Annotated in this window: 57 protein-coding genes and 4 pseudogenes (1 of these 61 only partly in view); 21 read left to right on the top strand and 40 right to left on the bottom strand. The window is 62.8% G+C overall.

Features of this window, described 5'->3' with window-relative positions; genetic code table 11:
- The first annotated feature begins 16 nt into the window (after window positions 1-16).
- On the top strand, window positions 17-2,326 hold the full coding sequence (locus PYR71_RS20305; RefSeq protein WP_275620629.1) for a PAS domain-containing sensor histidine kinase: 2,310 nt from the start codon (window positions 17-19) through the stop codon (window positions 2,324-2,326).
- Here the strand turns inward: PYR71_RS20305 and PYR71_RS20300 are convergent.
- The 13 genes from PYR71_RS20300 to PYR71_RS20240 form a co-directional block, all read right to left on the bottom strand.
- Window positions 2,323-2,697 carry a hypothetical protein gene (locus tag PYR71_RS20300; protein ID WP_275620628.1) on the bottom strand — a complete coding sequence of 125 codons (375 nt, stop codon included), beginning with the start codon at window positions 2,695-2,697 and terminating at the stop codon, window positions 2,323-2,325. The two genes, PYR71_RS20305 and PYR71_RS20300, sit on opposite strands and share 4 nt — an antisense overlap.
- A gap of 97 nt (window positions 2,698-2,794) precedes the next feature.
- Window positions 2,795-5,752, bottom strand: a complete 2,958-nt coding sequence (locus PYR71_RS20295) for a bifunctional [glutamine synthetase] adenylyltransferase/[glutamine synthetase]-adenylyl-L-tyrosine phosphorylase (RefSeq protein ID WP_275620627.1) — start codon at window positions 5,750-5,752, stop codon at window positions 2,795-2,797.
- 137 nt (window positions 5,753-5,889) lie between these two features.
- The gene (locus PYR71_RS20290) at window positions 5,890-7,302 is read right to left on the bottom strand and encodes a sensor histidine kinase (RefSeq protein WP_275620626.1); all 1,413 of its coding nucleotides are present in this window, start codon (window positions 7,300-7,302) and stop codon (window positions 5,890-5,892) included.
- Entirely contained in the window at window positions 7,299-8,054 is a 756-nt protein-coding gene (locus PYR71_RS20285) for a response regulator transcription factor (protein WP_409527254.1), read from the bottom strand. The genes PYR71_RS20290 and PYR71_RS20285 overlap by 4 nt, the downstream gene beginning before the upstream one ends.
- A 66-nt stretch (window positions 8,055-8,120) precedes the next feature.
- The gene (locus PYR71_RS20280) at window positions 8,121-9,707 is read right to left on the bottom strand and encodes a Do family serine endopeptidase (RefSeq protein ID WP_183915278.1); all 1,587 of its coding nucleotides are present in this window, start codon (window positions 9,705-9,707) and stop codon (window positions 8,121-8,123) included.
- A 206-nt stretch (window positions 9,708-9,913) separates the two neighbouring features.
- On the bottom strand, window positions 9,914-10,411 hold the full coding sequence (locus PYR71_RS20275; RefSeq protein WP_275620625.1) for a cytochrome c-type biogenesis protein: 498 nt from the start codon (window positions 10,409-10,411) through the stop codon (window positions 9,914-9,916).
- A 188-nt stretch (window positions 10,412-10,599) separates the two neighbouring features.
- Window positions 10,600-12,594 carry a heme lyase CcmF/NrfE family subunit gene (locus PYR71_RS20270; protein ID WP_275620624.1) on the bottom strand — a complete coding sequence of 665 codons (1,995 nt, stop codon included), beginning with the start codon at window positions 12,592-12,594 and terminating at the stop codon, window positions 10,600-10,602.
- Window positions 12,591-13,052: a cytochrome c maturation protein CcmE gene (gene ccmE, locus PYR71_RS20265; RefSeq protein ID WP_275620623.1), complete on the bottom strand. Its 462-nt coding sequence runs from the start codon at window positions 13,050-13,052 to the stop codon at window positions 12,591-12,593. Before ccmE ends, PYR71_RS20270 begins: the two co-directional genes overlap by 4 nt.
- The gene (gene ccmI, locus PYR71_RS20260) at window positions 13,049-14,179 is read right to left on the bottom strand and encodes a c-type cytochrome biogenesis protein CcmI (RefSeq protein WP_275620622.1); all 1,131 of its coding nucleotides are present in this window, start codon (window positions 14,177-14,179) and stop codon (window positions 13,049-13,051) included. Before ccmI ends, ccmE begins: the two co-directional genes overlap by 4 nt.
- 201 nt (window positions 14,180-14,380) lie before the next feature.
- A complete protein-coding gene (locus PYR71_RS20255) occupies window positions 14,381-14,806 on the bottom strand; it encodes an RT0821/Lpp0805 family surface protein (RefSeq protein WP_183915288.1) in 426 nt (141 codons plus the stop codon).
- Between the two features lie 118 nt (window positions 14,807-14,924).
- Window positions 14,925-16,328 (bottom strand): sensor histidine kinase, encoded by a 1,404-nt coding sequence (locus PYR71_RS20250; protein WP_275620621.1) that lies wholly within the window; start codon window positions 16,326-16,328, stop codon window positions 14,925-14,927.
- Window positions 16,318-16,989 (bottom strand): response regulator transcription factor, encoded by a 672-nt coding sequence (locus tag PYR71_RS20245; protein WP_064682001.1) that lies wholly within the window; start codon window positions 16,987-16,989, stop codon window positions 16,318-16,320. Before PYR71_RS20245 ends, PYR71_RS20250 begins: the two co-directional genes overlap by 11 nt.
- Window positions 16,990-17,043: 54 nt before the next feature.
- Window positions 17,044-17,292: a hypothetical protein gene (locus PYR71_RS20240; RefSeq protein ID WP_004670343.1), complete on the bottom strand. Its 249-nt coding sequence runs from the start codon at window positions 17,290-17,292 to the stop codon at window positions 17,044-17,046.
- A 337-nt stretch (window positions 17,293-17,629) separates the two neighbouring features.
- Here PYR71_RS20240 and PYR71_RS20235 point away from each other — a divergent pair, with 337 nt between their 5' ends.
- Window positions 17,630-18,853: an MFS transporter gene (locus PYR71_RS20235; RefSeq protein ID WP_275620620.1), complete on the top strand. Its 1,224-nt coding sequence runs from the start codon at window positions 17,630-17,632 to the stop codon at window positions 18,851-18,853.
- A 199-nt stretch (window positions 18,854-19,052) separates the two neighbouring features.
- Here PYR71_RS20235 and PYR71_RS20230 read toward each other — a convergent pair whose 3' ends face one another.
- Together PYR71_RS20230 and PYR71_RS20225 are read right to left on the bottom strand one after the other, a co-directional pair.
- Complete coding sequence (locus PYR71_RS20230; RefSeq protein ID WP_183915292.1) at window positions 19,053-19,358, bottom strand: Dabb family protein; 306 nt, start codon at window positions 19,356-19,358, stop codon at window positions 19,053-19,055.
- 33 nt (window positions 19,359-19,391) lie between these two features.
- Window positions 19,392-20,065 (bottom strand): annotated as a pseudogene (locus tag PYR71_RS20225) (hypothetical protein); the annotation flags it as partial.
- 156 nt (window positions 20,066-20,221) lie between these two features.
- On the opposite strand from PYR71_RS20225, the gene PYR71_RS20220 reads away from it, so the two are divergent.
- A complete protein-coding gene (locus PYR71_RS20220) occupies window positions 20,222-20,383 on the top strand; it encodes a hypothetical protein (protein ID WP_183915498.1) in 162 nt (53 codons plus the stop codon).
- A 9-nt stretch (window positions 20,384-20,392) separates the two neighbouring features.
- On the opposite strand, the gene PYR71_RS20215 is transcribed toward PYR71_RS20220, so the two are convergent.
- From PYR71_RS20215 to PYR71_RS20200, 4 genes are all read right to left on the bottom strand, one after another.
- Window positions 20,393-20,953, bottom strand: coding sequence for a TetR/AcrR family transcriptional regulator (locus PYR71_RS20215; RefSeq protein WP_183915296.1), 561 nt, complete (start codon window positions 20,951-20,953; stop codon window positions 20,393-20,395).
- 20 nt (window positions 20,954-20,973) lie between these two features.
- Window positions 20,974-21,435: a nuclear transport factor 2 family protein gene (locus PYR71_RS20210; RefSeq protein ID WP_275620619.1), complete on the bottom strand. Its 462-nt coding sequence runs from the start codon at window positions 21,433-21,435 to the stop codon at window positions 20,974-20,976.
- A 78-nt stretch (window positions 21,436-21,513) separates the two neighbouring features.
- Window positions 21,514-22,440 carry a pyridoxamine 5'-phosphate oxidase family protein gene (locus PYR71_RS20205; protein ID WP_275620618.1) on the bottom strand — a complete coding sequence of 309 codons (927 nt, stop codon included), beginning with the start codon at window positions 22,438-22,440 and terminating at the stop codon, window positions 21,514-21,516.
- A gap of 43 nt (window positions 22,441-22,483) precedes the next feature.
- The gene (locus tag PYR71_RS20200) at window positions 22,484-23,095 is read right to left on the bottom strand and encodes a glutathione S-transferase family protein (protein WP_275620617.1); all 612 of its coding nucleotides are present in this window, start codon (window positions 23,093-23,095) and stop codon (window positions 22,484-22,486) included.
- A 153-nt stretch (window positions 23,096-23,248) separates the two neighbouring features.
- Between PYR71_RS20200 and PYR71_RS20195 the strand changes: the two genes are divergently transcribed.
- Entirely contained in the window at window positions 23,249-24,142 is an 894-nt protein-coding gene (locus tag PYR71_RS20195; protein ID WP_275620616.1) for a LysR family transcriptional regulator, read from the top strand.
- A 3-nt stretch (window positions 24,143-24,145) separates the two neighbouring features.
- Here the strand turns inward: PYR71_RS20195 and PYR71_RS20190 are convergent, their stop codons facing one another.
- Entirely contained in the window at window positions 24,146-24,514 is a 369-nt protein-coding gene (locus PYR71_RS20190) for a DUF983 domain-containing protein (protein ID WP_183915306.1), read from the bottom strand.
- A gap of 211 nt (window positions 24,515-24,725) precedes the next feature.
- Window positions 24,726-26,129 carry an aminotransferase-like domain-containing protein gene (locus PYR71_RS20185; protein ID WP_275620615.1) on the bottom strand — a complete coding sequence of 468 codons (1,404 nt, stop codon included), beginning with the start codon at window positions 26,127-26,129 and terminating at the stop codon, window positions 24,726-24,728.
- A gap of 218 nt (window positions 26,130-26,347) precedes the next feature.
- Between PYR71_RS20185 and PYR71_RS20180 the strand changes: the two genes are divergently transcribed.
- Window positions 26,348-27,253: a S1C family serine protease gene (locus PYR71_RS20180; protein WP_183915310.1), complete on the top strand. Its 906-nt coding sequence runs from the start codon at window positions 26,348-26,350 to the stop codon at window positions 27,251-27,253.
- Window positions 27,254-27,365: 112 nt separating this feature from the next.
- Here PYR71_RS20180 and PYR71_RS20175 read toward each other — a convergent pair whose 3' ends face one another.
- The 4 genes and pseudogenes from PYR71_RS20175 to PYR71_RS20160 form a co-directional block, all read right to left on the bottom strand.
- Entirely contained in the window at window positions 27,366-27,518 is a 153-nt protein-coding gene (locus tag PYR71_RS20175; protein ID WP_275620614.1) for a hypothetical protein, read from the bottom strand.
- A gap of 15 nt (window positions 27,519-27,533) precedes the next feature.
- A complete protein-coding gene (locus PYR71_RS20170) occupies window positions 27,534-27,932 on the bottom strand; it encodes a hypothetical protein (protein WP_275620613.1) in 399 nt (132 codons plus the stop codon).
- Window positions 27,933-27,992: 60 nt separating this feature from the next.
- Window positions 27,993-29,627: a chaperonin GroEL gene (gene groL / locus PYR71_RS20165; RefSeq protein ID WP_275620612.1), complete on the bottom strand. Its 1,635-nt coding sequence runs from the start codon at window positions 29,625-29,627 to the stop codon at window positions 27,993-27,995.
- 47 nt (window positions 29,628-29,674) lie between these two features.
- A pseudogene (locus PYR71_RS20160) lies at window positions 29,675-29,990 on the bottom strand (co-chaperone GroES).
- A gap of 501 nt (window positions 29,991-30,491) precedes the next feature.
- Here PYR71_RS20160 and PYR71_RS20155 point away from each other — a divergent pair.
- The 9 genes and pseudogenes from PYR71_RS20155 to PYR71_RS20115 all read left to right on the top strand — a co-directional run bounded on the left by PYR71_RS20155 (window position 30,492) and on the right by PYR71_RS20115 (window position 35,540).
- Complete coding sequence (locus PYR71_RS20155) at window positions 30,492-30,755, top strand: hypothetical protein (RefSeq protein WP_183915320.1); 264 nt, start codon at window positions 30,492-30,494, stop codon at window positions 30,753-30,755.
- Entirely contained in the window at window positions 30,752-31,087 is a 336-nt protein-coding gene (locus PYR71_RS20150) for a hypothetical protein (RefSeq protein ID WP_275620611.1), read from the top strand. The genes PYR71_RS20155 and PYR71_RS20150 overlap by 4 nt, the downstream gene beginning before the upstream one ends.
- Before the next feature lie 313 nt (window positions 31,088-31,400).
- Entirely contained in the window at window positions 31,401-31,676 is a 276-nt protein-coding gene (locus PYR71_RS20145; RefSeq protein WP_275620610.1) for a DUF1488 family protein, read from the top strand.
- A gap of 27 nt (window positions 31,677-31,703) precedes the next feature.
- A complete protein-coding gene (locus PYR71_RS20140; protein WP_275620609.1) occupies window positions 31,704-32,546 on the top strand; it encodes a transglutaminase-like domain-containing protein in 843 nt (280 codons plus the stop codon).
- Window positions 32,547-32,897: 351 nt separating this feature from the next.
- Window positions 32,898-33,278: a VOC family protein gene (locus tag PYR71_RS20135; protein ID WP_183915325.1), complete on the top strand. Its 381-nt coding sequence runs from the start codon at window positions 32,898-32,900 to the stop codon at window positions 33,276-33,278.
- Between the two features lie 39 nt (window positions 33,279-33,317).
- Window positions 33,318-33,518 (top strand): annotated as a pseudogene (locus tag PYR71_RS20130) (MFS transporter); the annotation flags it as partial.
- A gap of 75 nt (window positions 33,519-33,593) precedes the next feature.
- Window positions 33,594-34,011, top strand: a pseudogene (locus tag PYR71_RS20125) (hypothetical protein).
- A gap of 38 nt (window positions 34,012-34,049) precedes the next feature.
- Window positions 34,050-34,196 (top strand): hypothetical protein, encoded by a 147-nt coding sequence (locus PYR71_RS20120; RefSeq protein WP_275620607.1) that lies wholly within the window; start codon window positions 34,050-34,052, stop codon window positions 34,194-34,196.
- 291 nt (window positions 34,197-34,487) lie between these two features.
- A complete protein-coding gene (locus PYR71_RS20115) occupies window positions 34,488-35,540 on the top strand; it encodes a fatty acid desaturase (RefSeq protein ID WP_275620672.1) in 1,053 nt (350 codons plus the stop codon).
- Window positions 35,541-35,693: 153 nt separating this feature from the next.
- Here the strand turns inward: PYR71_RS20115 and PYR71_RS20110 are convergent, their stop codons facing one another.
- Window positions 35,694-36,608: an SDR family oxidoreductase gene (locus PYR71_RS20110; RefSeq protein WP_275620606.1), complete on the bottom strand. Its 915-nt coding sequence runs from the start codon at window positions 36,606-36,608 to the stop codon at window positions 35,694-35,696.
- A gap of 89 nt (window positions 36,609-36,697) precedes the next feature.
- Between PYR71_RS20110 and PYR71_RS20105 the strand changes: the two genes are divergently transcribed.
- Window positions 36,698-37,258 carry a TetR family transcriptional regulator gene (locus PYR71_RS20105; protein WP_275620605.1) on the top strand — a complete coding sequence of 187 codons (561 nt, stop codon included), beginning with the start codon at window positions 36,698-36,700 and terminating at the stop codon, window positions 37,256-37,258.
- A gap of 6 nt (window positions 37,259-37,264) precedes the next feature.
- Here the strand turns inward: PYR71_RS20105 and PYR71_RS20100 are convergent, their stop codons facing one another.
- Window positions 37,265-37,741: a YcgN family cysteine cluster protein gene (locus tag PYR71_RS20100; protein ID WP_275620604.1), complete on the bottom strand. Its 477-nt coding sequence runs from the start codon at window positions 37,739-37,741 to the stop codon at window positions 37,265-37,267.
- Between the two features lie 215 nt (window positions 37,742-37,956).
- Between PYR71_RS20100 and PYR71_RS20095 the strand changes: the two genes are divergently transcribed.
- The 3 genes from PYR71_RS20095 to PYR71_RS20085 all read left to right on the top strand — a co-directional run bounded on the left by PYR71_RS20095 (window position 37,957) and on the right by PYR71_RS20085 (window position 41,428).
- Window positions 37,957-40,140 (top strand): transglycosylase domain-containing protein, encoded by a 2,184-nt coding sequence (locus tag PYR71_RS20095; protein WP_275620603.1) that lies wholly within the window; start codon window positions 37,957-37,959, stop codon window positions 40,138-40,140.
- Between the two features lie 159 nt (window positions 40,141-40,299).
- On the top strand, window positions 40,300-40,887 hold the full coding sequence (locus PYR71_RS20090; protein WP_183915337.1) for a DUF1214 domain-containing protein: 588 nt from the start codon (window positions 40,300-40,302) through the stop codon (window positions 40,885-40,887).
- Window positions 40,880-41,428 (top strand): DUF1254 domain-containing protein, encoded by a 549-nt coding sequence (locus PYR71_RS20085; RefSeq protein ID WP_275620602.1) that lies wholly within the window; start codon window positions 40,880-40,882, stop codon window positions 41,426-41,428. The genes PYR71_RS20090 and PYR71_RS20085 overlap by 8 nt, the downstream gene beginning before the upstream one ends.
- Window positions 41,429-41,441: 13 nt before the next feature.
- Here PYR71_RS20085 and PYR71_RS20080 read toward each other — a convergent pair whose 3' ends face one another.
- Window positions 41,442-41,609 carry a hypothetical protein gene (locus PYR71_RS20080; RefSeq protein ID WP_275620601.1) on the bottom strand — a complete coding sequence of 56 codons (168 nt, stop codon included), beginning with the start codon at window positions 41,607-41,609 and terminating at the stop codon, window positions 41,442-41,444.
- Window positions 41,610-42,589: 980 nt separating this feature from the next.
- On the opposite strand from PYR71_RS20080, the gene PYR71_RS20075 reads away from it, so the two are divergent.
- Window positions 42,590-43,636, top strand: coding sequence for a DUF2336 domain-containing protein (locus tag PYR71_RS20075; RefSeq protein WP_275620600.1), 1,047 nt, complete (start codon window positions 42,590-42,592; stop codon window positions 43,634-43,636).
- Here PYR71_RS20075 and PYR71_RS20070 read toward each other — a convergent pair.
- From PYR71_RS20070 to PYR71_RS20055, 4 genes are all read right to left on the bottom strand, one after another.
- A complete protein-coding gene (locus PYR71_RS20070; protein WP_010033104.1) occupies window positions 43,628-43,978 on the bottom strand; it encodes a DUF1491 family protein in 351 nt (116 codons plus the stop codon). The two genes, PYR71_RS20075 and PYR71_RS20070, sit on opposite strands and share 9 nt — an antisense overlap.
- A 60-nt stretch (window positions 43,979-44,038) precedes the next feature.
- Window positions 44,039-45,487: a methyl-accepting chemotaxis protein gene (locus PYR71_RS20065; RefSeq protein WP_275620599.1), complete on the bottom strand. Its 1,449-nt coding sequence runs from the start codon at window positions 45,485-45,487 to the stop codon at window positions 44,039-44,041.
- A 131-nt stretch (window positions 45,488-45,618) separates the two neighbouring features.
- A complete protein-coding gene (locus PYR71_RS20060; RefSeq protein ID WP_275620598.1) occupies window positions 45,619-46,572 on the bottom strand; it encodes a peptidoglycan-binding domain-containing protein in 954 nt (317 codons plus the stop codon).
- Entirely contained in the window at window positions 46,544-48,085 is a 1,542-nt protein-coding gene (locus tag PYR71_RS20055; RefSeq protein WP_275620597.1) for a sensor histidine kinase, read from the bottom strand. The genes PYR71_RS20060 and PYR71_RS20055 overlap by 29 nt, the downstream gene beginning before the upstream one ends.
- Before the next feature lie 452 nt (window positions 48,086-48,537).
- Here PYR71_RS20055 and PYR71_RS20050 point away from each other — a divergent pair, with 452 nt between their 5' ends.
- Entirely contained in the window at window positions 48,538-49,032 is a 495-nt protein-coding gene (locus tag PYR71_RS20050; RefSeq protein ID WP_183915349.1) for a DUF5330 domain-containing protein, read from the top strand.
- A 419-nt stretch (window positions 49,033-49,451) separates the two neighbouring features.
- On the top strand, window positions 49,452-49,874 hold the full coding sequence (locus tag PYR71_RS20045) for a SufE family protein (protein WP_064682317.1): 423 nt from the start codon (window positions 49,452-49,454) through the stop codon (window positions 49,872-49,874).
- 367 nt (window positions 49,875-50,241) lie between these two features.
- Here PYR71_RS20045 and PYR71_RS20040 read toward each other — a convergent pair whose 3' ends face one another.
- The 8 genes from PYR71_RS20040 to PYR71_RS20005 all read right to left on the bottom strand — a co-directional run.
- Complete coding sequence (locus tag PYR71_RS20040; RefSeq protein WP_010060045.1) at window positions 50,242-50,673, bottom strand: Ros/MucR family transcriptional regulator; 432 nt, start codon at window positions 50,671-50,673, stop codon at window positions 50,242-50,244.
- 439 nt (window positions 50,674-51,112) lie between these two features.
- Window positions 51,113-51,445, bottom strand: coding sequence for a monovalent cation/H(+) antiporter subunit G (gene mnhG, locus PYR71_RS20035; RefSeq protein WP_183915351.1), 333 nt, complete (start codon window positions 51,443-51,445; stop codon window positions 51,113-51,115).
- Entirely contained in the window at window positions 51,442-51,795 is a 354-nt protein-coding gene (locus tag PYR71_RS20030; RefSeq protein ID WP_183915353.1) for a cation:proton antiporter, read from the bottom strand. Before PYR71_RS20030 ends, mnhG begins: the two co-directional genes overlap by 4 nt.
- Window positions 51,792-52,265 carry a Na+/H+ antiporter subunit E gene (locus PYR71_RS20025; protein WP_183915355.1) on the bottom strand — a complete coding sequence of 158 codons (474 nt, stop codon included), beginning with the start codon at window positions 52,263-52,265 and terminating at the stop codon, window positions 51,792-51,794. Before PYR71_RS20025 ends, PYR71_RS20030 begins: the two co-directional genes overlap by 4 nt.
- On the bottom strand, window positions 52,262-53,815 hold the full coding sequence (locus PYR71_RS20020; RefSeq protein ID WP_275620596.1) for a Na+/H+ antiporter subunit D: 1,554 nt from the start codon (window positions 53,813-53,815) through the stop codon (window positions 52,262-52,264). The genes PYR71_RS20025 and PYR71_RS20020 overlap by 4 nt, the downstream gene beginning before the upstream one ends.
- 264 nt (window positions 53,816-54,079) lie before the next feature.
- Window positions 54,080-54,457, bottom strand: coding sequence for a Na+/H+ antiporter subunit C (locus PYR71_RS20015; protein WP_275620595.1), 378 nt, complete (start codon window positions 54,455-54,457; stop codon window positions 54,080-54,082).
- A complete protein-coding gene (locus tag PYR71_RS20010; protein WP_275620594.1) occupies window positions 54,457-54,897 on the bottom strand; it encodes a Na+/H+ antiporter subunit B in 441 nt (146 codons plus the stop codon). The genes PYR71_RS20015 and PYR71_RS20010 overlap by 1 nt, the downstream gene beginning before the upstream one ends.
- Before the next feature lie 4 nt (window positions 54,898-54,901).
- Window positions 54,902-55,235 carry the 3' portion of a putative monovalent cation/H+ antiporter subunit A gene (locus PYR71_RS20005; protein ID WP_275620593.1) on the bottom strand. The gene runs 2,033 nt beyond the window's last position, so the window shows 334 of its 2,367 coding nt (coding positions 2,034-2,367); its start codon lies off the right edge, out of view; the stop codon is at window positions 54,902-54,904.

The following is a 55,235-nucleotide window of genomic DNA, read 5'->3' as shown; positions in this document are numbered from 1 at the left end:
GGGACAAGGCGAAGAGATGATGGACGTGCGGCGGGCAACCGTGGCCGGAGGACGGCTGCGTGTCGATTTTGACGGGCTGAAAGCCTGGCGAGACAGCCTATCCGGTCACTCGACATCGGAGCCGCTCCTGCGTCATCTGCCGAAGGCGGAGCTGATCTTGAAGCGCGCCATTCCGGCCTTGATCATCGCCTTCCTCTCCGTCGTCGCCGCCTCGCATTTCTTCGGCATGATGAGCGAATATAGCCGGCTGGAGGCTTCCGCCCGCCATGCCACCGCGCTTTCGGCGGCAACAGCCACTGCCGTCTTTGCCGATGCGGTCGACATTTTTGACAGCGGCGATATCACCGAGGCACAGGCGCGGCTTGCCAGATACCTGCCGCAGGACCGGCTGGACAACGGCGCCTTCGTGCTACTGGTGCAGGCCAGCGGCAAGGTTTTTGCCGCAACGACTGCCGGGCTTTCGCATGTCGGCAGCAATGTCGGCGATTTCTTCCCCGAAGTCTCGGCGATCCGGCGGTTCGGCGATCGGGCCGGTGTCATCGAAACGACGATCGGCGGCGTGCCGCACTATGCCGAGATCACACTGATGGGCAATGCCGGCGGCTACGTCGTCGCCGCCACCTCGCTCGAGGAGGTCGGCCGGCTGTGGCGCGAGGAGCTGGCGCTCAACGTCACGCTGTTTGCCGGCATCTCCTCGATCTTGCTCGTCATCCTCTATGCCTATTACACGCAGGTGAAGCGGGCCCGCGACGCCGACGACATCTTCCTGGAATCCAACCTGCGCGTCGAGACGGCGCTGTCGCGCGGCCGCTGCGGCCTTTGGGATTTCGATTTCGAGAACCGGGAATTCTTCTGGTCGCGCTCGATGTACGACATGCTCGGCCTGCCGGGCTCCGACAAGACGATGGGCTTCGGCGAAGCCGCGCGACTGATGCATCCCGATGACGGCGGGCTCTACGAGATCGCCCGCGCCATCGCCAAGGGCCATTCCGGTCAGGTCGACCAGATATTCCGCATGCGCCATGCGGGCGGCCACTATGTCTGGATGCGGGCACGCGCCCAGGTGATCCGCAGCAATTCCGGCCGCATGCACCTGATCGGCATCGCCATGGACGTGACCGAACAGCACCGGCTCGCCCAGCGCTATGCGGAAGCCGATCAGCGCTTGGCCGACGCCATCGAATGCACCTCGGAAGCCTTCGTGCTCTGGGACAAGAACGACCGGCTCGTCATGTGCAACACGCATTTCCAGCAGGCTTACGGGCTGCCGGACAGCGTGCTGGTGCCCGGCACCGAACGCTCGATTGTCAACGCCGCCGCCGCCCGCCCGGTCATCGAACGGCGGATCGCCGATGCCGACGGCTCCGGCTATTCGCGCACGACGGAGGTGCAGCTGGCCGACGAGCGCTGGCTGCAGATCAACGAGCGGCGCACCCGCGACGGCGGCAGGGTGTCGGTCGGAACCGACATCACGCTGATGAAGCGCCATCAGGAGCGGCTGCGTGAATCCGAACGCCGGCTGATGGCGACGATCGGCGATCTTTCCGCTTCGCGCCAGACGCTGGAGATCCAGAAGGCCGAGCTTTCGACTGCCAACGCAAACTACCAGGCGGAGAAGGAACGCGCAGAGGCAGCCAACAAGGCGAAGTCGGAATTCCTCGCCAACATGTCGCATGAGCTGCGCACGCCGCTGAACGCCATTCTCGGCTTTTCCGAAATCCTGCAGAATCAGATGTTCGGACCGCTCGGTTCGCTGAAATACGACGAATATGCCCGGGATATCCATGACAGCGGCAAACATCTGCTCAACGTCATCAATGATATCCTCGACATGTCGAAGATCGAGGCCGGCCATCTCAGGCTGCATTGCGAGCGCATCGACCTCGTGCCGCTGATCGAGGAAAGCCTGCGCTTCACCGCCATTCCGGCGGCCGAAAAGAACATCGTTATCGAGCAGCGCATCTCCTCCGGCCTGACGCTGACGGCCGACCGCCGGGCGATGAAACAGGTGCTGCTGAACCTGCTCTCCAACGCGGTCAAGTTCACCGACAATGGCGGCCGCATCGCGGTGCGCACACGCCGCGTCGACGGCGCCGTCACCGTCACCATCGCCGATACCGGCATCGGAATTCCCCGCTCCGCACTTTCGAAGATCGGCCAGCCTTTCGAACAGGTTCAGAGCCAATATGCCAAGAGCAAGGGCGGCTCCGGTCTCGGGCTTGCCATCTCCCGTTCGCTGACCTCCCTGCATGGCGGCCGCATGAAAATCCGCTCCCGCGAAGCGGTGGGCACGGTGATTTCGCTGCGCATTCCTGACAGCGTTTAACGCGCGTCGTTTCTTAGGTCGTCACGGGTTAGGTCCGAGCGACCGTGGGACTGTTTTCGGCCTTGCCTTTCCTTTATCTGCCGAATTTCGGCGAGCTGGCCTTTGAGGACGTTCAAGGCGTCCTGTTCTTCTCGCGGGAGGTTCTCCAACAGTACATGTTTCAGCAGCACCTCGAGCGCATCGCCAATGCGGCCGATCTGCCGGCCATAGCTTCCGACCTCGTCCAGAATCACCTGTTCCGTCTCGGGCGCCGGCGTCGATCCAAGATCGATGTTGATGAAACCGATTTGTGATCCCTGCTGATAAAATGTCCATGGATTGATGGCCTGCCGGAGTTGTTCAGGCGCCAATGCAAAGTTGAAAGTTTTCATCTTCGATTTCCTATGAGCTGAGACGGCAATACAGGAGATGATAGTCACTCAAGCCATCGATGCGCAGACAATCTTTGCGCATTTCAGGCGACATGCATCAAAGCTTCACGACATTCAGAAATATCTTCCGAACCGCCTTGGAAAGCCGTTTCACCTCCCCCTCCAGCGTCCCGATATCGGGGCAGTCGCCGGCGCGGCAGACGAGTTCGACGAGGCCGGACGGCGCGTCGTTCGGGTCGAACTCGCTCTCGATGCAGAGGCGGATCAGCTGTGAAAGACTGGTGTAGAGTGCGAACGCTTCCAGACATGTGTCGAGATCGGCCGCCGCCATCAGATGGCCGCCCAGCACTTTCAGGGCCTCGCCGGTACTCATCCCGTTGACGGCAACATCGACTCCCTTGGCGGGCGCGATCAGCGCCAGGTATTGAGCGATGAATTCGAGATCGACGACGCCGCCGTGGATCAGCTTCAGGTCCCAGGGGCCGGAAGGCGGCTTTTCCTTTTCGATCAGGTCGCGCATCTCGGCGACGTCATGCGCCACCTTGGCGATGTCGCGATCGGCCGACAGCACCTCCCGGACGATATGTTCCGCCTCGGCGATCAAGCTGTCATCGCCGGAGATCAGCCGGGCGCGGCTCAGCGCCATGTGCTCCCAGGTCCAGGCCTCCTCGCGCTGGTATTTGCCGAAGGCATTGATGCGGGTGGCGACCGGCCCCTTGTTGCCGGAGGGGCGCAGCCGCATGTCGACCTCATAGAGCACGCCTTCGGCGGTCGGCGCCGACAAGGCGGCGATCAGCCTCTGGGTGATGCGGGTGAAGTAGCGCGTCGCGTCGAGCGGCTTCGGCCCGTCGGATTCGGAGGCGGCGTCGTCATAATCATAGAGCAGGATCAGATCGATATCCGATCCTGCGGTCAGCTCGAAGCTGCCGAGCTTGCCCATGCCTGCTATGGCGATGCGCCCGCCGGGATAGTCGCCGTGTGCGGCCCGCATTTCGCCGATCACGGCGTCGAGTGCGGCTGCGATGATGAGATCGGCGAGATGGGTGAAGGCGCGGGCGGCCATTGCGCCATTGATGGCGCCGGTGAGCAGGCGGATGCCGATCAGGAAGCGCTGTTCGGCGGCGAAGATGCGCAGCCGGTCGAGCACCTCCTCATAATGGCGCGCCTGGACGAGCGAGCCCTGCAGCCGCTCGCCGAGATAGGCGCGCGTCGGCAGCTCGGCCATCAGGCCGGGATCGAGCATGCCGTCGAAGACATGCGGCTTGGCGGCGATCACCTCGGCCAGCCGGGGTGCTGAGGACATGATGTTGACGATCAGCGACAGGAGCGCCGGATTGCTGCCGAGCAGCGAGAAGAGCTGAATGCCGGCGGGAAGGCCGGAGATGAAACTGTCGAAACGCAGCAGCGCCTCGTCGGCGCGCCTGCTTTCGCCGAAGACGCGCAGGAGCTCCGGCGCCAGCTCCGTCAGCCTTTCTCGCGCCTCCACCGATTGCGTCGCGCGGTAGCGGCCGTAATGCCAGGTGCGGATGATGCGGGAAATGTCGGACGGCCTGGTGAAGCCGAGCTTCTTCAAGGTCTCCAGCGTATCCGGATCGTCGCCCTGGCCGGTGAAGACGAGGTTTCCGGTTTCGGCGGAAAGCCTGCTCTCCTGCTCGAAGAGGCGGGCATACCGCCGCTCCACCGTCTTCAGCACGCCGACCAGCCTTTCGGAAAAACTCGGCGTGTCGGAAAAGCCCATCATGAAGGCGATGCGCTTAAGGTCGGCGTCGGTCTCCGGCAGAAGGTGGGTCTGCTCGTCGCGCACCATCTGGATGCGATGCTCGACGTCACGCAGGAACCAATAGGCCTCCGTCAATTCGTCGCGGGTCTCGGCGTCGATCCACTTCGCCTTGGTGAGCTCGCCGAGCGTCTCCTCCGTCCCCCGGCCGCGCAGCGCCGGCATGCGGCCGCCGGCGATCAGCTGCTGCGTCTGGACGAAGAATTCGATCTCGCGGATGCCGCCGCGCCCGAGCTTGACATTATGGCCCTTGACCGCGATGGCGCCGTGACCCTTATGCGCGTGGATCTGCCGCTTGATCGAATGGATATCGGCGATCGCCGCGTAATCGAGATACTTGCGGAAGACGAAAGGCGACAGCTTGCGCAGAAACTCGCCGCCGGCGATGAGGTCGCCAGCCACGGCGCGCGCCTTGATGAAGGCCGCCCGCTCCCAATTCTGGCCCCTGCCCTCGTAATAGATCATCGCCGCGTCGACCGGAATCGCCAGCGGCGTCGAACCGGGATCGGGTCGCAATCGCAAATCGCTGCGGAAGACGTAACCATCCGCCGTGCGCTCCTGCAGGATGCGCACCAGCCGGCGCATCATCCTCGGGAACACCTCGATGGCGTCATCGAGGTCGGGCACAATGCCGGCCTGTTCGTCGAAGAAGACGACGAGGTCAATGTCGGAGGAATAGTTTAGCTCGCAAGCGCCGAGTTTGCCCATGCCGAGCACGATCAGCCCCGAGCCCTCGCTCGGCTTCGCCGGATCCCGCAGCCTGACCTTTCCGCCCTCATGCGCTGCCAGCAGCAGATGGTCGATTGCAGCGGCGACAGAGGCTTCGGCGAGCTCGCTCAGCCAGGCGGTCGTGGCCCGGCCATCGACGATGCGCGAGAGATCGGCGAGTGCAACGAGAAAGGCGGCCTTGCGCTTGATGATGCGCAGCCTGCTCATCACCGCCGATTCAGCCGGCGCGGCCCCTTCGCCGTCCGGCCGCCAGCAGTCCCGCGCCTCAGCGATCAGCGCTTCGATCTGCGGCTCCAAGGGTTGCGTAATGGCGCCGGCGAGGATGGCCGGGTCGAGATTGACGATTTCGCGCAGGTAGGGCGAGAGCGTCAGCACGGCGGAGATGAAATCGCGCAGTGGCCCTTCGCCCTTCAGCATCGCAGCGACCGACGGCTCGCTTTTGCCGGCCTGCTGAAGATCGCTCAGCGCCAGCTTCAACTCCGTCTGGCTCAACGGACGCAGCAGCCCTTCGGCGACGTCCTTGAGGCCATGCGTCGATTTCGTCAGCATAGGCTCTCCCTGGCTTTGGAGCGGAAGGAAACGGCCGGCAGAATCACGACCCCGCCTCCTCGATCGGGATTAAACTAGGGTCTCGGCGCCAAACCGCCAATATGCGATTCAACCGATCGTGTTTACACACGGGCCGTTCAGGCAGCCTTGGCCGGGAAGATCATGCTGACGGTCAGTCCGCGCTGTTCCGGCTTGTCGGGATTGGTATCGGAGAGTTCCAGCCGGCCGCTGTGCAGTTCCATCACCGCCTCCACCAGTGAAAGGCCCAGCCCAGTGCCCGGTTTCGAGCGGCTTTCGTCGAGGCGAACGAAGCGCTTTACCACGTCGTCGCGCCGATCGGCCGGTACGCCCGGCCCGTGGTCGGCCACCGACAGGCAGACGCCGTCCGGGCGGCGGGCAAGCTTCAGCGATACCTCACCCGCCCCTTCCGTGTCGGAGGAATATTTGATCGCATTGTCGAGCAGATTGAAGATCGCCTGGCCAATCAGCTCGCGATTTCCCTGCACCTCGATCCCGGGTTCGACGCTGGCGCTCAAGCCAAGCCCGGCCTCTTCCGCCGCCGGCTCGTAAAGCTCGGCGCTGTCGGAAACGATGGCCGACAGCTCGACCGGCGACATCTCGGCTGCGACCGAGCCCGCCTCGACGCGGGAGATCATCAGCAGCGCGTTGAAGGTGCGGATCAGTTGGTCGGATTCGGAAATGATGCCTTCGAGGGCGACGCGCCGCGTATCGACATCGGCCATGTCGAGTGCATCGGCCGCCTTGTTGCGCAGCCGTGTCAGCGGAGTCTTGAGATCGTGGGCGATGTTGTCAGAGACCTGCCGCAGGCCTTCGTTCAGCTTCTCGATGCGCTCCAGCATGGTATTCAATGACATCGAAAGCCTGTCGAACTCATCGCCGGAGCCGCCGACCGGCAGACGCTGCGACAGGTCGCCGGCCATGATCTTCTTGCTCGCATCCGACATGCGGTCGATGCGCTTCAGCGCATTGCGGCCGATGGCGAACCAGATGATGATCGCGCCGAGCCCCATGATCGCCAGCGCCACCATCAGCGCCTGACGCACCAGCAGGCGGAAACGTTCGGGATCGCCGAGGTCGCGGCCGATCAGGATCCGCAAGCCGTTGTCGAGAACGAAGATATTGGCGATCGCCCGATGACGGCGCTCGACACCACCGCCGTCGGTATAACGCTGATAGGCGAAGGGCGCGGAGGTCCAGCCGACCTCCTCGAAGACGCCCGGTTGCACCGAGGCGACATTGCCGGCGAGAATATCGCCCGAGGGGCCGGCGATGATATAGAGATTGGCGCCCGGCTGGCGGGCGCGCCGCTCCATCGTGCGCAGCAGAAGGTTCATGCCGCCGGTGTCATAGGCGCGCTGCACCTGCTCCACCTCCTGCTTGACGGCATCGCGGATCTGGCCGGTCAGCAGTCGTTCCGACATCGCCGTCACATAGAAGACGAGGGTCGCGGCGCAGATGGCGAAAAGCAGGATATAGAGTGCCGAGAGGCGGACTGCTGTGGACTTGAAGAGAACCCTGAAGCGGCTCATCCCTCGTCCTTGATCATATACCCCGCGCCCCGGATGGTTTTCAGGAGCGGCTGGCTGAAGTCCTTCTCGATCTTCGAGCGCAGGCGTGAGACATGGACGTCGATGACGTTGGTCTGCGGGTCGAAGTGATAGTCCCAGACGTTTTCGAGCAGCATGGTGCGGGTCACCACCTGGCCGGCATTCTTCATCAAATATTCGAGCAGGCGGAATTCGCGCGGCTGCAGCGGGATTTCCTTGCCGCCGCGGCGCACTTCGTGGGAAAGCCGGTCGAGTTCGAGATCGCCGACGCGATAGATAACGTCCTGCTCCGGTGTGCCCTTGCGGCGGCCGAGCACCTCGACACGCGCCAGCAATTCGCTGAAGGCATAAGGCTTCGGCAGGTAATCGTCGCCGCCGGCACGAAGGCCGGTCACCCGGTCGTCGACCTGGCCGAGAGCGGAGAGGATGAGCACCGGCGTATGAATGCCCTTGCGGCGCAGCTCGCTGATGACGGAGAGCCCGTCGCGGCGCGGCAGCATGCGGTCGATGACGATGACGTCATAGGTATTTTCCGATCCCATGAACAGGCCGCTCTCGCCGTCGCTGGCGTGGTCGGCGACAATGCCCGCCTCGCGAAAGGCTTTCGTGAGGTAGGCCGCGGCTTCGAGATCATCTTCGATGATGAGAATCTTCATGCGGCCGACATTACCCGCCGGCTGCGTTTCGGCAAGGCTCAAAGCATCTGGCTGCGGAGCGGCGCTCATCGCGATCATCCTTCAAAGATCAGAACAATCGAGCCGTGCGGAGTTTCCTCCGCACGGCTCCCGTTTTTTCGAGGATCAGCCCTGGCCGTTGATCGGCAGGGCGACGAAACGGCTTCCTTCGCTCGACTGGATCTGGAAGAGCGCCCGGGTGCGGCCGTCCTTCTTGGCCTGGTTCAGAACCTTGACGACATCAGCAGGGGTGGAGACTTCCTGGTTGTTGACCGAGGTGATCTTCTCGCCTTCCTTGATGCCCTTGTCGGCGGCGTCGGAGTCCGGGTCGATGCCGGTGATCGCCAGGCCCTTGCCGTCATCCGACGGACCGACCGTCAGGCCGAGATCGGCGAGCGCCTTCTCGGACGCCGGCGCCTCGGGCTGCTGCGGCTGGTTGTTGTCATCGGCGGACGCATCCTTCTGGTCGGCCGGCAGCGTGCCGAGTTCGACGGTCAGGGACTGCGCCTTGCCGGCGCGCCAGACCGAAAGCTCGGCCTTGCTGCCCGGCTGCATCGCACCGATGCGGCGGCTGAGATCACGCGCATCCTTGATGGTTTCACCATTGAGGGCGGTGACGACGTCGCCGGCCTTCATGCCGGCCTTGTCACCCGGCGAGCCGGCCTGCGGGGCGACGACCAGGGCGCCGCTCGGCTCGGAAAGGCCGATGGATTCGGCGATATCCTTGGTCACCGGCTGGATCTGGACACCCAGCCAGCCGCGCGATACCTGGCCGTCCTTCATCAGATCGGCAACGACATCCTTGGCGGTCGAAGCCGGAATGGCGAAGGCGATGCCGACGCTGCCGCCGGACGGCGAGAAGATCGCGGTATTGATGCCGACGACTTCGCCGCTGAGGTTGAAGGTCGGACCACCTGAGTTGCCGCGGTTCACGGCGGCATCAACCTGCAGGTAATCGTCATAGGGACCGGAGCCGATATCGCGGCCGCGGGCCGAGACGATGCCTGCGGTGACCGTGCCGCCGAGACCGAAGGGGTTGCCGACGGCGACGACCCAGTCGCCGACGCGGACATTGTTGTCGTCGGCCCAGTTGACATAGGTGAACTTCTTGCCCTTGCCGTCGACCTTCAGGACAGCGAGGTCGGTGCGCGGATCCTTGCCGATCAGCTTGGCATCGAGTTCGGTGCCGTCATTCATAACGGCGACGAAGGCCTGCCCGTCGGAAACGACGTGGTTGTTGGTGACGATGTAGCCGTCCTCGGAAATGAAGAAACCGGAGCCCTGAGCGACCGGACGCAGACGGCCCTTGCCGGGACCATTCGGGTTGCCCGGACCGTTCTGGCCGAAGCGCCGCTGGTGGCCCTGCTGGTCGTTCGGATCCTGGCCGAACTGGCGGAAGAAACGCTTCAGCGGATGATCATCAGGCAGGTCGTCAAAGCCGCGGCCATTGAAATCGAAGGCGAAGCCGTCATTGTTGTCGGCGACGGGATTGACGCGGTTTTCGACGCGAACCGACACGACGGCGGGCGAAACGGCATCGACGACATTGGCGAAGCTCGGAACAGCAGGCGCCTGAACTTTGACGGCTTCGGCATAAGACCGGGTGATTTCGAGCGGAACGCCGGTTGCGAGCACAGCGGCTGCGATACCGGCAACGGTAGAAGCCTTGAGCACGGTGGCGAGGGACGGACGTCCGTTGAAATTCTTCAGCATTGGAGCACCTTCTCTTGTTCTTAAATCTCAGTCCGGCAGCGCCGGATCAGTCGATGCATCAAGATATAGGATGGCGCACCTTACTGCGAACTGTCCGGCCAATGAAAAATTCGTAATGATTGGAATGTTTCTGTCGGTTACTGCGCCCGGCGCTTCCCTGGAGTGTCCAAAGGATGCGGAATTATTCATCCCGGCTCGACGGGTTGTTATTTCTTCAGAAGCTCGTTCAGCCTCGCCTGTTCTTCCGCCGTCAGCTTGCTTCCCGTCGGCTTGCCAGCCCTCCGGCGCGCAAAGACCAGCAGCGACAATCCGCCGGCGAGCACCAGCAGCGCCGGCGCGCCCCAGAGCAATACGGTCTTCATGCTGAACCGCGGCTTCAGTAGCACGAATTCGCCGTAGCGCGAGACGATGTAGTTCAGCACTTCCTCGTCGCTGTCGCCGTCCTTGATGCGCTCGCGCACCAAGAGGCGCAGGTCTTTGGCCAGTTCGGCATTGGAATCATCAATCGACTGGTTCTGGCAGACCATGCAGCGCAGTTCGGCCGAAAGAGTGCGGGCACGCGCCTCAAGCGCCGGATCGACCAGCACTTCGTCGGGATTGACGGCGAAGGCGGAGAAGGGCGTGAAGAGGATGAAGAGAATGATGAGGAGTCGGGAGAGAACGGACGATATATTGGGTGTACGCCAAGCTTCTCTTCCCCTCATTCCTGTGTCCTCAGGGCTTCGCCCGAGGGATGTCACAGGAATCCAGCCACGGCGCGTCCGCGCCGTGAATGAAAGTATACCGCCACTCAACGAGTCTCCTGCGCCCAAGTCCCTGGGCGCGCTGGATTCCTGTGACGATCCTCGGGTCAAGCCCGAGGACAGGAATGAGGAGAAGGAGGAGGCGCCCGTCATTCTGCCGGCTCCATCGCAGGCTGCACGGGTTTTGCCTTCGCCTTCCTGCGCGGGGCGCCGACGCGCAAGCGGCGGTCGGAGAGCGAGACGAGGCCGCCGGCGGCCATGATCAGGGCGCCGCCCCAGATGCACAGGATGAACGGCTTCCACCAGATGCGCACGACAATGCCGCCGTCCGTCGTGGTGTCCCCCAAGGAAACATAGAGCTGGCTGAGGCCGAAGGTCAGGATGCCGGCCTCGGTCGTCGGCATCTGCCGGGCTGTATAGAGGCGCTTGGCCGACCAGGTGTCGGCAACCGCAACCCCGGCGCGCCGGATGGTGAAGTGGCCGCGCTCCTCGCTATAGTTCGGCCCCCTCGCCGGCCGCATGCCGTCGAACGCAAGGCTGTAACCACCGGCATCGACCGTCTGGCCCGGCTTCATCTCGACGACATGCTCGCTCTGGAAGGTGGTGACGGCGACGATGCCGAGCACGCTGACGCCGAGCCCGGCATGGGCAAGGGCGGTACCGAAGGCCGAGCGCGGCAGGCCGGCAAGCCTGCGCCAGGCGATGCTTCCGGCTACTTTGCCGATGCCGGCGCGATACCAGAGATCGGCAATGGCGCCGAAGATGAGGAACAACCCGGCCGCCAGCCCGAGCACCGAGAGCACCGGCCCGCCATGCTGGATATAGAACAGGATTACTGCGGCGGCGAAAGCCAGAGCTGCGACGATGTAGAGCCGCTGCAGGGCGCCGAGCAGATCGCCGCGCTTCCAGGCAAGCTGCGGCCCGAACGGCACGATGACGAGCAGCGGCGCCATCAGCAGGCTGAAGGTCAGGTTGAAGAAGGGCGGCCCGACCGAGATCTTGTCTCCGGTCAGCGTCTCCAGCAGCAGCGGATAGAGCGTGCCGGTCAACACCGTACCGCAGGCGACCGTCAGGATCAGATTGTTGAGGACGAGCGCTCCCTCGCGCGAGATCGGCGCAAATAGCCCGCCGGCCGAGAGCTTCGGCGCGCGGAAGGCAAACAGCGACAGCGCGCCGCCGATGAAGATCAGCAGGATGCAGAGGATGAAGACGCCGCGGGAGGGATCGCTGGCAAAGGCATGCACCGAGGTCAGCACGCCGGAGCGCACCAGGAAGGTGCCCATCAGAGACAGCGAAAAGGTCAAGATAGCGAGCAGCACCGTCCAGATCTTCAGCGCCTCGCGCTTTTCCATGACCAGCGCCGAATGCAGAAGCGCGGTGCCGGCGAGCCACGGCATGAAGGAGGCGTTCTCGACCGGGTCCCAGAACCACCAGCCGCCCCAGCCGAGCTCGTAATAGGCCCAGTAGGAGCCCATGGCGATGCCGAGCGTCAGACAGGTCCAAGCAGCCAGCGTCCACGGTCTGACCCAGCGCGCCCAGGCGGCGTCGATCCTGCCTTCAAGCAGGGCTGCGACGGCAAAGGAGAAGCAGACGGAAAAGCCGACATAGCCGAGATAGAGCAGCGGCGGGTGGATCGCGAGACCGATATCCTGCAGCACCGGATTGAGATCGCGGCCTTCGGCCGGCGCCGGATCGAGCCGCAGGAAGGGATTGGAGGTCAGCAGGATGAACAGGGTGAAGGCGAGCGAGATCCAGGCCTGCACGGCAAGCACATTGGCCTTCAGCGTCTCCGGCAGGTTGCCGCCGAAGATCGCGACCAGTGCGCTGAACAGCGCCAGGATCAACAGCCAGAGCATCATCGATCCCTCGTGATTGCCCCAGACGCCGGAATATTTGTAGATCAGCGGCACCAGCGAATGCGAATTCTCCCAGACGTTCTCGACCGAGAAGTCGGAGACGACATGGGCATAGGTCAGCACGGCGAAGGCAAAGGCGACAAGCGCAAACATCGCCAGCGAGCCTGATGTCGCCACATCCATCATCGCCCGGTCATGGCGGCGGGCACCGATGACAGGCACGATCGAGACGATCAGCGCCGTCGCCAGCACCAGCACCAGGGCGTAATGACCGATCTCGATGATCATGGCGTCCCCTTCGCTTCCTGGCCATCCTGCCACAGGCCCTGCGCCTTCAGCTTGTCGGCCACTTCCTTCGGCATATAGGTCTCGTCATGCTTGGCGAGCACGGTGTCGGCGACAAAAACGTTGCCGCCTGAGGCAAACATGCCTTCGGTGACAACCCCCTGCCCTTCGCGGAAGAGATCGGGAAGGATGCCGGTATATTTTACCTTCACGGCATTGGCGCTGCCGTCGGTGACGGAAAATTCCACCGTCGAGCCGGCGCCACGCACGACGCTGCCTGCGCCCACCAAGCCGCCGAGCCGGATGCGGGTCTCCGGCGCCACCGGGGTCTTCGCCAGATCCGCCGGCATGTAGAAATAGGCGACCGACTGGCTGAAGGCGAACATCACCAACAGCACCGCCGCGATGATGAAACCCATCCCGCCCGCGATCACCGCAAGGCGCTTCTGCTTGCGCGTCATTGCGTCATTCCCTCCGTGGCAATGCCAAGTTCCCTGGCAAGAGCCAGCAAATGACGGCCCTGTTCACCCGCCGGCGGAAAAGCCGCAAGCCCGCGCTTCAGGGCGTCGGCTGCGCGATCCTTATCGTTCAATACGGCGTAGGAGCGGACGAGCCGCATCCATCCCTCGAAATTGTTGGGATCGGCATTCAGCTTGGCGTCGAGGCTTTCGACCATGCCGCGGATCATCTGCTGCCGATCGCCGGCGCTCATGTTTTCGGCCGCCGCCATGTCTTCCGACGTTGGGCCGCCAGGCGCCGAAGGCTGGGCAGCCGCGCCGCCGTTCTTGGCGATATGTTCATTGACCAGCGGCAGCCAGGGCGCATCGGCAGGCGATTGCTGCGCCAGCGCTTCGAAGGCTCGGCGCGCCTCGTCGGCCCGTCCCGCCTGCTCCATGCTGAGGGCGACATAGAAGCGGGCACGCGGATTGTCGGGTTCCAGCGTCAGCGACTGTTCCAGCGCCTGGCGCGCCTCGTCGGTCACCACGCCGTCGGAGACCGCCATCAGCGTCTCGGCAAGCCCGTCGAGCCTGATCGGGCTCGGGCCGAGAAGCCGGATCGCATTGCGGTAGGCGACCAGCGCATCATTGACCCGCATCGTGCGGACATAGATCGGCGCCAGCACGTCCCAGCCCTTGCCGTCATCGGGATTCTCGGCCAGATGCCGTTCCGCCTTCGCGATCAGCACCGCCACGTCATTGCCGGGGTTTTCCAGCCGCGCTTCCAGCGGCTGCGCGGGCAGATCCGGCCTGCCCGTCGTCAAGTAAAGACAGAGCCCGAGGACCGGCAGGATCAGAAGAACGAAGGCTTCGGTGACACGGTGATGTCGTGCGGGTTTCGGCATCGTCTCCGGTTCACCGGCAGCAACGGCGATCAGCCGCCGGCCGATTTCGGCCCTGGCGTAATCGGCCTCTTCCGGTGTGATCAGCCCGCCGGCAAGATCGCGGTCGAGTTCGCGCAGCTGGTCGCGATAGACCGCCGCCTCGCCGGCGCGGCTGTTCTCCGCCGCCTTCGCGCCACGCAGAAGAGGGTAAAGCAGAATGACGGCGACGGCTGCCGTCAGAACGGCAACGAGAATCCAGAACAGCATAGCGGCCCAAATACGTGAAGCGCGCGCCCATTCCAACTGCCAAAGCCGGAATGACGAAGATTTGAGGCTATTCGCCGCAATTCAGCAGGCTTAAAGCGCGTCGCATCCAATTTAATCCATGCGACGCGCTTTCGCTCTTTGTTTTTATGCCTGTCGTTGTCCGGGAACCGCTGCACACTTCCGGGCGACATGCATCAGACCTTAACCGAGCGGCGACCAGCTGCCGTCGTCATTGCGGCAGGCAGCGCCTCGCGCCACGGTGTCCTTGCCGTCGACCGTCAGCGTATGGGTATATTGCCGGCAATTCTGCGAGCCGACCTGGTAGGGTGCTGCCGCCACCACCTTGCCGGTGACCGCCTTGCCGCTCCAGACCACGGGCTGGCCGGCGGCTGTCCCTTCCAGCGCCCGGTATTCCGCCTCGAGCGCCCTTTGCTTGTCGCTGTCGCTCAAGCTGACGCCGCTACGGCCGACTATCCCGCCCTGCAGCGCGGTGATGAAGGCGGCCGATGCCGAGGGTTTGCTGGAAAAAATGCCGCGCGAAGCAGCGCTCTTCGTCGTCGTGCAGCCGGTGAGCGCGACGGTAAGAAGCAAAATGGAAACGATCATGCCTTGCGAGCGTAGAATCATTGCGTCGAACCACGATCAGAGGTCAATTTCAGCCGATCGAAGTGCAGCGTCCCCGTGTCAGCATTAAGGCAAAGCATGCTATACATTTGCCACTATCCTTGTGACATCAAGCAGTTGGTCATGCAACATCCTTTGTGACGCCAGGCAGGATAAGCTTCGCCTTCAGCCCGCCCCATTCACCCCGGGACAGCTCCAGCCGGCCCTGGTATTCGTTGGAAATCTCGGTGACGATCGACAGGCCGAGCCCGGTTCCGGGCTTGCTTTCGTCGAGCCTGCGGCCGCGCTTCAGCGCCTCGCGGATCTGATCGGGCTCCAATCCCGGCCCGTCGTCCTCGACGGCGAGCTCCACCCAATGACGGCGCGCGCTCGCCTCTGCTCCCTTGACGTCCTCGCCGGCCTCGACGGCCGAAAGCCGGACCCTGCTCTTGGCGAATCGCGCCGCATTTTCCAGGAGATTGCCGACCGTCTCCTCGAGATCCTGCTGCTCCATGGCGACGGCGAGATGCGGCGGCGAGACGACGAGATCGAATTCGGTGTCGACATTCAGGCGGCGCATGACGCGCACCAGCCGTTCGAGCGCCGGCTCGGCATCGGTGCGGGCGAGCACGGATTCGCGCTGCGCGGCGATGCGGGCCCGGTTGAGATAGGACTGCACCTGCCCCTGCATCGATTCCGCCTGGCTGCGCACCAATTCGCCATGGGATTTTTCCAGCACACGCGCCTCGTTCAAAAGCACGGCGATCGGCGTCTTCAGCGAATGGGCGAGATTGCCGACCTGCATGCGCGCCCGCTCGACGATGCGGCGGTTGCTGTCGATCAGGGCGTTGACCTCGTTGGCAAGCGGCAGGATCTCGCGCGGGAAGTCACCCTTCAGCTGCTCGCTCTCGCCGGCGCGGACGCGCTCCAGGGCGGCGCGCGCCTTGTCGAGCGGCTTCAGGCCGTAGAGAATCGCCAGCGCATTGACGATCAGGCTGCCGACGCCGAAACCGGCGAGCGCCAGATAAAGACTATGGGAAAATGTGCGCACATCGTCCTCGACGACGTCGACATTGCCGGTGACGCGGAAGCGCGCCGCCCGTCCGTCGGTATCAAGCACCACTTCGGTTTCGGCGACCTGCACGCGGTTTCCGGAGGCATCCGTCACCTGGTAGTAGCGTTCGTAATTCTTGTCGAAGGGCGCCTCGACGACGGAGGGAACCGGAATGAGCGCCGAGCCGAGCGAGGGCGAGACCAGCGGCGCTGTCGTATAGGTGCCGAGCGGCTCCACCACCCAGTACCAGCCGGTCTTCGGCTGGGCAAAGCGCAGGTCGCCGAGCTGCGGACTGCCGCTCAACGCCCCCTGATCGCCGATCGTCACCGAATTGATGACGTTATAGAGCTGCGCCCGCAAGAGATCCTGGAAGCCACGTTCGGCGCTCTTGCGGTAGAGCGTCGAGATCAGCAGGCCGATCACCACCAGCGCCACCGTCGACCAGACCGTGGTCAGCAGCAGCACACGTGCGGTGAGCGACTTAATTCGCATGTTTCGGCGCTTGGATGCGGTAGCCGAGACCGCGCACCGTTTCGATCAGGTCGACGCCCATCTTCTTGCGCAGACGGCCGACGAAAACCTCGATCGTATTGGAATCGCGGTCGAAATCCTGATCGTACATGTGCTCGACCAGTTCGGTGCGCGAGACGACCTCTCCCATGTGATGCATGAGATAGGCGAGCAGGCGATATTCGTGCGAGGTCAGTTTCAGCGCCGTGCCGTTGACCGTCGCCTTGGAAGATTTGGTGTCGAGCCGGACCGGCCCGCAGACAATCTCGGAGGAAGCATGCCCGGCAGCGCGCCGGATCAGCGCCCGGATGCGCGCCAGAACTTCCTCGACATGGAAAGGCTTGGTGACGTAATCGTCGGCGCCGGCGTCGATGCCGGCGACCTTGTCGCTCCAGCGGTCGCGCGCCGTCAGGATCAAAACCGGCATGCCGCGGCCGGCGCCGCGCCATTTTTCGAGCACGGTGACGCCGTCCATCTCCGGCAGGCCGATATCGAGGATGATCGCGTCATAGGGTTCGGTATCGCCGAGGAAATGTCCCTCCTCGCCGTCGAACGCCTGATCGACGACATAACCGGCCTCCTTCAGCGTGTCGGTTAGCTGCCGGTTCAGGTTGACGTCGTCTTCGATTACCAGGATGCGCATCGGTCCGCCTTCGTCCGCTTCAAATCGATCATGTTCTGAATAGACCGATTCCGCCTACATCGGAACCTTTACCGTCACCTTGCGCGGACGCTGGCCGTTGCCCGACACCAGAACGGTGATGATGCAACTATCGCCCACCGGTTGCACCGACAGGAGCTGGCCGCCTGTCTGCTCGACGACCTGGGCTGCGGCGGCGCTGCAATCGCCTGCCACGCGCAGGACGAGGGTGCCCGCGCCGTCCGATGAGGGCGCCGATGCCACCAGCCCGGCGGCCACTACTGCGACGCTCAGAGGAAAGGCCATGTGTTATGCTTTCAAGGGTAGTTCCAACTTGCTGCGACTATGTACTCACGTGACCTGAATGGCAAATGAATGCGCTGTAATACAGGGTGTTCAGAACCGTTCTCGACTGCCGGCGACAGCCGGTGTCAGCTGCCGAAAACCGATGCCGCAGCGGCCTTCGGCGGCCTTCTGCACACGGAATAGAAGTCTTCGGCCCAGACACACACGGCAGGCTGGGCGGTGACGCTCGGGTCAAGCCACGCGCGGCGGGCTGCCGGAAATTACAATCGCAGCTTTTACCGGCAGATTGAAACTGTTATGTCCTTGCGGCTCCCGCATTCAGGCCATTTCAGCACCAATGCCAAACTCCCTCCGCTTCCGCTCGGCGCAGACGGTCTTCGTGCTCGCCATCACCCAGCTGATCGGCTGGGGTACGACCTTCGACATGCTCGGAGTGATGGGCCGCATCGTGGCGCCCGATCTCGGCATGGCGAACGAGGTGGCGTTTGCCGGCCTGACGATCATGATGTTGGTCAGCGCCATCGTCGGCCCGGCGACCGGCCGCTGGCTTGGCCGTTACGGCGCCGCCCGGGTGCTTTCGGCGGCTTCCCTGACCTTTGCCCTCGGCCTCTGCCTGCTGGCAGTCGCCAACGGCATCATCCTCTACGCCGCCGCCTGGATCGTGATCGGCATCGGCGGCGCGCTCGGCCTGTCGGCGCCCGCCTATACCGCCGTCGTCGAGCGCGAAGGGATGAACGGCAAGCGCGTCATCGCCGCCCTGATGCTGTTCACCGGGCTTTCGAGCGCCATCTTCTGGCCGGTCCTCAGCCTGCTCAACGAAGCCGTCGGCTGGCGCCTCACCTTCCTCATCTGCGCAGGCCTGCAATTTTTCATCTGCCTGCCGCTCCATCTTTTCGCCCTGCCGAAGCCGATCGCGGCCCATGTCGACGGCGGCGCGGCCGAAATCGCGCCGGTGCCACTGTCAAAGGCGGCCGGGAGCAAGGCCTTCCTGCTGATCGCCGCGACGACGACCATCACCACCTTCATCACCTTCGGCATCTCGCCCTCGCTGCTCGAGATCTTCCGCCAGTCCGGCGCCGCGCCGGCCTTGGCGCTGCAGCTCGGCTCGGCCCGCGGCGTCCTCGGCATTTCGGCGCGCTTCCTCGACATGCTGCTCGGCCGGCGCGGCAACCCCATCCTCAGCGCCGCCATGGGCATCGGCCTGATGCTGATAAGCTTCCTGATGATGCTGGCCGCCAGTCCGTCGACGCCGTTGCTCGTCACCTTCGTTGTGCTCTACGGCTTCGGCTCCGGCGTCATGACCGTCGCCCGCGCGCTTCTGCCGCTCGCTTTGTTTTCGCCGCGCGAGTTCGGCCTGCAATCGGCCCGGCTGTCGCTGCCGCAGAACCTCGCCAATGCGATCGCCCCGGTCGTCTTCACCGCCATCCTCGACCGCGCCGGCACCGGCCCGGCGCTTTTCGCCGCCGCCGCTCTCGCGGCCTTGTCGCTGACCTTCGTGCTGATGCTGATGGCGCTGCTGCGCGGCGCGTGGGCAGCGCAGCCGAGCCCGGCCGTTTCATGAGGTCTGGAAAGGACGCCGCCTGGCGCTGACGAGTGAACTGTCGCGTTTGACGAATCTTTTAAATCGTTTGCCGCCGATTTTTCGAAAGTTGGGTCCGGTGGCTCACGGCTGAATTCAACATCCGGCGCCGCGAGTCCGGAAAGCTGCTTATCCCTTTGAAATTTTAGCGAACATCGGCCGGCAGCCGACGCCTGCCGATTCAGAGCGGCCGCGTCACCGCTGCGCGGCTGTCGTAGTCCGCGGCGATGCGTTTTTCCCGCAGCGGCCGCACACGCTCGATCGAGCGCTGATAATCGGGATGGGCCTTGTAGGCGGCGAGAGCCGCTTCATCGTCGAATTCACCGTAGACGACAAGATCAATCTCGGTTCCCAGCTGATCGGTCTTTACATTGGTGCCGATTTCCAAAAGCCGCGCGTGCGGAATGGCGGTCAGGATCGAAAGCCCGGCCCTCACCTCCTCCAGATGTTCCTTCTGCACGGTGAAGAAGACGATATGGCGGATCACGCGGAAGCTCCTGTCTGATTTCAGAGGGTCGGCCCGCGCGATAACACGCGGCCCCTCGGCCTTCAACCGCGCGACCTGCCCTGCGCGGCATCCGGACGCATCGCCGCATGGAAGGCCTTGGCATAGGCCGCGAGCCTCTCCGCCCGGTCGGTGCCGTTGACGATGCGGCGCGCATTGACCCAGTCCTCGGTCGCCGCGTTCAAGTGATCGGCAAGTTTGTGGCCGGTAAAGCTGCCCTGCAGCATGCCTTCGATCAGGATCGTCACCGCCGCATCCATTTCCATCGCCCGATCAGGATCGGCAACGAGGTCGATGCCCGTCAGCATGCTCATCGCCTCGTAATTCCGCTTGTGGGTGAGCTGCACCAGTCCACGGCCGAGCCAGCAGCGGCCATTCTCGTCCGGCCGCCAGTAGGGCGCCTTTACCCAGGAAAGCCTGCCTGCGGCAAAGGCTGCCTCCAGGATCTCGACGGCGCGGGTATCGCTTTGCGCCTGCGTCTCGCGGACCGGCTGCATCGTATAGGCGGTCTCGTGGTAAGCGGTTGCGAGGATATAAGCGAGCCATCGGCGATCGGCCTGCGCAAATCGCCTTTCCCAGGCGTCGAGAATCGCCGCAATGCCCTCTACCTGAGGCTGAGTTAGCTCTCCTTTAAAGAGCTCCTGGCGCACCGCATCAAAAAAGAACATCCGATCTATGTGAACAACCATACCGCGCGCCTCGGGAGTCTCGTGGTTAAAACCGTCTTAATCGATTAAAATCTACTTAATCGTTTGAAGTGCCTAAGGCACTGATTTACACGGCTTTTATCTTGTGCAATTCATTTCGGTGCCCTGAAGCCTTACCACCGCAAGAGGAGACTTCCGATGCAGGCGCCCGCCAATACCCAGACCACCATTCCCCAGCACCTCGTCGACCAGATGGAGAATGAGTGGCGCCAGATTCGCCTTGAGCGCGAGAACAGCCCGCCCGCCCCGGCAGCCTCAACCGCAGCGCCGAGAGATACAGGCAAAGCGGCGCGGATGTAAGGGCTGCCGTCATCGCGTCGCAGCCTCAAGCCGCTTCGCCAACGTTTCCAGCGACCGGGTGAAGACCGCTTCATCTTTGAGCGCCCGCGACAGTACCAGCGCCCCCTGAATGCCGCAGACGCCCTCCTCGGCAAGCGTCTGCGCCTCCCGCTCGGCACACTCCGCCCGCATCAACGCCGAACGCAACGCCTCAATCCAACGGATAAAATAGTCGCCGATCGCCGCCGAAAACCGTTCGCGGGTGCCGTCGAGCGCGAAAGCGCCGACAAGGCAGATGCGGCCGCCGGAGCGGAAATAATCAGCCACGTTGAGCCACATCGCCGCGATCGCCTGACGGGCATCGTCATTTCGCAGCGGCCGATAGACCGCTTCTTCAAACCAGCCATCGATATCGGCGAGCACGGCGCCAGCCATCTCCTCCTTACCGCCCGGGAAGAAGTGATAAAGGCTGCCCTTGCCGATGCCGGTGCGCTCGGTGATGCGGCTGAGCGTGGCGCCCTCATAGCCGAGCTCGCGGAAGATTTCCGCAAGCAGCGGCACGATGTCGGCGCGTTCATAAACGGTCTTCACCGGCTTGAATTCTTCCTGCTCTAGAGGCCGAGCTCAGTCAGACCGGGATGATCGTCCGGACGTCGGCCGAGCGGCCAGTGGTATTTGCGCTCCTTTTCCCGGATGGGCAGATCGTTGATGCAGGCAAAACGGCGCTGCATCAAGCCGGCCGCATCGAATTCCCAATTCTCGTTGCCGTAGGAGCGGAACCAGTTGCCGCTGTCATCGTGCCATTCATAGGCAAAGCGCACGGCAATGCGGTTGTCGGTGAAGGCCCAGATCTCCTTGATCAGCCGGTAGTCCAGCTCCTTGGCCCATTTGCGCGTGAGAAAAGCGACGATCTCGGCGTGGCCGGCAATGAATTCGGCGCGGTTCCGCCACCGGCTGTCCGGCGTATAGACGAGCGAGACGCGCTCGGGGTCGCGGCTGTTCCAGCCGTCCTCGGCGAGGCGGACTTTCTGTGTGGCGGTTTCGAGGGTGAAAGGCGGAACAAGGCTGGACATGGTGTCTCCTGTACTGGATGGTTATCAGTTTACTGATCGGTACAAGGTTCGCAAGGCTGCGTCCGGCGCCGCTCGAGCTTAGACGTCGGAGGTCCACCGCAGCGGCAGCGCATCCGGGCGAAACACGATGTTTTCGGGCGTGAAGCGCCACAGCCTTTCCGCCTTGGGAAAGGCGGCGATCTCAGGCGAATCGAGCAGCACTTCGACTTTGCCGGTCATCTGCAGCATGTCGCCGGTTTCGAAATCGATGAAGACCAGCCCGGCCTTCGGATTGACCAGGAAATTGCCGAGCGTGTTGAAGAAACGATTGCCGGCAAAGTCGGGAACGGTCAGCGCGCCGTCGGCGCCGAGATGCACGAAGCCGGCATAGCCGCCGCGATGGGAGACGTCGACCTGCCGCTCGCCATTCTCCCGGTCGACATAGGAGGCGACGAAAAACGTATCGGCGCTCTCGACCATCCGCCTTGCGCGATCGTCGAGGACGTGGGAACGAAGCGGCGGCTGCGCTGTCGGCACATCGGGATCGCGGACGAAGGCGGCGGCGCGCGGCTGGATATATTGCGGACAATTGCCGAAGCTCTGGCCGACGCGCAGGCGGAAGGCGCCGGGATCCATCCTGCGGATTACGCCATTCAGCCGGTTGCGCCGCCGGGTCTCGAGCTGAATGCCGAGCATCGCGACGGCAGCGCCATCCTCCAGGCCGTCATCGGCGGGATCGGCGGGCTCGCGCGGCAGGCTGACTTCAAGCGTCTCCGGCTCCGGCGAGGACATGAAACCCGGCTGCGCGGCCCGCACCGTCGCCCAGACGTCGCCCTTCGCATCGACCGTGCCAAGCACGACGAAAGGCAGCATCGGAAAGAAGGCGCGGTGCTGCTCGGGCATCACCTTGCGGACAAAATTCCGCCCCGGCCCGTCCATGCGCTCGACGACGCCGAGGCTGCGCTGCATGGCAAGTTCACCCCGATGCCAGGGCGATGCGGTTTCTTCTCCTGAGTGCTCCAGCATTACGGCCTCCTTTCGGGCACGATTTTCGATCGGGGACGGATCTCTATGCGGCCAAGCCGATCTTGGTCTTGCGGAAGCCGACGAAACCCGGCAGCGCCTCAATGCGGGCAAGCCAGGCGCGCACGGCCTGATAGGGCGCGGTGTCGACATTGCCCTCCGGCGCATTGGCGATGTAGCTGTAAAGCGCGATATCGGCGATCGTCGGATTGTCGCCGAGCAGGAAGCTGCGGCCGGAGAGCTCCGCCTCAACCAGGGTGAGAACGCGGTGCGCCCGGGCAATCACCTCGTCGGCACGAAAATTGGCGCCCAAGACGGTGACGAGACGGGCGGCGCAAGGTCCGTAGGCGATCTCGCCCGCGGCGACCGAGAGCCATTTCTGAATCCGCGCCGTTGTCAATATATCCTCCGGCAGCCAGTCGGTGCGGCCATATTTGCGCGCGAGATAGACGAGGATGGCGGCGGAATCGGAAATGACCGCTCCGTCGTCGTCGAGCACCGGCACCTGGCCAAAGGCATTGAGTTTCAGGAATTCCGGAGCCTTGTGAGCGCCGGCGGCCAGGTCGACCTCAGCCAGTTCGTAAGGCACGCCGAGCAGCGATAGGAACAGGTGAACCCGGTGCGAATGGCCGGACAGCGGATGATGGTAGAGTTTCATGACGGTTCCTCTGGTGTCTGATGGGGCGGGAACAAGGCCACGGCCTTGCGGCGATGGCAGCTTCGAACCATCTGCACGGAATTTACTGCCTTCCAATGAGCAGCAGTAGGATGCTATTCCGGAAGGCATGTTCCCAATTGCTGGAAGGATAAAATGGACCGCCTCGACGCCATGAGCGTGCTTCTTGCCGTCGTCGAGCAAGGCAGCCTGTCGGCCGCCTCGCGGCATCTGCGTTCACCGCTTGCAACCGTCAGCCGCAAGGTCTCCGAGCTCGAGGCCCGTCTCGGCGCCAAGCTGCTGCAGAGAAGCAATCGGAAGATCACATTGACCGAGGCCGGACGCTCCTATGTGGAGGCGGCGCGGGAAATTCTTAACCGGGTGGAAGAAGCGGAACGGACGGCCGCCGGCGAATACAGCGCGCCGAAGGGCGAGCTGACGATGACCGCGCCGATCGTTTTCGGGCGGCTGCACGTCCTGCCTGTCGTGGTGGATTTCCTGAAGGCCTATCCCGACATCAATCTGCGGCTGATGCTCGGCGACCGGCTGTCGAACCTCGTCGAGGATCACATCGACCTGGCGCTGAGGATCGGCACCCTGGCCGACAGCAACCTGATCGCCACGCGGCTCGGCGCGATCCGCCGCACCGTCTATGCCAGCCCGGATTATCTCGCGCGGCACTCGGCACCCCGGCAGCCGGGCGATCTTTCCGCACATGACTGCATCACCTTCGAGAACATGGCCTCGATACGGAGCTGGACCTTCACGGCGGGGAAGCGGGATCTCGCGGTGCCGATCCGCTCACGGCTTGCGGTCAACACCGCCGAGGCCGCCGTCGATGCGGCCGTCGCCGGTCTCGGTATTACGCGCGTGCTCTCCTATCAGGCGGCACGCGCCGCAGCGGCGGGCCTGCTGGTGCCGCTGCTCCAGGATTTCGAACCGCCGCCGGCACCGGTGCAGCTCGTCTACCCCTCGCAGGGGCTGGTGCCGCTGAAACTGCGGGCGCTCATCGATTTCGCCGCGCCGCGCCTGCGCTCGACGCTGAAATAGACTTCAGGCGAGTTTACCCTCTTCCGCCTTGTAGAAATACTGGCTGGCCACCAGCCAGCCCTTCAGCGGCCTCAGCGGCGGAATGCAGGTAGCGAGCATGAAGGGGCCGGTGACCAGAAGCTGCACCCAGATCGGTGCCGAAAACGCCACCTCCAGCCAGACGCCGAGCAGCACGCTGGGTATGCAGGCGAAGCAAATGACGAAGAAGGCCGGGCCGTCCGCCGGATCGGCGAAGGCATAATCGAGGCCACAGACCTCGCATTGCGGCTGCAGCGTCAAGAATCCGTTGAACATATGACCCCGGCCGCAACGCGGGCAGCGTCCCCTGACGCCGGTCTGCATTGGAGCAAGTGGGGGATAGTCGGTATCCATGATAACCTCGTCTTCTCTGGCATGCAGATCATGCCAATCAATGCCACACAGATGGATGCATTCAATATAAATACATTACGCCTCAACTACCAGTCAACTTGCCAGAATGCCGCAGATCCCGCCGGCTGCCGACCGGGCATCCGCAGGCATCATATCATCGAAGGGGACGAGACCCGCAGCGGGCCTGAGGCCAAGTTGAAAACTGTCGGGATCAGAAGAACGACGCCGCCATCTCCGGCGGGCCTTCCAGCGCATGGGCCATGAATTCCAGTGCGCCGTGCAGTCTCTCCCGGGTGATCGGGCCGCCGAGGCAGACCCGCACCGCTTCCGGGGCGGCGCCCTCGACGGTGAAGGCATCGCTTGCCACGACGCCGATGCCCGAGGAACGCATATGGCTGCCGAAGGTGGAACGGGTCCAGCCATTGGCGAGCGGCAGCCAGATGTTGAAGCTGATCGGATCGGCGCGGTAGCTGCCGGCCGGCAGGATGGCGGCAACCATCTGCTGGCGGGCGGCGGCCTCGGTGCGGACGAAGCGCAGGATCGCATCGGCCGTGCCGTCCTCGATCCAGCGCGTGGCGAGCGCCATGGTCAAAGGTGAAGCCATGACGTTGTTGGCGCGCATGGCGCTGACGAAAGGCCATCCGGCCTTGCTGTCGGGTGCCACGACATAGGCAAGGCGCAGGCCCGCGCCGAGGCATTTCGCCAGGCCGCCAATATGCCACGTGAGATCCGGCGCCATTGCCGCAAGCGGCGCCGGACCTTGCGGTGGAATGAAGCCATAGGCATCGTCCTCGACGACCGGCAGCTGATATCTGCGGGCGACGGCCGCGATTTCCGCGCGCCGGCCGGTTGAAATCGTCAGCGTCATCGGGTTCTGCAGCGTCGGATTGAGATAGAGCGCCTTCGGCTTCAACCGCTCGCAGGCGCTGGCAAGGGCCTCCGGCAGGACCCCGTGCTCGTCCATCGGCAGGCCGGCGAGATTGAGCCGCAGTTGGGCGGCGATCGAGCGCATGCCGGGATAGGTGATGATTTCCGACAGCACGGTTTCGCCCGGCTTTGCCAGCAGGCCGAAGATCGCCAGCAGGGCCGGATGGGCGCCCGGCGTGACGAAGATCCGCTCCTGCGACGGCGTGAGCCCGCGGCGGCCGAGCCAGGCGGCGGCGGCGTCCTTATCCATGCCGGAGCCGCCGAAGCCCTGGTAACGCAGAAGCGGAACGAGATTTGCGGCCACCGCCGACATGCCCTCGCGCATGCCGGCGATCAGTTCCGGATCATCCGGTTCCGGCGGCATGTTCATCGAGAAGTCGACAATCGATGCGCGGCGCGGATCGGGTACGGCGTCAGGCGCGAAGTCCGGCCGCGCCTTGCCAGCGCGGCCGGTGACGAAGGTGCCCCGGCCGACATGCGACTCGACAAGCCCGCGCTTTTGCGCCTCGACATAACCTCTGGCCACGGTGGTGAAATCGACATTCAGCCGCTTGGCGAGGTCGCGCTGCGGCGGCAGCCGGTCTCCAACCGCCAGATGGCCGTTGCGCAGATCCATTTCGATCAGATCGGCAATCGCCATGTAACGCGGGCTGCTGCTGCGGCTGAGATCGGGATGCCAGTCCTTCATGTCATGATCCGTGCCCGTCTGATTCCTGATGGGATTGACTGTATATTGTTGCGCAGCGGCGCTGTCACCCCCGGATATTCCCCGGTATACCTACGCGTGCGGCATGCGTGTGCGGAAATTCCCGTCACGCCAGCCTTGCCGCCACGCCCTCATCTTCTTAACTATTAAGAAGGCCCGCCGGCTTTTGGTCTTGCGCGGCGGCGCCCTCGGGAAAAAGCATGAATATCGATCCGATCCTGCGGTCAGTCGTGGCCGTCCGCTCCTCCATACCGGAAGATGCCTTCACGGCGGAGACGCTGGGCACCGTCCGGGAGGGCAGTGGCGTCGTCATTCGCGACAACGGTCTGGTGCTGACCATCGGTTATCTCATCACCGAGGCCGAGGAAGTCTGGCTGACGACCCAGGACGGCCGGGTGGTTCCCGCCCATCCCCTTGCCTATGATCAGGAAAGCGGCTTCGGTCTGGTGCAGGCGCTCGGCGTTCTGAACGCCCCGGCGGTGGATTTCGGCGATGCGGCCGCCGCCAGGCCCGGCGATCCCGTCGTGCTTGCCGATGGAATCGGCGAGTTCGTCCAGGCAAACATCGTCGCCCGGCAGGAGTTCGCCGGCTACTGGGAATACCTGCTGGATGAGGCGATTTTTACCGCACCGGCCCATCCCGCATGGGGCGGGGCAGCGCTGATCGGCGCCGACGGCAAGCTTCTCGGCATCGGTTCGCTTCGCCTGCAGATGAGCCAGGATGGCGAGGTCGCCGATATCAATATGGTCGTGCCGATCGATCTTTTGCCGCCGATCCTCGACGACCTCCTGAACCGCGGTCAGGTCAACAAGCCGCCACGGCCTTGGCTCGGTGCATTCTCCGCCGAGAGCAATAGCGGCGTGGTGGTGATGAGTGTGGCCGAGGGCGGTCCGGCCGCCCAGGCCGGCCTGCGTCAGGGCGATATCATCTCCGAGATCCGTGACGAAGAGGTCGATGGCCTGGCCGATTTCTACCGCAAGCTCTGGAGCAGTGGCCCAGCCGGCGCCGAGATTCCGATGCGTATCCTGCGCAACGGCCGCGAAGCCTGGCTGCGCGTCAAATCCGCCGACCGCAACAGCTTTCTCAGAAAGCCGCAGCTGCAGTAGGGCCGCACCAGAATCGAAAAAGCCGTTGCGCGAGTATGATCGTCGAGAGGCGCACCGCCTTCCGCCCCCCATTCCGATGAGCGTCAGAGACCCATGCTCGTTAAAACAGACCTCAGATCAGCCGGCCATCGTCCGGCGCGCTCGCCGTCCGGCGGCGCGCGCGGGCGTTGTTTGCTTTTCCATGCCGATCGGCCGCCGCCTGAATTTCCTTGCAGCCGTTGCCACCAGCTTCTTCTGCGGGCGGCTGCAGGCCGGCCTTGTTCACGAAACGAATCATTGGTCAGGTCCCGACAGCAAGCGCCGTGGTGCAGCCTTGAACACTTCGGCTGTCGGCAGAAGTCTGCCCGGGCATGGTCGCCCAACCGCCGGCTTCAATGAACTGACGCTGCTTGTAACCTTCCGTAAGCGCCTTGAACTCGATCAGTTTAGCGCTGGCGTCCGGCGCCGCATTAAACCGCTCGACGCAAATGGCGGACGCCAGTTCTCCGCGTGCAATGTCACCGGCGGCTGCTGCCGCTTTGCTCGATGTGCCACCTGTTACCCAACCTCCCCAGCTGAACCCGATGACCATCGTGGCGATTGCCGTGACGAGGCAGGCCCAGACGAGAAGCGTCTTGGATGGCTGGTAACTGTCGAAACGCTGGCTGATTGATGTCTTGCTGCTGCTCTGCACGGACATTGGAATTCTCCTTGTCTACTTCGGGTTTGCCGTCCGGCGACGCCGGATCGGTTCAGGCTTTCAGTATCCCATGTCGCCCATGCCGCCATTTCCGACTGCGGGCGCAGAATTTCTTGCTGGAATGTCGGCGATCATCACCTCGGCGGTGATCAACAGCGCCGCGATCGAGCCGGCGTCCTGCAGAGCAGTGCGCACGACCTTGGCGGGATCGACGATGCCGGCCTCGACCATATCGACATAGGTCTCGGTCTGTGCGTCGAAGCCCTGATTCTGATCATTGCTGCCGGCGAGTCTTCCGACGATGATCGAGCCCTCGAACCCGGCATTCTCGGCGATCTGCCGGATCGGGGCTTCGAGCGCTCTGAGCACGATCGACATGCCGGCCGTCACGTCGGCGTTCTCCCCAACCATTCCCGTCAGCGCGGACTTCGCGCGCAATAGCGCCACGCCGCCGCCGGGCACGATGCCCTCTTCGACCGCCGCACGGGTTGCGTTCAGCGCGTCGTCGATGCGGTCCTTCTTTTCCTTGACCTCCGTCTCGGTTGCGCCGCCGACGCGGATGACCGCGACGCCGCCGGCGAGTTTCGCCAGGCGCTCCTGCAGCTTTTCCTTGTCGTAATCGGAAGTGGTCTCCTCGATCTGCGCCTTGATCTGCTGAATGCGCGCCTGGATGGCCGCTTTCTCGCCGGAGCCGTCGATGATCGTGGTGCTGTCCTTCTCGACCAGCACGCGCTTTGCGCGGCCGAGCATATCGAGCGTGACGTTCTCGAGCTTGATGCCGAGATCCTCGGATATCATCTGGCCTGATATGAGCACGGCAATGTCTTCGAGCATAGCCTTGCGGCGGTCGCCGAAACCCGGTGCCTTAACGGCCGCGACCTTCAGGCCGCCGCGCAGCTTGTTGACGACAAGCGTCGCCAGCGCCTCGCCTTCGACGTCCTCCGAGATGAGCAGAAGCGGCTTGCCGGTCTGCACAACGGCCTCCAGAATGGGCAGCAGCGCCTGCAGACTTCCGAGCTTCTTCTCGTGCAAGAGGATATAGGGATCCTCCAGCTCCACGCGCATCTTCTCGGCATTGGTGACGAAATAAGGTGAGAGATAGCCGCGGTCGAACTGCATACCCTCGACGACGTCGAGTTCGGTCTCGGCGGTCCGCGCCTCTTCCACGGTGATGACGCCCTCATTGCCGACCTTGTCCATCGCCATGGCGATCATCTCGCCGACGGCGGCGTCGCCATTGGCGGCAATGGTGCCGACCTGCGCGATCTCACCTGATGATTTGACCTTCCTCGCCCGCGCCTGAATCTCCTTGACGATGGCGGCAACACCGAGATCGATGCCGCGCCTGAGATCCATAGGATTCATGCCGGCCGCGACGAGCTTTGCGCCCTCACGAAAAATGGAGGCGGCGAGCACCGTCGCCGTCGTCGTGCCGTCGCCGGCGAGATCATTGGTCTTCGAAGCCACCTCGCGCACCATTTGCGCGCCCATGTTCTCGAACTTGTCGGCGAGCTCGATCTCCTTGGCGACGGTGACGCCGTCCTTGGTAATGCGCGGCGCGCCATAGGCCTTGTCGATGACGACGTTGCGGCCCTTCGGACCGAGCGTCACCTTGACGGCATTGTTGAGTAATTCGACGCCACGCAGCAAATGATCGCGTGCATCGGTGGAGAATTTGATTTCCTTGGCAGACATGATTTCTATCCAGTTCGGTCTTGAGATGAGGGTCGGAAATCCGACCGTCAGGCGGCCTTGTCGGCGGCCGCCTCGCTCTTTTCCACGATGCCCATGATGTCGGCCTCCTTCATGATCAGGAGGGTCTGGCCATTGATCGTGACCTCCGTCCCGGACCATTTTCCAAACAGGATCAGATCACCGACCTTGACATCAAGCGGGGCTATATTGCCGCTTTGGTCACGCAGGCCAGGGCCGACTGCAACCATTTCGCCTTCCTGCGGCTTTTCCTTGGCCGTCTGGAATGATGATCCCGCCCTTGGATGTGACATCGCCTTCTGCACGCCGAATGACGACGCGGTCGTGAAGTGAACGGAATTTCATTGAGGTCTTTCTGCTGCCGGCGCGTATGGCGGCTGCAATCCATAAATAGCACTTGTGGCACTCGATTGATAGGAGTGCCAAGAAATATTGTTCATGGCAGGAAATTTTTCGAAAAAATCCTGAAATCAATCCAACCTGATATTTTGTAAAAATAGAAATTATGCGCCATCACGCTCCATTTTTATTCGCCATAGCAAAGAATTAATTCAGTGTTTTTCATAAAGAAATCGGAATTTATCTTGATTTAAACTCAATCAAGGTGTAACGATAGGCCTCGTCGATATGGCCGACTTGGCTTCGCGGTGTCAGAGACCTACGACCCGCCATACACCACCGAATTCTCGATAGCGCATATGTGACGTCGTTCCGGCGTGCATTCGCTTGTTCCGATCCGGATGAACCTGGCGTTAACCGCGGATGTACCTGCAGCGTCGCGTTCGTCCGGTTCGGATTTCAACGGTACAGGAAACGCATCGGCGTATTCCTGGGAAGGCCTCAGCCATGACAAGTCGCACCACACAAACCGTCGTCCGTTTTTCATCTCCATTCCGCCTGCCGGGTTTCGATAAGGCACAGCCAGCCGGAGAATACCGCATCGATTACGATGAGGAATTGATCGAAGGCGTCTCCAGGCTCGCCTGGATGCGGGTCGGCGCCTTCATCCACCTGCCGGCGATCGCCGCGCAGAGTTCGACGCAGCAGATGATGCCCATCCAACCATCAGATCTCGAAACGGCACTCGAAAAGGACCACCAGCAATTATGACCGCAACGCGCATCCCGCAACGCAGTGGACGCTCGATCCGACGCGAGGCAGCAACACACATCCTCAAGGTGGGGCAGACCGTCCGGTTGAAGGACGGGTTCTTGGTCGTTCACTCCAAGCTTCCCGAAGTATACCGCATTACCGCAACGCTGCCTCTGAGAGGCAATGTACCGCAATACCGCATTCGCAGTGACGACGAGCGTCATGAGCGGGTTGCGACGGAGGATAGCCTGGAACCGGTAAATCTATCGCCCGCCGGCAGCGGCGCAACACTGATCGAGAGGACGTTTGGCCATGGCCACGGCCCGAAAGATGGAAGGTTGACATCGTGAAGAGCCATGGTGACGAAACTGAACGACGAAATGCCTCTGCACTCGGGGCATGGGTAAACAAGGGTGGCGCCCCCGGCCGCTACTCCATGGACATCGAACGCGACCGCCGGATCGTGCGCATCCGTTCTTCGACCGTCTATCATGCCTCTGCGAGCCTCCCGGCACACGCGGACCACGCCGCAATCAGCGGGAGCCGAGCGGAGGCCGGCAACGAGATGGTGGCCTTCAATCTTCTCAACATAGGATACCGGAGGGAGTGGATCAGACTGTCGAACGCTGCCGGGAGTGCTCTTGAGACTCCGCCGGTTCAACCATGGCGCTAGCCTTTCTCAATCCAAGCCGCAGCTTCGATACGGCCAGAAATGCTGTGCGCTTTGTCGGCCATGACGGGATGTTCGAGGTGTTGTTCTTTGTCGAGGTTGGCGCTCTGGCGAAATCCGACACCGCATTGCAAAGCAGCGGGGTCTCGGAAACGAGGTGGCTTTCGTCTTTCGACGCCCTGCGCACCTCCATTCTTGACGCAGCACACAAAGCCTACTCCCGCCGCCGCCGCACCTCCTCTACTCTGACTGCGGCGGATTTCCGCTAGGCGGATCCGGACGCGCGAGAACGCTCCATGTTGATCCGTTACGGCTATGAAATTACCTTGACCTGCCCGCAGCCGACTGCCTTGGTATGTCTGTTGTCGGTCCATGAGGATCGTGCAGCCGACATCAGAATTCCGGAAACGGTGTTCACCACGCCCGGTGTTCCCACATCGACTTATCGCGACCTTTTCGGCAACCGCTGCCTTCGGCTGGTTGCCCCGACGGGCGATCTGACGATATGGGGCGATGCGACCATCGAAGACGACGGCGAGCTGGACAGATCGCTGCCGGAGGCGAGGGAACTCCCGGTTTCGGAGTTGCCGGATGATTGTCTCGTCTATCTGATGGGCAGCCGCTATTGCGAGACGGATCGGCTCAGTCAAATCGCCTGGGACATGTTCGGCACCGTCTCCCCGGGCTGGGGCCGCGTTCAAGCGATTTGCGACTTCGTTCAAGGCCATATCCAGTTCGACTACATGCAGGCGCGATCGACCCGGACAGCCTTCGAGGCGTTCCACGAACGCGTCGGCGTCTGTCGCGACTTTGCGCATCTCGCGGTGGCCTTGTGCCGTTGCCTCAACATTCCTGCCCGATATATCAATGGCCATCTTGGTGACATCGGAATTCCCGTCGTCGACCCGATGGACTTCAGCGCCTGGATGGAAGTCTTCCTTGACGGTGCATGGCATACATTCGATCCGCGCAACAACACGCCGCGGATCGGTCGTATCGTCGTCGCGCGTGGACGCGACGCTGCCGACATCCCGCTCATCAACTCGTTCGGACCACATGTACTGAAGGCGTTTCGAGTCTGGACCTACGAGGTGACAAACCTGCAGCAGATGCCAAGCGCCGCTGAGGGAGCTTTTTAGCCGGGCCTGGGCGGATGCGGCGCGATGTCCAGCGCGGCTTTGCCGCTGACGACCGCAGTGGCAGCACTGCATCCCATATGGCCCTGACCCGAACTCCGCCCCGAAAATCGCGTGACAGCGTCGCTCGCCTTGTCTTAATTAGGGCATTGCCGGTACAGCCCGACTTGCACTGGGAGCGGGCGTTGATATCTTCGGGTGAGGACCGCGTCAGATGAAAACACTGGTCATAGGCGCAGCCGGAATGGCCGGCGATCCTGTGACATGCCTCAGAACAGCTGCTGAAAAATCTTGGCGTCGAGCCATCTTTCATGTGAGCAGTCCTTCGGGACCGAATTAGGGAGTTCGCAGTTCATGTTCGATCATGTCTCCATCGGCGTCAAAGACCTCGAAAGAGCCCGCCGTTTCTATGATGCGGCGCTGGAGCCGCTCGGGTACGAGCGTCTGTCCAATTCCGATGGCGTGATCGGCTACGGCCCGGAGGAGGTCGGCCTTTGGGTGATACAGGCCGAGCATCCCGTTGTCGCCGACATGCAGTCCGGGCTGCATTTCTGCTTCGTCGCCCCGAACGAGGCCGCTGTCGACGCCTTTCACGCGGCGGCTATCGCTTCCGGCGGCACCGACAATGGCGAACCGGGCATCCGGCCGGATTACGGCCGCTTCTATTACGCCGCCTTCGTCATCGATCCCGATGGCTACCGCCTCGAAGCCTATTTCCACAAGGGTGAGATATAGCGGGCTCCGAATTTCCAGCAATTCCGAACGAAAAACCGCTTCGCCTCCTTCCAGATCGGCGGCGGCATCGTGCTGGCGGCCGCTTCGGCGGTGTTCGGCGCCGCGCCGAATTTCGGCTGGGACCCATATGTCTCCGGCGTCGCCTTCGTGGCGCTGCTTGCGATCGCCATCACCCTGCTTGCAGCCGCAGGTCCGAGGACCTCGGCCGTCCGGAGGCCCACCTATCAGGCGGAGGAATGACCGTTGCACCCGCACCTTATCGGTGCGGCCTCTTCATAAGCAAAAACGAATATTCACAGCAAGAATCCCATTGCCTTGCCTCGGCGAAAGGCGCATGGTTTCGCCTCGGCAGGCATTGAACGGGCGCTGCCGACTGAGGGATATGAATACCTTCGCCCCGACGAAAGGAGGACCGATGTCTTCCACTTCCAAAAAGCCATACCTGACCTCGTCCGATCTCGACATGCTTCAGTCCGTACTCGACAATGCGGGCTACGAGGCTAGGATCGCTCCCGACGACGGCAAGAGCTGCAATGTCGCAGCGATGCTGCTGATCAAGCTGTTTCAGGAGGGCGTAACGTCGCCCGCCATGCTTTCGCAGGCGCTCGAACACTACTTCGGCAAGCTGAAAACGCCGCCGAAACCCGTCACTCCGGTTTACGACCGTTATGCGATCCAGGGATTGCCCAGCGACAGGCGCAAGACAAACCTCAAACCCGGCGCGCGAACCTGAAAACGCGCGTTGCATTCGTCTGAACAGGAGATCGATCGATGGCAAAAGGTCAGCTGAGAAGCAATCGCGAGGCTCGCAAACCGAAGAAGGACAAGCTGGCGCCGAAGATGGCAGCCACCTTCGCAGGCCAGATGAAGGCCGCGACCCAGGCCGCTCCGCACGGAAGCAGCGCGCCCAAGAAATAAGCTCGCATCGGGCCCTCGGATGAATCGCCCCTCGCCGCCTCCATGACAGACGCAAGCCGGGATCGATTTGCGTAATGAGTGATGTGTGGCTAAAAGCGACAGCGCGTCCTGCCAGGACGCGGGATCAGCGATGATCGTTTTTTCGAAAAGCCGGAAGGTGCCACAGAGCATGACTCCTCTTCAAATAATCAACCGCCTCTGCGATCCGTCGAGCGTCGCAGCCTTTTGCGACGATATTTCGTGATCGAACGCGCGCACCGCTTCGAGAGCGAGGAAATCCGGCTTGTCGCCTTGGACGAGCCTTGTGAAAATCCGCAGAAACCTGCGGCACCGTCGGCACCTTTCGCCGAAAAAGCCTGGTTGAAGATCCTCGCAGGATATCGCCAGCCGAGGGCCACACGCAGTGCCTTTGAACTGGCCGTCACAGCTATTCCTTTTGCGCTGCTCTGGTCCGCCGCATGGGCGGCCGTTCGTTACGGCTTTTTGCCGGGCCTGATCCTCGTCGTTCCGGCGGCCGCTTTCCTGCTCAGGCTGTTCATGATCCAGCATGATTGCGGCCACGGCTCATTTTTCGCCCGCCGCCGCCTCGACGACTGGGTCGGGCGCACGATCGGCATATTGACGCTGACGCCCTACGACTACTGGCGTCGGGCGCATGCGGAACATCACGCCTCTGCCGGAAACCTCGACGAGCGCGGCGTTGGCGACATTGAGACACTGACGATCGCCGAATATAACGCGCTGTCCCGCCGGCGGCGGCTTGCCTATCGGCTCTACCGGCACCCAGCCGTCATGTTCGGGATCGGGCCGGCATGGCTGTTCATCTTCAAGCAGCGCCTGCCCTTCGGCATGATGCGCTCCGGCCCCCTGCCTTGGATCTCGACCATGGCGACCAACCTTGCCATCGCTCTGGCCGCCGCCTTATTGATCTGGGCGGGTGGGATCGTTCCCTTCCTGCTGGTCCACCTGCCGATCGTGCTTCTGGCAGGAGCCGCTGGCGTCTGGCTGTTCTATGTCCAGCACCAGTTCGAGGAAACGCACTGGTCGAAGAAACCTGACTGGCAGTTCCAGCATGCGGCGCTTCACGGTGCTTCGCATTACGACCTGCCGCCGATTCTACGCTGGGTCACCGGTAATATCGGCATCCACCATGTGCATCATCTGGCGAGCCGGGTGCCTTATTATCGGCTGCCGGAGGTGCTGAGGGACCATCCCGAGCTGGCAGATATCGGCCGCATCACGCTCATGGAAAGCCTGCGCTGCGTCAAGCTCGTGCTCTGGGACGAACAGACGAGGCGGCTGGTGTCTTTTCGTGACGTGGCGCGGCTCAGAGCCGCCAGCTAGAGCATGACGCCGAAGCGCTTCGCATCAAATTTGATTCACGCGACGCGCTTTAGCCCTTTGTTTTGATGCATGTCGTAGTCCCGGAACCGCCGCACACTGCCGGGCGACCTGCATCAGGCCGTCCGGGCCTAAGTCACCCTGTTCTGAAGGCGCTCATCGATAGCCGGTCACATCCGCCGGCTTGCCCGGTTCCTGCACTTCCACCAGGTAGCGCCAGCAATCCGGCCGGGAACCGTCGATGTCATCGAAGTCGTAGATCTTGGCTAGCCCGCCGCTCGACAGCGACTGGCCGTTCCAGCGGGCGCGATCGGGATCGGCGGCGATGGCCGCCACCGCGCGGCCGACGAAGCGCGGCGTTTCGGAAATGGCGAAATGCGGCTGGACCTTCGTCGCGTCGCGCCAGTTCGCCTCGCTGACACCATAGGTATCCAGCATCATTTCGGAGCGCAGCCAGCCGGGGGTGATCGAGACGGCGGTGGCGCCGTGTTTCGCCAGGTCCTGGGCATGCGCCCAGGCCATGCGTATAACGCTTGTTTTGACCAGGTCGTAAAAGGGCGACAGTCGGTAATGCGCGGCGTTGTATTCCGCCGTGCCGTCGGTCACCTCGACCAAGAGCCCGCCCGGCCGTTCGATCATTAGCGCCAGCGCGTAGTGGGCGGTGATCAGATGCGTCTCGATGCCGAGTTGCAGCATGCGCAACCCCTTGTCCAGCGAATGCTCCCAGACGGGTTTGTCCCATTCGAACAGCTTCTCGCAGCCCCAGATGTCGTTGACGAGAATATCGAGCCTTCCGGTTTCCCCCCGGATGCGTGCGACCAGCGCCTCGACTTCATGGGCGACCAGATGATCGACCTGCACGGCAATGCCCCTGCCGCCCCCCGCCGTCACCAGCTCGGCCGCCTCCTCGATCGTCTCCGGCCTGGCATATTCGGATTGACGGGCGCGCGTCGTGCGCCCAGTCACATAAACCGTTGCGCCGGCGGCGCCGAGTTCCACCGCAATACCGCGGCCCGCACCGCGCGTCGCACCCGCCACCAAAACCACTTTCTCCCGCAAGTCCGCTGTCATTTCGCCATCCTCCGCGTAAGAACCGAAAATCGCCTATTGTATATAAACGAATGCTCGTTCATAAATAGACTGAATGCAAGGGGAATTTCATGCCGCGTCGCCGCACGCTGTCCGATGAGCAGCTTCTCGCCATGGTGCTGGCGCTGATCCAAGCTGAAGGGCCGGATGCCGCGACTTTTGCGGCAGTGGCGAAGGCGAGCGGCCTGTCCGGCTCGACGCTGGTGCAGCGTTTTGCGACGAAGGCCGCGATGCTGCGTGCTGCGCTGCTATATGCCTGGGATCGGCTGGACGCGGAGACGGCAAGGCTTGCCGAAAGCATACCGAAAACTTCTGAAGGCGCCGTCGCCCTCCTCGTCGCCCTGTCGAAGGATTACGGCGACAATGCCGCCGCCTATGGCGAGGGACTGCTGCTGCTGCGCGAAGACTTCCGCGATCCGGTGCTACGCGCCCGGGGCGCGGCCTGGGGACAGGCACTGACGGCGGCGATCGCAGGCTGTTTTGCATCGGCGCAAGCGCCGGAGACGATCGCCCGGCTGATGCTGGCGCAATGGCAGGGCTCGCTGACCTGGTGGGGCTTCAGCGCAGACGGGCCGGTGGCCGCCTATGTGGAGGCGGAACTGCGGCGTTTTCTCGCCGCGGTGAAAGCCTAAACCCGCTTACGCCTCTTTCACGTCCTTCGCCTCGCCGACGGTCAGCGGCCAGTCGACGACGTAATCCTCGAGATCCTCGATATCGATCTCAGTTTCGCTGATCGTGCGGCCGCGGGCGGAAATGCCGGCGGCATGTACCGTTTCGGGGTCACCGGAGACGAGCGGATGCCACCAGTAGAGATCGCGGCCCTCGTTGATCAGCCGGTAGCCGCAGGTCGGCGGCAGCCAGGCGATTTCGGGCACGTTCTCCTTGGTCAGTTGCACGCAGTCCGGCACGAAATCCCAGCGGTTCTCATAGCTCGAGCAGCGACAGCTCTGCCTGTCGAGCAGCTTGCAGCTGACCGAGGTAAAATAGATATCGCCGCTATCCCATTCCTCGATCTTGTTGAGACAACAGAGGCCGCAGCCGTCGCAAAGGCTTTCCCATTCGGCGGCGGTCATTTCGGCCAGCGTCTTGGTCTTCCAGAAGGGCAGATCGTTCATCGTTCGTTTCTTGCAACAGCGGCCGCAAATTCGCGTGACCGCCGCTCTACTCTCTTGTTATCCGCCACAAAATCAATCAATTCTTCAGCATGCTCCTGGTACCGGAGAACTTTCTCCTGGTATCGGAGAGCTTTTCGAGCCCATCGGGCCTCGCGCTTTCGCCGCTTTCCGGCTGCCGGACATGAGGCAGGCGCGATCACGCGGGAATACAGGACGTGCAGGATCCGGACAAGCCTGAAAAAGGGCCTGAAAAAGAGACAGAAAAACAGGCCACTGACCCCGGCAGGCGGCCGGCGAAGAGCCGTCACATTCTGCTGCGCATCGATTCATGGATCGATTCGACCGTCTGGAACGCCGGCTTCCGCGCCGCCGAGATCTGGGAAGACACCACTATCTTCTTTCGCCGTTTCCGCGTGCGCGGCTGGAAGCGCGTGGTCTTCGAACTGGCCGGCGAAGGGCTGACCCTCGGCACCGTCGGCGCGGTGCTGATGCTGGTGCTTGCCCAGCCGGCCTTCGAAGCGACCAAGGAGGACTGGCGCAACCGAGGCGATTTCGCCGTCACCTTCACCGACCGCTACGGCAACGTCATCGGCCATCGCGGCGTCATCCATCAGAATTCCGTGCCGATCGACGAACTACCGGATTCGCTGATCAAATCGGTGCTCGCCACCGAAGACCGGCGCTTCTTCGACCATTTCGGCATCGACGCCATCGGTCTCTTTCGCGCCATGGTCACCAACGCTCAGGCCGGTGAAGTCGTGCAGGGTGGCTCGACGCTGACCCAGCAGCTCGCCAAGAACCTCTTCCTCTCCAACGAGCGCTCGATCGACCGCAAGGTCACCGAAGCCTTCCTGGCGCTCTGGCTCGAGGCCAACCTTTCCAAGAAGGAAATCCTCTCCACCTATCTCGACCGCGCCTATATGGGCGGCGGCACCTTCGGCGCGGCGGCAGCGGCGCAATTCTATTTCGGCAAGAACATCACCGACGTGAACCTCGCCGAATCCGCCATGCTGGCCGGCCTCTTCAAGGCGCCGGCTAAATATGCGCCGCATGTCAACCTGCCGGCAGCACGCGCTCGCGCCAACGAGGTGCTGACCAATCTCGTGCAGAGCGGGCTGATGACCGAGGGCCAGGTGATCGCCGCCCGGCGCAATCCGGCCACCGTTGTCGACCGCAACGAGGTGGAATCGCCGGATTTCTTCCTCGACTGGGCTTTCGACGAAGTGCAGCGGCTTTCGCCGCGCTTCCACCAGCATTCGCTGATCGTGCGCACGACGATCGACATGGGCATCCAGAAGGCGGCCGAAGATTCGGTAGAGACGTCACTGCGCGAATATGGCGAGGCCTACCACGCCAAGCAGGGCGCCATGGTGATGATCGAGAATGGCGGCGCCGTGCGCGCCATGGTCGGCGGGCGTGATTACGGGGAAAGTCAGTTCAACCGCGCCACCAAGGCGCTGCGCCAGCCGGGCTCCTCCTTCAAGGTCTATACCTATGCCTTGGCGATGGAGAGCGGGATGACGCCGCAGACGACGATCGTCGACGCGCCGATCTACTGGGGCAACTGGAGCCCCCACAATTACGCCAACCGCTATGTCGGCCGCATCACACTCGAGACCGCGATCGCCCAGTCGATCAACACTGTGCCGGTGCGGCTCGCCAAGGAGAAACTCGGCATCCAGCCGATCCGGGCGATGGCGAAAAACCTCGGTGTCGAAACGCCGATCCGCGACGATGTCACCATCCCGATCGGCACCTCCGAGGTGACCGTGCTCGACCAGGCGACAGCCTATGCCACCTTCCCGGCCGGCGGCTACCAGTCGCGCCGCCACGGCATCAGCCAGATCCTCGATTACGAAGGCGATGTGCTCTACGACTTCGACCGTGACGAGCCGGCGCCCAAACGCGTGCTGTCGGAACAGGCCGATGCCTATATGAACCAGATGCTGTCGCGCGTTCCCTATGTCGGCACCGCGCGCAAGGCGGCTCTCGACAACGGCGTTTTGACCGCCGGCAAGACCGGCACGACCCAGGCCTATCGCGACGCCTGGTTCGTCGGTTTCACCGGCAACTACACGTGCGCCGTCTGGTTCGGCAATGACGACTACACCTCGACCAACAACATGACCGGCGGCTCGCTGCCGGCGATGACCTTCAAGCGGGCCATGGACTATGCCCATCAGGGCGTGACGCTGCGCGCCATCCCCGGCGTCGAAGACCCCCTGCCCTCCGAAAAGGATGTCGCCAAGACCGCCGCCGCCAAGCCGCAGGACGGATTGCCGCAGCTCATCCGGCCGCGCATGCTCTCGGTACAATCGACAAATATTCTGAAAGACCTCGGCAAAAAGCTGAAGGACGCCGCCCCGCTCACCCCGCAGAAGGTAGCGAGCGCGGAGTAGAACCTGCATGGATATCGCTTTTGTTCGGGTCGGCACCAAAATCGCAGACATTCATGTCCTGCGACCCAGGCAGATCGGCGCCCATGTCGTCGCATGGCTTTCCACCCTGCCAGAATCAGTGGTAACCCTTTCACCCGATATGGTTTCCAAGGTCGTGACGTGTTTCGATTCCCCCTTTTCATCCTGATCACGCTCATCGTCGCCTTTGGCGGCGGGATCATGATTTCGCTGTATGCGCTGGATGCGACGCAGGGTTTCGGGGCAATCAAGCTCGGCGCCTGGGAGGCGTTTCCGGCGCTGCAGACGGTTGATGCCGATCCTTATGCCAAATCGCACCGGGCTCGCGCCGGCAAGCTGCTTTACGGCAGTGCGGAGGGGCTGACCTTCACAGCGAGCGTCGATGACGACGGCGCGCGGCTGAATGCCGGTTGCCGCTACCGCATCAGCGGGCAGACCCCGCCCGCCCGGCTGTGGACGCTTTTTACCGCCGACAATGGCGGCAATCCGGCGGCGGTGAAGTCCGGACTTCCCTCAGCGCTGAACTCCTGGACAGTGCTGCGCCAGCCTGACAGCAGCTTCTCGATCGAGATCTCCGCCGTCGCCCAGCCGGGCAATTGGCTGGCCCTGCCGCAGGCCGGCACCTTCCGGCTGGTGCTGACCTTGTTCGATACGCCAACGGCCGGCAGTTCCGGCGTGATCGACCTCGCCATGCCCAAGCTCACAAAGACCGGATGCGGCAATGCTTAGGATCATTTTCGCCATCCTGACCGGCCTTTTCGGCGCAGCGCTTCTGCACCTGGTCATTATCCTTTCGCTGCCGCATTTCACCGGCAGGGACGCGGCGACCCGGGTGGAGGCGGAAGGTGACCTCAACAATTTCTACTTGCTGAACGACCAGTATGACGAGGCGGGGCTTGCCAATGGCGATCCCTTCGTGCGCACCGCCGTCTGCTCCTTCGATGTCGAGGATGGTCCGGTGCATTTCACCGCCAAGGGCAATGTGCCCTTCTGGTCGATCGCCATCTACGACAGCGCCTCCAACGAGGTGTTCAGCATGAATGACAGGACTTCGGTCGGCGGCGCGCTCGATGTGCTGGCGGGCGGTCCGATTCAGCTGACGGACCTGCGCAAGAACCTGCCGCCGGAGTTGGAACAGGCGATCCTGGTGGAAATGGTACGGCCGGATGGTTACGCCGTGCTGCGGACGCTGGCGCCGCAGGCGAGCTTCGATGAGGCGGCGCGGAACTTCCTGACGGAAGCCGGCTGCGAGCAGTTTAGCGCCCGCTGAGGTTGAACGGACGTTACTTCTTGCTGGCGCGCGGCGCAGGTGCCGGGTCATGTCGGGGGCTCTCGGCCAGCCGCTCATAGCGGACACCGGTGAACCAGAGTATCTTGGCTTCGCGGGGTTCCTTGTCCTGAGGACGCGGCGCCCGCGGTCGCCGATCCGCCAATGCGACTACTATTGCCATTCTCGTCTCCATGCACTGCCCGAGACGGATGAACTTGCGATGGATTTCACCCTGCCCGCCAATCTGCGGGCCGGCGCGTCCTGCGGTGTCGGCATCACCGAACCGAGGGCATTCGCGCCTTTCCCACGGCACCTGACTGAAATACCGTGATGCGGAGTTTCAACGATCCAAACATTCAAATCGCGTCGTTCCTGTCCGAATTGAGACACATGACAGTTAACAGTTTACTAATATTCGGCGGTTGCCAAACACAGTTCCCGTGACTTCCTCTTCAACGCGCGAAGCGCCAATTTGGTTTCATCCCGACTGCGCGCGGGTCCGGACACCCGCCGAAGGATAAAATTAAAGATAATTCATAGAGTTGACAATGCTGCGGCGACCCGGGGGCCGGCAGCATTACAAGTGTTGCAAATATGCGGCAGGCCGACATTCGTTGCGTCGCAGCCCGCATCGACCTCAATCCACCCTCAATCGGATCGCGGTTTGCAGTCATCGCCGACCGCGAATCTTCCCGGCTCGACTGGTAGCGAAGGGCAGCAGGCCTCGACGTTGATTCCCCTTTCTTGTCCGACGACCCCGACATCACGGGTCCCGATGGCTGCGGCGCTCGACGGCATATCAGCAGCGAGGGCCTGACGATGCCGCCTGCGGCACCCCGCACGATCTGCACCGGACCGATGAAGACGGCCGTGCAAAAGCTGCTTCACGCCGCGCACCACGACAGCAGGCTAACTGTCGCGGCGGTCAAAACAGCGATCGGACACCACCCATCAGCCTTTCAAGAGCAAGGGGATTCTTGTTGTCGGCTAATGATCGGCAACACGCCAAACGTGTATATTTCTGTTGCATTTTAATAAAATCTTCAGCATGCATTAACCGTACCGATGTAGGATTTGTTCACATCCGTGCGGTCCGACAGGCGTCCCGCCAGCGCTGTCGGTCCACGGTTTCCCTTGGTTCTGCGTTTTCAGGGTGTGCATGTGCGTGACCGGTTTCGAGACCTCGAGGGCCCGTTGGCCGTCAGGAAAAAGGACGTGGTGTTAATGGCGACTGTCAGCAGTTTCGAGAGCCTGTCTCATCCGACGCGATCCGAACTGCGCCAATTCGCCGAGCTTTTCACACCGCTGTTCCAAGCCTCCTCCGACGAGGCCAAGCGCCAGGCGGTCGCCGCCCTTTCCCAATGCCCGACGATGCCGGCAGCCGTGGCGCTGTTCATCGGCAATCAGCCGATCGAGATCGCCGCACCCTTTCTTGCCGCCTCCAAGGCCATTGCCGACGACACGCTGATCACCATTGCGCGCATGCAGGGCGCAGCCCATGTCAAGGCGATCGTCAGCCGCGACTCGCTGTCGCCGAAGGTCATCGACGCGCTGGTGGCGTTGCGCCAGACCCAGCCGCGACCCGCGCCCCCCGCAGTACCGATCACAGAATCGGAGGCCGTGCCGCTGTCGCCGGCCTCGGCGGAGAGCGAGGCCGAAGCGCTGGAGGAACAGCGCATCGCCAATGAAGAGGCGTTGCGCGAGCGCATTCTCGACCTTGCCGGCCATCTCGGCCGCAAGGACGAAGACCGGCTCGGCCTGCGCACGCTGACCGACATTCAGGAGGCGCTGCTGGTGCGCTTTGCCCGCTCGCGCGAGGCAAACCATTTCGCAACCGCGCTCGCCGATGCGCTTTCCGCCAGCCGCTGGCTTGCCGAACGCATCATGCTCGACCTATCGGGCCAGCAGCTCGCCACGACGTTGACGAGCCTCGGTATGGGTTTTCTCGACGCCGTCTTCGTGCTGGAACGGTTCTACCCGCACCTGGCCGAACAGCAGCACAATGTCACGCGCGCCTGGATGGCGCTCGATGCGCTCGATCCGGAAGAATGCCACGAAAGGGTAGAGGCTTGGCGGCGCGCCGACCGCTACACCTACAAGCCGGAGGCGGCCGCGACGACTGCGCTTGCGGAAACGGAAAGCCACCGCTTCGTCCGCCAGGCGCCGGTGCAGCGCGATATGCGCGTGCTCGGACGACGGTCACGCTGAGCCATCCCGCGCGAGCGGGATCATGTCGCCTAGTTCCTCCGCCTCCAGCTCGACGATCCAGAGATCGGGGTCGAAGCGGCGTTCGCGCTCCAGCATTGCCCGCACCGCTTCCGGCTCGCTGCGCGCAAGACGGATTTCGAACAGGCGATCGCGGATCTCGTCTTCGCCGAAGGCGGTCTGCGGTGCCGGCGCATAGAGTGTTTCCAGGCCGTCGCGGAAGTGCTGGCGGATGAAGATCGCACCGGCCTCCTCCGCCCCCTTCTTCTCGACGGCGGCGAAATCGCCGCTGGCGAAGACGCGGCGCAGCAGGGATGAAACGAAGATGTCGGCGCGTAATCTCATCGGCGCGGTATAGACCGGCGCGTCGGCATCGGCAATCCGCAGGCAAATAATGACGATGCGTCAGACCTTGACCGCCAGCCGCAATCCGCCCCAATGGCGGCCCCCCACGGTGATCGGCGCGGAAATATCCTTCATCATTGCGAAATTGCCGCCGCCCATGTCGCGCCGATAGGTCTGAACAAGGAAAGGCGCGGTGCTGCGACCAGCGGCAAGGCCGACACGATCGGCGAAGATGCGGCGATTGCGGCAATTGGCGGTGTTCCAGACGCCGTCGCCCGGCCGCTGCGGCTGCGAGAATTTCCGGTTATGGGTCGGCAGGTAGCCGTTTTCGTCAACTGCGGCGCAGAAGGCGACGCGCTCGTCAAGGGCAACCACGGGCTCCTGAATCGGCGGCAGCAGGCGGTCGGTTAGTTCGGTGAAGGCGGCCATCATCTGCGCCGGATCGGTGCCCGGTATCGGCCGATAGCGTCGGTCGAAGAGCGCGTCGAGGCCGATCTGCCCCTCGGCGACGGCCCGTTCGAATGCGCCTGATATCTGCCTTGCCACCGACTGAGCCTCCTCGATCCAGCGGCTGTCAGCGGTCTTCACCCCGGCGCTCGCCGTCAGCTGGACCAGGATTTCGGAGAGACCGACGACGCTGTCGACCCGTTTTGCAGCCTGCTGCAGCCTGATATTCGAACCGGCGACCTCGCCCGACACCTCGCTGAGCTTCTCGACGAAACCGGCGCATTGCTGGTCGACGGCCTCAGTCGTGTTGGCCATGACGGTCGAACTGTCGAGGATGCGGGTGATGACATGCTCCATGCTTTCGAAGGCGCCGCGCATCGCCTCCGACTTGTCGCGCACACCAGCGGCACTCTCACGCGCATCGCCGCCAACCACCGACAGCCGGTCGATCTTCACCCGCAATTCGTCCAGCGTGTCCTGGATCGAGCCGGTCGCCTTCGACGTCTGCAGCGAAAGCGCCCGGACCTCGGCGGCGACGACGGCAAAACCCTTGCCCGCATCGCCGGCGCGCGCTGCCTCGATCGCGGCGTTCAGCGCCAGGAGGTTGGTCTGGCGGGCAATGGTGCTGATCTCGTCGGCAATCTTGTCGACATCGGCCAACGACTTCGAAAAGCCGGTGATTTCGGCACCGATGACGTTGGAGGACTGAACCATGTGGCCGATCTCGGCAACGGAGCCGGACAGGCGGTCGGCCGATTCCTTCAGCATCTGGCGCGCTTCGGCCGCAGTGCGGTCGGTCTCGCGCAGCGACAAGGCGACCGAACGGTTGGTTTCGGCAATCGAAAGCGCGGTGCTGGTGACATGATCGAAGGCGGAGGCATGGCGGGCCGACATCGCCGCCATGTCCTGAATGGCGCCGGCGATATCGACGAGATCGATGCCGAGCGTCGAAGCCTCCTCGGCGAGGCGCTGCAGGATGTGGTGCAACGCCGTGCGATCCGGGCCTTCCGCTTCGACTACCGGTTCTGCGGCCAGATCGTCTATTGCCTTCAGTGCATGCATGACCGACGTTCCCCCTCAATCGGCAAAGCTTCGATCAACATGGTTAATAAGTTGCAAACGGCAACAACCTCTTAGACTTAGGTTGTAGCCGTCTCGAGCAAAGCTTGCTGCCGCAGGCGGCGCGCCATGCTTCAGATCGCGCCGATTTCCTTGAGTTTCTTCAGCACCGCCTCGTTCGGCTCGCCGTTCTCAGGCAAGTTGTAGTGCTTCTGGAAGTGGCGGATGGCGGCGCGGGTCTGCTCACCGGCAACACCGTCGACGCCAACATTGGCATAGGCCATGTTGGAAAGACCCTTCTGGATCTTCAGCACCAGGTCGACAGCGGTGAGTTCGCTTGAAGGAAGCTGCTTTGCGGCTGGTGGCGCCGTCTTGACCGTCTTTTCGGCGCTGCGGATGGCGGCGGCCACCGGGTCTTCCGCCGCCGCCTTCGAGCTCACGTCCTCACGCGGTTTTTCCACCGGCACGGTCGAAGGGCCGGCAGCGTCGGTTTTTAGTGCCGCCAGCACTTCCGGTGTCGCTTCCCCGGTCTGCGCCATGCCGACGGTCTCCTGGAAGAAGAGGATGGCGGCGCTGGTGCGGGGGCCGATGATGCCGTCAGGGACACCGTTATAGAGACCGCGGCGCACCAGCTGCTGCTGGATACCCATGACCAGCTCGCTCGGCTGCTGAGTTGGTGCGGCCGGCGCCGGCGTCGCGCTGGTGGTGGCGGCATCCTCAGGCCGTTCGATCCGGAAGGTGGTAACGTCGCCCTGCTGCTCTTCGGCAGGGCGACGGGCGCCGAGCACACTTGGAGACTGCGGATCGCGGGTGCGGAAAATCGGATGCGGATGCAGGCCGGGCTGATACCAGAGCGCATTGGCCGCGACGAATGAGAAGATGACGAAGAAGGCGATGGTGCCGCCGGCAACCGACGGATTGCGGCCGATGACGCCGCCGAGCACCGATGCGCCCTGCAGGCCGAGACCACCCAGCGCAGATGCTCCCTGCAGGCCGAGGCTGCCGAGAGCGGCTGCACCCGACACGACAAGGCCCGACTGCTGCCGTCGGTTTTTTCCCTTAGGCGATTTTCGCTTGCGCACGGCCATCGAAAAGCCCCTCTTCCAATTCTACCCCTGTTTTGACCGCGTCCTTCAGCCGCGGCGGAAACTCGACGGTCGCGCCATGGCCGGCATCTTCGGCCCGCCTGGCGCCCGAACCGTCCACCGCGATCTCGATGGTGATGATCGTACCCTCGCCCGGCTGGCTGGCGATAGCAAAATTTCCGCCATGCAGCGCCACCAGCCCCTTGACCAGCGAAAGGCCGAGGCCAGTGCCTTCGAAGCGGCGAGTGTAGTCGTTCTGGATCTGGACGAAGGGCTGGCCGAGCATTGCCAGCTTGTCGGCCGCAATGCCGATGCCGGTATCGCTGACAGTCAATTTCAGGATGCCGTCGCGGGCCGCCGCGTCGACGGAGACGACGCCGCCGGCCTCGGTGAACTTTACCGCATTGCCGACGAGATTGATGAGAATCTGCTGGATGGCGCGCTGATCGGCGACGATCTCGCCGAGGCCGCGCTGGATCCGGCTCGTCAGGGTGACGCCCTTGCTCTTGGCCTGCAAGGCCAGCATCGATTCGCAGGATCTGACGGAGGCCGATATATCGAAGGCTTCGAGGATCAGCTCGTAGCGGCCGGCTTCGATCTTGCTCATGTCGAGCATGGTGTTGACGACGGAAAGCAGATGCGCGCCGGATTCTCTGACGAGGCCGACATATTCCCGCTGGCGGTCGTTTTCGAACTTGCCGAAATATTCGCCGATCAGAATGTCGGAAAAACCGAGAATGGCGTTGAGCGGCGTGCGCAGCTCATGGCTGACGGCGGCGAGGAACCGCGATTTGGCATCGTTTGCCGATTCTGCGTCGGCCGCGCGGCTCTGCGCCTCGGCCCGCAGCTGCTGCTCGACCGAGACATCGCGCAGCTGAGCGATGACGGCGGCAAGCTCGCCATCGGCATCGTGCCGGGCGGTCATATCCATTCTGAGGTGAGCGAACTGGCGCTGATCGCGCGAAACGGACGGCCGGTCGAGACGCAGATCGACGCTTGCGGCATCCTCGCCGCGGCGCAGGCCATCGAGCGCCTGCAGGAACAGGATCCGATCGGAGACATGCACCTGCTCAAGAAAGCCCCTGCCCTTAGGATCGCGCATCCAGGCGAGGAAATCGCGCCGGTCGCGGCCGCCGATGGTGGCGACGCTGCCGTGCGGATCGAGGAACAGGACGAGGCCGGGCGTGACGGTCAGGAAGAAATCCTCGGCCGTCTGCGTGGCGATGCCGGCGGATGAGCCCTGGCGGGCGAGCGCAATGCTGCCGACGGCGGAAAAGAGGAAGGCGGCGCAGACCATGGCGACGCCGGCCGGCAAGGCGACGGCGGGGCTGGTGACTGCCGAAAGAGCGATGGGCGCGGCGACGAGAGCGGCCGAGGAGAGCAGCACGAGGCGCCGCAGAATCGCAAGCTCGCGCTGGCGCACGGCTTCGCCGCCGCCCGTCCGGGAAAGCCAGCTTGTCGCCGCCCGGTCTACGAGCGCCGTCACCCAGCCGCCAATGTCACTCAATACTCGCACGCAATACCCGCCCGAAAAGGCTGTCTGTCGATGCGGACAATAGGCCCCCGCGACTTAAGGAAAGGATAAGGCAAAAGCGCTGTTCACAGCCAGAAAGCGCAGAAAATCCCGTTTTGAAGCATCCGAGAGCCCCTTTGCTTTTTGTGGTTAATAGCCGGTAAGCAACGGAATTCCTTCATATTTCAGCTCGACGTTAACTCCTGTGGCAAGGCGAGCGGCCAAAAGCCCTGCAATTGCAAGCAGGTGCTGCCCTGATGCTTAACGGTAATCGCTCGCATTCGACTTAAATGCAGCTCAAATCCGCTTCGCTAAAATTTGAATTAAATTTGCCGCAAATGCGCGCGAGTTTCGAAAAGCGGCATTCGCAACTTATCGATAGGGTGAAAGCCACACCGGACAACCGGCCTGATTCGGCGAAAAGAACCGGACGGGAAACAGGATGGGCAACGACAATGTGGTTTCTGATCAAAGGATCCTTCTGGTTTGGCCTTGTGCTCGTGCTTCTTTCCGTCTTCAGCACGGAGGGTTCCGACAAGCTCGCCAGCGCCCCGCAATTGCAGCTTTCCGACGCCTTTGCGGCGGCGAGCGGCGCCTATGACTATCTGACCGGCATGTGCTCGGAAAAGCCCGAGGTCTGCGCCAAGGGCGCCGAGACCCTGACGGCGCTCGGCTACCGGGCCCGCGAGGGCGCTCACGTCGCTTATGAACTGCTCGACAGCCAGTTCAGCGACGAGCCGGCAACAACCGCAAGGCTTGCCGAAACGGCAAAGCGGCCAGCACCCGCCCTGCCCTCCCTCGCCGCCCCTTCCGTCCAGGAGAAGGTGCGCGAGGCAAAGGCTGCACTCAACCAGCCGATGCCCTACCGTCCGCCGGTCGACGATGAAACGGCACCCGAGACGGTGGTAACCGGCGCGATCCCGCTGCCGACGCCGAAACCGGCGAGCTGACGACAGTGCGCGGGCGCCCGCCCGCAGCGCATTCCGACTTCTCCATTCTGTTGACGCAATTCCGTACAGAAAACAGCTTCGCCGCCGGAATTGCCTGAGCTTGCATCGGTGGTCCGTATGACGCGGAAATGGCCCATGCCTGACGTGCCTGCCCTGTTTAATTCAGCATCTTGCTGCGCCGTGAGGATGCCCATCACTCACGGCGTTTCTTTTCAGAACGTATCACGCACAGAATGCAGCGGGGTCCGGCGCGACATGCGCAAACAGAAAAAAACAGAAGCACGGGCAAATACGAGAGGCCGCGACGCGCTTTAACGGTTCAAATCTGTCGGTCTTTCACCTATATGCATTACTAGAGCATGTCCGGAGGCAAAATTGCCGTGCAGCTTTGCCGGCATGCCAATGGTGAAAGGCTTTCCATGGCATCCCTCGACCAGATCATCGACGACTTTGCCTTCCTGGACGATTGGGAAGACCGCTACCGCTATGTCATCGAACTCGGCAAGGCGTTGCCCGAGCTGGCCGAGGAAAAGCGCACCTCCGAAAACAAGGTGATGGGCTGCGCCAGCCAGGTGTGGCTGGTGACGCACACGTCGGGCGATCCGGACAATCCGATCATGAGCTTCGAGGGCGATTCCGATGCCCATATCGTGCGCGGTCTCGTCGCCATCGTGCTTGCCACCTATTCAGGCAAGCCGGCATCGGAGATCGCCGCGCTCGATGCCTTCGAAATCTTCTCGAAGATCGGACTGGTGGAGAACCTGTCGTCGCAACGCTCGAACGGGCTGCGCTCGATGGTGAGGAGAATCCGGGAAGAGGCGAACGTCCGCGCCGCGGCGTGAACGCGATTCGATTCGCCCCCAACGCGGCGTGGCAGCGCCGTATAATTTAGTATATTAACACTTACTTATAGTACAGGAATACATTCTATGCTTAACCCCGAAGCATAAGATGCGGCTCCTCGTTATATCCCGCCTTCACCTGCTTCGTTTCCGATCGGCGCGAAATAGTCTGGAAGATCGTTTTCCTCGCCAGGAGCAGGATGATTTCAGACCTCCCCGGACTAAAGTCTGATTCCCGCTGTCAATTATGAGTCGGAACAGAATGCCCCCCGAAAACGGCTCGCGTTTTTTGGAATCTCAGTCGCGTTACAGACAGAAAAGCCGGGCGCAAGACCCGGCTTTTGTCGTTGATTGCTTTCGAAAAAGCTCAGCCGCGGCCGCGCTTGCGGCGCTGACCCAGGCCCATTTCCTTTGCCAGGCGCGAACGCGCTTCGGCATAGGCGGGCGCCACCATCGGGTAGTCGGTCGGCAGGTCCCACTTCTCGCGGTATTCTTCCGGCGAGAGAGAGTGATGCGTCATCAGGTGACGCTTGAGGGACTTGAAGTTGCCGCCGCATTCCAAACACGTAATCTGCTCGTCCTGTACGGACTTGCGGACAGAGACTGCAGGCTTCTGCTTTTCGACGACGGCCGCAGCGGGCTGCGGTACGGACGTGTTGCTCAGTGCCGAATGCACGTCGGAAATCAGATTCGCCAGGTCGCTGACCGGGACAACATGGTTGCTGACATAAGCCGCCACGATGTCGGCCGTCAGCTCCACAAGCAGCTCCGGCCCATTGCCGGTCGCCATATCCGTCATATTTCTTCTCCTGTTAGCATGCTCAAACGATCTTTGACTGTCACGCCAAAGACCCGCCTCGTAGAAGCGAACAGCAAAAGCACAGGAAGCAATCTTCTGTTTCGAAAAACGTGAAATCCACCCCTAGATTCCGAAGTTCGAGACCTGTTCTTATACTGCCTGATTGAAAACCACTACGTCCGGCCCCAGGCGATGGCCTCAGTTTAGACATTGAAAAATCAACACTGAGGGACTTGGAAGCAGTACGATTGTAATTCACAATCAGAATTCTACTTACATTTTCAAATACCATCGTTTGGCCGAAAGGCCAATTATTATTTGTCGTTTTTCTTGAGAAAAAATGGCCGACGAAGAATTATAGGACTTTAGGCCAAGCTTTACTCACAGCTTCCTGTGCATAAGTCGACGTAAAACAGGTTAAGATGGCAATCGCAACCCCTCAGCGTTCACGCATATCATCGCATACCGAGATGGCGCCGAGATCGTGTCCCGAATGATGGGCCGCCCTGGCCAGCAGATGGGCGGAAACCGGCGCCGTCAGCAGGAAGAAGACGAAACCGGCAAGGGCGCGGGCGATAACCGCCGGGTCCTGCGAATAAAGGCCGGCGGCAAAGAGCAGCAGGCCGGAGCCGACGGTGCCGGCCTTCGAGGCCGAGTGCATGCGCGTGTAGAGATCGGGCAGCCGGACCAGGCCGATGGCCGCCGCAAGGGCAAAGAGCGCGCCCGCAATCAGCAGCAGCGCGGTGACGACTGCGACGAGATAAGCCATCATCGTCCCTTCCTCCTTGCCCGGCGCGACTTTGCGCCGCCCTTGGCTGCGGATGCCGGCGACGGCGATTGGATGTTGCCGCGCGACAGCACGAACCGGGCGAAGGCAACAGTTGCCAGAAAGCCGACGAGGCCGAGCGAGATGGCGATATCGATATAGAGGGAAAACCCTGTTTTGACCGCGATCACCGCGATGAAACCGATGGCGATGCCGGTCAGCATGTCGAGGGCGAGGATGCGATCCGGCAATGTCGGACCGGCAACGACGCGCCAGACGGTCAAAAGCAGCGCCAGGCCGAGGATGACGAGGGCAGCCGCGGATGCGACGGCGACGATGGCGGCAGGCGTGATCACCGGCAGGCCTCCATGATCTTGCGTTCGAAACCAGTGGCAATGCCGCGTTTTGTCGCCTCCGGATCGGAGCAATCGAGCGCGTGGACATAGAGCGTGCGGCGATCCGACGAGACATCGACGGAAAGCGTACCGGGTGTCAGCGTGATGAGATTTGCGAGCAGGGTGATCTCGAAATCGCTCGTCACCGTCAGAGGAAAGGCGAAGATACCTGGCTTCAGTTTCATATCCGGCGAGAGAACGGTGAGCGTGACCTTCCAGGCCGATAGCGACAGTTCCTTGACGAAGAGGGCCATGAGCGACAGCACCAGGCGGGTGCGACGCAGATACCCCCTGCCGCCGAAAGGTTCGCGGATGACGGCCAGCGCCAGGGCGGCCAGCAGGAAGCCGAAGACGAAATTATGCAGCGAGGCGCTGCCGGTGACAGTGACCCAGGCGATGGCGAGCAGCAGGTTGAAGACGAAAGCGATCACCGCTGAGCTCCTTGCGGAAAGACCGAATGGAGATAGGCCTGGGGATCGGCAAGGCCGGCGGCGGCCGCTTGCGACAGCGCCAGCAGCCGTTCCGGCAGGATGCCGAAGCCGATGGTGAGCGCCGTTAGCGCGGCGAGCGGCAGGCCGGTGCGCCAGGAGGGTTTCGACGGCGCGAGCACCATCGGCGCGGGGCGCCAATAGGCAAGGAGGAAGAGGCGGCCGAAGGCGATCATCGTCAGGAAGCCGCCGGCGAGGATTGCCGCCGCCAGCCACCAGGTACCGCTATCGAGCGCGGCCTTGACGAGCATAACCTTCGGCCAGAAGCCGGAAAAGGGCGGTAGGCCACAGGCGGCAAGGAAGAGCACGAGCGACAGCCAGGTGAAGCCGCCGCTTTGCCGGTAGAGCCCGCCGAGATCCGACAGGCAAAAGCCGCCGCCGCGCCGGCCGATCTCGCCGGCGGCAAGATAAAGCGCCGTCATCAGCACCATGGAATGGAGCGCGTAAAAGATCGCGCCGCCGATGCCGCCGGGATTGCCGAGCGCGATGCCGGCAAGCATGTTGCCGATGCCAGATATGACGACATGGCCGATCAGCCTGCGGATGTCGTTTTCGGCCAGAGCGCCGAGCGCGCCGACGAGGATGGTCGCGGCCGCCGCGAGCGCGATCACAAGGCTGAGTTCGGCGCGTTCGGCCGGCAGCAGCATGACCATCACCCTGACCAGCGCGTAGATGCCGACCTTGGTCAGCAGGCCGGCAAACAGCGCCGAGACGGTGATGCGCGGCGTATGATAGGCGGCAGGCAGCCAGAAATTGACCGGGAAGGCAGCCGCCTTCATCGCGAAAGCAAGCAGGAAGAGGCTAGCCAGCGACATCAGCGGCGCCGTGCCGCCGATGTCCCTCGCCTTCCCGGCGATATCGGCCATATTGAGCGTGCCGAAGACGGCATAGAGAATGCCGACGCCGGCCAGGAAAAGGGTCGTGGCGATCAGATTGAGCACCGCATATTTCAGTGCGCCATCGATCTGCTGCCGTTCCGAGCCGAGGATAATCAGCCCGAAGGACGAGATCAGCAGCACCTCGAACCACACATAGAGATTGAAGACGTCGCCGGTGAGAAAGGCGCCGGTGACACCGGCCATCAGCAGCATGAGGAGCGGAAAGAAACCGTATCGGCGGCCGCTCTCGCCGATGTCGGCCAGCGCAAAGATCCCGCCGGCGAGCCCCGCAAGGGCTGCGGCGAAGGCCATCAACGCACCGAAGAGATCGACGGTGAAAGCGATGCCGAAGGGCGGCAGCCAGCGCCCCATGACCATGGTCAGCGGCCCTTCAGCCGTAACCTTGGCAAGCAGCGCCGCATCCATCAGCGCCAGGCCCGCAAGGCCCGAGATGGCCAGGCAGGCCTGCAGCCGGGGATAGGCGCGCACCATCAGCAGCACAGCACCGAGCGTGATGCAATGGGCGACCGGCAGGATGGCGAGCCAATGACCGATGGGTACCGGGGCGGTGACCAGGGCGGCGGCGAGATCGATGGTGGCGGTGGGAGCGGCCATGCGATCAGTTTTCCTTTCCGGGCGGCGAGGCTTGCTCCCTCTTCTCCCCAGCGGGGAGAAGGTGGCCCGAAGGGTCGGATGAGGGGGGCCGCACGGTATAGGCTATCCTTCGTTGTGCCGAAAATACTGCCCTTCGCTTGCGCTTCGGACGCTCGTCGCTATTGCTCCTCACCCCCCTCATCCGCCCTGACGGGCACCCTCTCCCCGCTGGGGAGAAGAGGGAAGCAGCCGACAGCGCTTCGACCAAGCTCCGCACCTCCATCCTCAATACCCCAATGGCGGCAGCGGCCGGTCGTCGGGCTCGGCGGCGCGCATTTCGCTGGTATCGTCGGTGCCGAGATCCTGATAGGCGCGGTAGGTCAGCACCATTAGGAAGGCGAGGAAGGAGAAAGAAATGACGATCGCCGTCAGGATGAGAGCTTGCGGCAGCGGGTTGGCGGTGCCGGCGGGCAAGGCGTCGAGACCCGCCGGGATGATCGGCGGCACCTCACGTGTCAGCCGGCCTGATGTAAAGAGCAGCAGATTGACCGCATTGCCGAGGATTGCGATGCCGAGCATGATGCGGATCGAAAATCTCGACAGCATCAGATAGATGGCGGCGGAAAAAAACAGGCCGACGAGGATCGCAAGAAGCGGCTCCATCACTCCATCTCCTTTTCTTCCAATGCCACTTCCTTTTCTTCCAACGTTACGGCGATCGAAGTGATGGCGCCGAGCACGACGAGATAGACGCCGACGTCGAAGAGCATGACGCTGGACAGCGGCACCTCGAGGCCAAGAACGTTCGGGTAGATCCAGAGGCCGGTCATGAAGGGAACGCCGAAGAGGATGGAGAGAAGACCGGCCGCTGTCGACAGCAGCAGGCCGCAGCCGGCAATCGACAGCGGATGGAAGAACAGGGCGCGGCGAACGGCGGCGACGCCGCGGGCAATGCCGTAGATCGCCAGTCCCGAGGCGGCGATCAGCCCGCCGATGAAGCCGCCGCCCGGCTCGTTATGGCCGCGCAGCAGCACGAAGACGGAAAAAAGCAGCATCAGCGCGGTGAGGAACGGGGCGACGGTGCGGAAGATCAAGGTGTTCACGCGATCACTCCCCCGCTCCGACAGCATCCGGATCATTGACGGCAAGTTTACGCTCGCTGCCGGCGCGGATGCGGATCAGCGCCAGGATGGCAAGGCCGGTCACCGCGACGACAGCGATTTCGCCGAGCGTGTCGGTGCCGCGGAAATCGACGATGATGACGTTGACGACGTTGGCGCCGTGGGCGATCGATTTGGAATAGGCGTTGAAGAATAGTGTCAGCGCGTCGTTGAACGGCAGCTGCGTTGCTCGCAGCAGCAAAAGTGAAAAACCGAGACCGCAGCCAAGCGCCAGCGCAGCGTGCAGGAGCCTGCGGCCGGGCGAGCGCCGATCGTCGGGA

The sequence above is a fragment of the Rhizobium mulingense genome (assembly GCF_029194105.1).
Taxonomy (GTDB): Bacteria; Pseudomonadota; Alphaproteobacteria; order Rhizobiales; family Rhizobiaceae; genus Rhizobium; species Rhizobium mulingense.
Note: the sequence above shows the minus strand (reverse complement) of the source record. Positions and strands in the feature narration are given on the sequence as shown.

Coding starts and splice junctions, on each gene's coding strand:
- PYR71_RS20080 (WP_275620601.1), bottom strand. CDS start 41,609: ATGGCAATAGTAGTCGCATTGGCGGATCGGCGACCGCGGGCGCCGCGT.
- PYR71_RS20300 (WP_275620628.1), bottom strand. CDS start 2,697: ATGAAAACTTTCAACTTTGCATTGGCGCCTGAACAACTCCGGCAGGCC.
- PYR71_RS20185 (WP_275620615.1), bottom strand. CDS start 26,129: ATGAAGGACTGGCATCCCGATCTCAGCCGCAGCAGCAGCCCGCGTTAC.
- groL (WP_275620612.1), bottom strand. CDS start 29,627: ATGTCTGCCAAGGAAATCAAATTCTCCACCGATGCACGCGATCATTTG.
- PYR71_RS20100 (WP_275620604.1), bottom strand. CDS start 37,741: ATGAACGATCTGCCCTTCTGGAAGACCAAGACGCTGGCCGAAATGACC.
- PYR71_RS20285 (WP_409527254.1), bottom strand. CDS start 8,054: ATGATCGCGATGAGCGCCGCTCCGCAGCCAGATGCTTTGAGCCTTGCC.
- PYR71_RS20280 (WP_183915278.1), bottom strand. CDS start 9,707: ATGCTGAAGAATTTCAACGGACGTCCGTCCCTCGCCACCGTGCTCAAG.
- ccmE (WP_275620623.1), bottom strand. CDS start 13,052: ATGACGCGCAAGCAGAAGCGCCTTGCGGTGATCGCGGGCGGGATGGGT.
- PYR71_RS20190 (WP_183915306.1), bottom strand. CDS start 24,514: ATGGATACCGACTATCCCCCACTTGCTCCAATGCAGACCGGCGTCAGG.
- PYR71_RS20235 (WP_275620620.1), top strand. CDS start 17,630: ATGCCAAACTCCCTCCGCTTCCGCTCGGCGCAGACGGTCTTCGTGCTC.
- PYR71_RS20155 (WP_183915320.1), top strand. CDS start 30,492: ATGACAAGTCGCACCACACAAACCGTCGTCCGTTTTTCATCTCCATTC.
- PYR71_RS20220 (WP_183915498.1), top strand. CDS start 20,222: ATGCAGGCGCCCGCCAATACCCAGACCACCATTCCCCAGCACCTCGTC.
- PYR71_RS20020 (WP_275620596.1), bottom strand. CDS start 53,815: ATGGCCGCTCCCACCGCCACCATCGATCTCGCCGCCGCCCTGGTCACC.
- PYR71_RS20105 (WP_275620605.1), top strand. CDS start 36,698: ATGCCGCGTCGCCGCACGCTGTCCGATGAGCAGCTTCTCGCCATGGTG.
- PYR71_RS20120 (WP_275620607.1), top strand. CDS start 34,050: ATGGCAAAAGGTCAGCTGAGAAGCAATCGCGAGGCTCGCAAACCGAAG.
- PYR71_RS20270 (WP_275620624.1), bottom strand. CDS start 12,594: ATGATCATCGAGATCGGTCATTACGCCCTGGTGCTGGTGCTGGCGACG.
- PYR71_RS20085 (WP_275620602.1), top strand. CDS start 40,880: ATGCTTAGGATCATTTTCGCCATCCTGACCGGCCTTTTCGGCGCAGCG.
- PYR71_RS20045 (WP_064682317.1), top strand. CDS start 49,452: ATGGCATCCCTCGACCAGATCATCGACGACTTTGCCTTCCTGGACGAT.
- PYR71_RS20070 (WP_010033104.1), bottom strand. CDS start 43,978: ATGAGATTACGCGCCGACATCTTCGTTTCATCCCTGCTGCGCCGCGTC.
- PYR71_RS20200 (WP_275620617.1), bottom strand. CDS start 23,095: ATGAAACTCTACCATCATCCGCTGTCCGGCCATTCGCACCGGGTTCAC.
- PYR71_RS20150 (WP_275620611.1), top strand. CDS start 30,752: ATGACCGCAACGCGCATCCCGCAACGCAGTGGACGCTCGATCCGACGC.
- PYR71_RS20205 (WP_275620618.1), bottom strand. CDS start 22,440: ATGCTGGAGCACTCAGGAGAAGAAACCGCATCGCCCTGGCATCGGGGT.
- ccmI (WP_275620622.1), bottom strand. CDS start 14,179: ATGCTGTTCTGGATTCTCGTTGCCGTTCTGACGGCAGCCGTCGCCGTC.
- PYR71_RS20135 (WP_183915325.1), top strand. CDS start 32,898: ATGTTCGATCATGTCTCCATCGGCGTCAAAGACCTCGAAAGAGCCCGC.
- PYR71_RS20050 (WP_183915349.1), top strand. CDS start 48,538: ATGTGGTTTCTGATCAAAGGATCCTTCTGGTTTGGCCTTGTGCTCGTG.
- PYR71_RS20015 (WP_275620595.1), bottom strand. CDS start 54,457: ATGGAGCCGCTTCTTGCGATCCTCGTCGGCCTGTTTTTTTCCGCCGCC.
- PYR71_RS20180 (WP_183915310.1), top strand. CDS start 26,348: ATGAATATCGATCCGATCCTGCGGTCAGTCGTGGCCGTCCGCTCCTCC.
- PYR71_RS20060 (WP_275620598.1), bottom strand. CDS start 46,572: ATGGCCGTGCGCAAGCGAAAATCGCCTAAGGGAAAAAACCGACGGCAG.
- PYR71_RS20305 (WP_275620629.1), top strand. CDS start 17: ATGATGGACGTGCGGCGGGCAACCGTGGCCGGAGGACGGCTGCGTGTC.
- PYR71_RS20195 (WP_275620616.1), top strand. CDS start 23,249: ATGGACCGCCTCGACGCCATGAGCGTGCTTCTTGCCGTCGTCGAGCAA.
- PYR71_RS20210 (WP_275620619.1), bottom strand. CDS start 21,435: ATGTCCAGCCTTGTTCCGCCTTTCACCCTCGAAACCGCCACACAGAAA.
- PYR71_RS20040 (WP_010060045.1), bottom strand. CDS start 50,673: ATGACGGATATGGCGACCGGCAATGGGCCGGAGCTGCTTGTGGAGCTG.
- PYR71_RS20295 (WP_275620627.1), bottom strand. CDS start 5,752: ATGCTGACGAAATCGACGCATGGCCTCAAGGACGTCGCCGAAGGGCTG.
- PYR71_RS20140 (WP_275620609.1), top strand. CDS start 31,704: ATGTTGATCCGTTACGGCTATGAAATTACCTTGACCTGCCCGCAGCCG.
- PYR71_RS20290 (WP_275620626.1), bottom strand. CDS start 7,302: ATGAGCCGCTTCAGGGTTCTCTTCAAGTCCACAGCAGTCCGCCTCTCG.
- PYR71_RS20240 (WP_004670343.1), bottom strand. CDS start 17,292: ATGGCCTTTCCTCTGAGCGTCGCAGTAGTGGCCGCCGGGCTGGTGGCA.
- PYR71_RS20110 (WP_275620606.1), bottom strand. CDS start 36,608: ATGACAGCGGACTTGCGGGAGAAAGTGGTTTTGGTGGCGGGTGCGACG.
- PYR71_RS20145 (WP_275620610.1), top strand. CDS start 31,401: ATGGCGCTAGCCTTTCTCAATCCAAGCCGCAGCTTCGATACGGCCAGA.
- PYR71_RS20245 (WP_064682001.1), bottom strand. CDS start 16,989: ATGCGCATCCTGGTAATCGAAGACGACGTCAACCTGAACCGGCAGCTA.
- PYR71_RS20255 (WP_183915288.1), bottom strand. CDS start 14,806: ATGATTCTACGCTCGCAAGGCATGATCGTTTCCATTTTGCTTCTTACC.
- PYR71_RS20250 (WP_275620621.1), bottom strand. CDS start 16,328: ATGCGAATTAAGTCGCTCACCGCACGTGTGCTGCTGCTGACCACGGTC.
- PYR71_RS20170 (WP_275620613.1), bottom strand. CDS start 27,932: ATGTCCGTGCAGAGCAGCAGCAAGACATCAATCAGCCAGCGTTTCGAC.
- mnhG (WP_183915351.1), bottom strand. CDS start 51,445: ATGATGGCTTATCTCGTCGCAGTCGTCACCGCGCTGCTGCTGATTGCG.
- PYR71_RS20275 (WP_275620625.1), bottom strand. CDS start 10,411: ATGAGGGGAAGAGAAGCTTGGCGTACACCCAATATATCGTCCGTTCTC.
- PYR71_RS20065 (WP_275620599.1), bottom strand. CDS start 45,487: ATGCATGCACTGAAGGCAATAGACGATCTGGCCGCAGAACCGGTAGTC.